Raw genomic sequence first — 57,671 nt, 5'->3', positions numbered from 1 at the left:
GCAGTATTTACAAGAGCAAGATCTATTGCCAATGTTAACAAATTAAACGGATATCTTATCGATCAGGTAAAAGACGGTTTAGATAAATCCGACAGTTTTAATTACAACTTAGGAAGTCCAAATGCATCTGCAAACGGATGGGGAGAAGTTGGTATTTCGTATGCCGCGGTTTTATACCAAAACAATCAGCACTTTTTAAAAGGAGGTTTAACAGCTAAATATCTTCAGGGCGGAGCAAACGCTTATGTTCAGGGAAAAGGTGTAAGCGTTGCTTTTGTTGAAAATACAGCAAACCCAAAAGACGGAAGATTAGTTTCTACAGGAGAAATTTCAATAGGAGGAAGCCAGGATTGGGAAAATAATGAAGATTATGATTTTGATGCAGCTTCACGCGGATTTGGTTTTGATTTTGGATTAGTGTACGAATGGAGACCAGATTATGAAAAATATGATCTTAAGAAAGCAAAACCTGCCGATAATAACTTTAGAGATTTAAACAAATACAAATTACGTTTTGGATTATCTGTAACTGATATTGGATCTATTAATTATAAAAATTCAAAAATTGATACTTATAATGTAAATGGATTTGTAACACAGCAAATGATTGATGATGCCGATGATTTATATGAATTTTTAAACGAGCATTATACAAAAGTTTCTAGCACAAAAGGTGTAAAAACGAATTTGCCGACAGCTATTCACGCTGATGTTGACTGGAATATGTACAATAAATTCTATTTGAATCTTAACGGAGACATCAGTATGGTTTCTGAAAATAAATTAAACTCATACGGAATCGCAGACAGAATTACTTTAACGCCTCGTTACGAAAGCAGATGGTTTAGTTTTTATCTTCCTGTAAGTTATATGGAGTACAGCGGTATGCAGGCTGGAGCTGGTTTACGTGCTGGTGTTTTCTTTATTGGTTCCGGATCAATTTTGAGCAATTTAGTTTCTAAAGAATCAAAAGGAGCTGATTTTCATTTAGGGATGAAAATTCCGGTTTACGAAAAACAATTTAAAGATACAGACGGAGACGGTGTAATTGACAAACATGACGCGTGCAGAAAAGTAGCTGGTCCTGTAGAAAATAACGGATGTCCTTGGCCGGATACTGATAAAGATGGTGTTTTTGACAAAGATGACGCCTGTCCTGATGTTGCCGGACCAAAAGAAAACAAAGGATGTCCTTGGAAAGATTCTGACGGTGATACTTTATTAGATAACGTAGATGCATGTCCAGCAGTTGCAGGTCCGGTAGAAAACAAAGGTTGTCCATGGCCGGATACAGACGGAGACGGAATTTTAGATAAAGATGATGCTTGTCCTAATGAAGCTGGTTTAGCAGAAAACAAAGGTTGTCCAAGTTTAGATGCTGATAAAGACGGTGTTTTAGATAAAGATGACGATTGTCCGTTAGTATATGGACCAGCAGATAATAAAGGTTGTCCAAAAGTTACTAAAGAAACATTGGCACAATTAAAAATGGAAGCAAAATCAATTTTCTTTACAACCGGAAAAGCAACTTTAAGCGATGCTAAAATGGGAGAAACATCTGGAAGATTAGATGCTATTAAAGAAATCCTGAAAAATTATCCAAATGCTAAATTTGCAATTAACGGACATACTGATAATGTTGGTAATGCAAAAGTAAATCAGAAATTATCTGAGCAAAGAGCAAAAGTAGTAATGGATCTTTTAATTGAAAAAGGAGTAAATCCTGCTAATTTAACTTCTAAAGGATACGGAGCTACTAAACCGGTTAAATCTAATAAAACAGCTTCTGGAAGAGCAGAAAACAGAAGAACAGAAATTGTTTATTTAGGCAATTTATAATCTGTACATAATATATCATCAAAAGCCACTCTTAATTGAGTGGCTTTTTTTATTTTTGCATACTTTTTAAAAAGAACTATTTCTTTGAAACAGAAGTCCTAAAAAAACAATATGACAACACAACAACTACACGAACAAATTCTTCAAAAAAAATCATTTTTATGCGTTGGTTTAGATCCTGATTTAAACAAAATTCCGCAGCATTTATTAGATACAGAAGATCCTATTTTTGAATTTAATAAAGCCATAATCGATGCTACTCACGATTTGACCGTAGGATATAAACCAAACACTGCTTTTTTTGAAGCATACGGCATAAAAGGATGGATGTCTTTGCAGAAAACAATAAATTATATCAACGAAAATTATCCTGATATTTTTACCATTGCCGATGCTAAACGCGGCGATATTGGAAATACTTCGAGCATGTATGCTAAAGCTTTTTTTGAAGATTTAAATTTTGACAGTGTAACCGTTGCTCCTTATATGGGAAAAGATTCTGTTGAACCTTTTCTGGCTTTCGAAAACAAACATACTATTATGTTAGCTTTAACTTCAAACGAAGGTGCTTTTGATTTCCAGACTTTAAATACAAACGGAACAGAATTATACAAACAAGTTTTAGAAACCTCTAAAACATGGAAAAACAGTCAGAACTTAATGTATGTTGTAGGCGCTACAAAAGCCGAATATTTTGCAGATATAAGAAAAATTGTTCCGGATAGTTTTTTATTAGTTCCGGGAATTGGCGCGCAAGGCGGCAGTTTATCTGAAGTTTGTAAATACGGAATGAACGATAAAATTGGATTATTAGTAAACTCAGCAAGAGCTATTATCTACGCATCTAAAGGAACTGATTTTGCAGAAAAAGCAAGAGAAGAAGCTTTGAAAGTGCAGAAAGAAATGGAAGAGATTATTAATACTAAGTTTTAAAGAACTTTATAAATATATTAGGCGCAAAGTTCGCTAAGGTTTTTCGCAAGATTCGCAAAGAAAAAACTTTGCGTTTACAGCGTAAATCTTTGCGAACTTTGCGGTTAAAATACATTCGAGATAAATGAAACAATTTACAGATCAACTTGGTACAAAACATTCATTTGAAAATACTCCAAAACGTATTATTTCGCTCGTGCCTTCACAAACCGAATTATTATATGATTTAGGTTTGGAAGAAAAAATCATCGGAATTACGAAGTTCTGTGTCCATCCGTTTCATTTTAAATCCACTAAAAAGATTGTTGGCGGGACGAAGAAAATTCATTTTGAAAAAATAAAACTCCTTCAGCCGGATATTATCATTTGCAACAAAGAAGAAAACACAGAAGAAATTGTAAAACAGCTGCAGGAAATCTGTCCGGTTTGGGTTACGAATATTGTTTCTGTTGAAGATAATTTTCAAATGATTTCAGATTTCGGGCAATTATTTAATTGCAGAACTGAGGCTCAAAAATGGAATAACAAATTGACTTTTGCCCTGAATGATTTTAAAAATTATATTCAAGATATAAAAGAAAAAAAAGCAGCTTATTTTATTTGGAAAAATCCATACATGGTTGCGGGAAATGATACCTATATAAATGAATTATTAAAGCTGAATCATTTTAAAAATATCTACGAAGATAAAGGCCGTTATCCTGAAATCGAATTAAAGAAAATGCGTTTAGAAGGCGATCCTGATATTGTTTTTCTTTCTTCTGAACCATATCCTTTTAAAGAAGAAGACGCTTTTGAAATTGGACGTTTTACACATCACGCCAAAACCGTTTTTGTAGACGGTGAAATGTTCTCCTGGCACGGCAGCCGACTTTTAAAAGCTTTTACTTATTTTAAATTGCTTCATGAAAGGCTTAAAAATTAGTGTTAAGTTTTCTTTGTTTCAAGTTTTTACGTTATGTAATTTAATCATGATGTTGATTTAACCGCAGAGTTCGCGAAGGTTTACGCAAAGTTCGCAAAGTTTAAATAAAGCTTTGCGAACTTTGTGTTTTATAAAGTTTCATAGATAAAAAACCTTGCGTTCTTTGCGTTAAAAATTATATTAAAAGTAAAGTAACTTTAAACCTGAAACTTAATAAACCAAACTAATACAAAAAAAAGAATGCCGGCATCTCGAAGACGCCGGCATTTATTTAACTAACCAAAACCAAAATAATAAATAACCAGTTTATTACATTACAAATGTCCGACATAAATCAATGATAAGCTGTTAGAATTTTGTTATTACTTTGTTGACCATAAGTTAAAATATTCGCTGAGAAACATTAAATCTGAAACAAAATAAACTAGACTTTCATAAAAAAAGAATGCCGGCATCTCGAAGATGCCGGCATCATTTAACTAACCAAAACCAAAATAATAAATAACCAGTTTATTACATTACAAATGTCCGACATATATCAATCTTATGCTGTTAAGGTTTTGTTATTACTTTGTTGACCATAAGTTAAGATTTATCAAAACTTCTTTCTGAGCTTTCTGCAGCGTTAAATAATTTTTGGTTATTAAAACATAATAACAATCAATTTTGTTTATGAATATGCTGCGAATAAGTTTGTATATTTGATAAAACATTAAAAATTAGCAATATGGATTCGAACAAAAAATTAACAACCGCTACGGGAACTCCAGTCCCAGACAACCAAAACATTCAAACAGCCGGTCCTCGAGGACCTGTTTTATTACAGGATTTTTGGTTTTTAGAAAAGATGGCTCATTTTGATCGTGAGGTAATTCCGGAACGACGAATGCACGCTAAAGGTTCTGGAGCTTATGGTACATTTACAGTAACACACGATATCACGAAATATACCAGAGCCGATATATTTTCGGAAATTGGTAAAAAGACAGAAATGTTTGCCCGTTTTTCTACTGTTGCCGGAGAAAGAGGCGCTGCTGATGCTGAAAGAGATATTCGAGGTTTTGCTTTGAAGTTTTATACTAATGAAGGAAATTGGGATTTAGTGGGAAATAATACGCCGGTATTCTTTTTTAGAGATCCAATGAAATTTCCTGATTTGAATCATGCCGTAAAACGTGATCCAAAAACCAACTTAAGAAGTGCTGATAATAATTGGGATTTTTGGACATTATTGCCAGAGGCTTTACATCAGGTTACTATTGTAATGAGCGACAGAGGTATTCCAAGTTCATACAGACATATGCACGGATTTGGAAGTCATACATTTAGTTTTATAAACAGACAAAATGAAAGACATTATGTAAAATTTCATTTTGTAACGCAGCAGGGAATTGAAAATCTTTCTGATGAAGAAGCTGCAAAATTAGTAGGTGGTGACCGAGAAAGCCACCAGCGTGATTTATTTGATGCTATTGAAGAAGGAAATTTCCCTAAATGGAAAATGTTTGTTCAAATCATGACTGAAGAACAAGCCGAAAATTATCGTTTTCACCCTTTTGATTTAACTAAAGTTTGGTTAAAAAGTGATTTTCCATTAATTCCGGTTGGAGAATTTGAACTAAACAAAAATCCGGAAAACTATTTTGCCGAAGTAGAGCAGGCAGCATTTAATCCGGCACACGTAGTTCCGGGAATCAGCTTCTCTCCTGATAAAATGCTTCAGGCGCGTTTATTCTCTTACGGAGACGCACACAGATATCGTTTAGGAGTAAACAATTTCCAAATTCCGGTAAACTCATCAAGATGTCCTTATAATACTTTCCACAGAGACGGAGCAATGCGTGTAGATGGAAATAACGGATCTAAAAAACATTATGAACCAAACAGTTTTGGAGAAATGCAGGAACAGCCTGAATTTAAAGAACCGCCATTAAAACTGCATGGCGATGCCTGGGCACATAATTTTAGAGATGATGATAACGACTATTTCACACAGCCTGGATTATTATTCCGTTTATTAACCGATGAGAAAAAACAATTGTTGTTTAAAAATACAGCGGCACAAGTTGGCGGTGCGCAGAAATTTATTCAGGTTCGTCATATTAGAAACTGCTTCAAAGCAGATCCAGCTTATGGAGCAGGTGTAGCAAATGCACTAGGAATGACAATGGATGAAGTAAATGCTTTTGATGATCCAAGATTGGCAATTGTGGTGAGATAAGTTTTTTTAAAGGTTCAAAGTGACATAGTAACAAAGGTTCAAAGTTTGGACTGGAATAATAAAAGTAACCCCGATAAGTTTGTAAAAACTTATCGGGGTTTTATGTTTGAGAAAAGGGATTTAAAGTTATTCAATAAACTTTGTCTCTCTGTTACTTTGGACCTTTGTCACTAAATTAAGAAAAAACCACTGTCTTATTGCTATAAACCATTGTTTTGCGTTCTGCGTGTAATTTAATGGCTCTTGCTAACACGATACGCTCCAGATCTCGTCCTTTCATGATGAAATCTTCAACAGAGTGAATATGAGAAACGCGTGCAATATCCTGCTCGATGATTGGACCCTCATCTAATTCTTCTGTAACATAATGGCTTGTTGCTCCAATAATTTTTACACCACGCTTAAACGCTGAATGATATGGTTTTGCACCCGGAAAGGCTGGTAAAAACGAATGGTGGATATTGATAATTCTGTTTTCGTAAAGTTCAATTAATTTAGGCGTAATAATCTGCATATAACGCGCCAGAACGATAAAATTAATATCGTATTTCTTTAGCAGTTCAATTTGTTTTGCTTCGCCTTCTTCTTTGTTATCTTTGGTAAAAGGCACACAATGAAACGGAATATCAAAACGTTCAGCAATCGATCGCAAATCATTATGATTGCTTATAATAACCGGAATTTCAACATTTAATTCTTCTGCGCTGTATCGTCCTAAAATATCAAACAAACAGTGATCGTATTTGGATACAAACAAAGCCATTTTTGGTTTTTGTTCCTGATTGTACAAGTCCCATGACATATCAAATTTCGACGCAAGAGTTTTGTCAAAATCCTCTTTGAAACTTTCAAGCGTGATTAGAGAATTTGTAAATTCACATTCCAATCGCATAAAGAAAACATTTTGTTCGACATCAACGTGCTGGTCAATGTAGGTAATGTTTCCTTCAACTTGGGCAATAAATGTAGTCACTGATGCGATAATATTTTTTTGATCTTTACAGTGAATTAAAATGGTTATTTTTTGCATTTTTGGTTGTTTTTTTATTAGTCAGTCTCTAAGATGCTTAGTATCTCAGCATAGAAACATAGGAAAATTTATTTTCCGTCCTGCATTGCAAAAACACTTTTTAATAAGGGAGTTGTTCTTGCGCTGATATTATTTCGGATTTCTTTTTCTTCAACAGCAATCATTTTAAAAACACCTGATAATGCCTGATTTGTTGTATAATCAGTTAAATCAGGGTTTACTTTTTTAACTAAAGGAATTGTGTTGTATTTTGTAATGATATTTTTCCAAACCACATCGGCACCTACTTTCTCAAAAGAACTTTTAATTACCGGATTAAATTTTCCGTATAAAGCAGTAGTTGTACTTCCTTGTAAATAGCTTGTTGCTGCACTGTCATTTCCTAAAAGAATATTTTTAGCATCTGTAAACGACATATTTTTTACAGCCGAAACAAATATTGGGGTAGCTTCTTTTACAGCATCTTCGGCAGCACGGTTTAGCATTTTGATACCTTCATCGGCAAGAGAGCTAAGACCTACTTTTCTTAAAGTGGCATCAACTTTTTGTAATTCTTCAGGCATTAAAATTTTTACGGCTTCATTTTTATAAAAACCATCAACAGCGGTTAATTTACTTACTTGAACTGTAATTCCTTTATTTAGAGCTTCTTTTAAACCAGCAGCAATGTCAACGCCTCCAACTCCCGGAATTTGTGATGAAAGCTGTGGTAATTGATTTAAAATTTGTGGTACCTGTGCACAAGAGGTAAGTGAAAATGTAATGGCTAATAATAAAATCTTTTTCATTAGTGGGGATTTGTTTAAGTTTCAAATGTAGTATTTATTCAAAAATAAAGCCAAAATTTTATTTATTGCGAAGTAACATTTTGTTGTAAACTTAACACTAACAAACTTAGTCTTTTAAAAACCCAGCATTTAAAAAAAGGCTAAGGCCAGGACATTCGAATAGTATACTGCCAATATTCTTTAGACGAAATGTAAGTAGGCACGAGTTCTGCTATTCGCTGATTATTAGCATCAAAAAACTGCACGCGGATGATTTTTTCTCTGCTGTCATCTTTCATTTCGATGTTTCCTTCAGCCTCATCAATTAGTTTCTTTTTTTGGAGATATACATCAGGTTTTTCAATAATGTATTCTGTAACAGCTTCGCCGCGTAATCTTAAATTACATCCAATTAAATTACCATTTCTGTCTATAGATTCAATTTTTGTTAGAAAATTATTTTTATAATAGTAAATTTCAAAAGTAATATTACAAGATGCTGTCTGCGGTTTTTTATTTTGAACTCTAAAACGAAGAATTTGTTTTTGTGCATTCGTAAACTCAATGTCTCCATTTCCTTCTGCATCAATATTATTGTGTAAAATTCGGCAGGGTTTTGAAAACTGTTTTATTTTATCAGCATACTTTTGATAATTTCCGGCTGATTGTGCAAATGAAGAAATGCACAGAAAAAGTCCTGTGAATAAAAAGAAAAAGGATTTCATTAAAAATGGTATTGGTTAAGCTGCTTTTTATTTTTGAAGTAGATCAATTTCTTCTTCTGTATTTTTAATATAAACGGACATTTCGCGGTATTTCCATTTACCTCTTTTATCGGCCACAACAAATAAGGTTCCTGTTCCTTTTGGGCCTTTTATCGGAATTTGAAGATCGCAATTTCCAGAATCGTTATTGGTGCTGATTTTTCCCGAAATCATTCCATCACTTTCAATTGGACTTCCTAATTTTTCGATCACCAATTTGTTATTTTGTACTGCAAGCATAGATTCTTTAAAAGCATCAGAATCTTTCATCATCGAAGTTATGCCAAAAAATACAGACGCAATAAAAAGTCCAACAAGTACTATAAAGCTAAGGCATCCGGTTGGAACAAACCATTTCCAGTTTCTGTCCCACCAATTTTTTTGAGGCTGATAGTGATTATCCTGCATGAGTAAAAATAAATTGAAGATTTTATAAGTTCCGAAATATACAATTATTCTTCATAATTTAAGATGAAGTCTGGAACTTAATTATATTTCAAAAATTTTATATCAGGATTATAAGAAGGATTATTTCTATTTAAATGTTCCAGAATAGTCTGGGTATAATCTTTTCCACCTTTTATTAAATAATACAATGATTTTATGACATAGACTGGTCCCCACGGAAATGTTTTCCAGCTTACAGTTAAATTTAAAAAGCAATGTTTCAGTGCATATTTAAAAGTATTTTCTTCTGGACGAACAAAATAGATATTGGAACGTTTAAAATTTTTAAAAATTTTTGAAATAGTATTCGGAAAAATTACAAATCGGCCGCCTTGCTGCACTAATACGTTTATTTCAAACATTGTTAGACCTTCTGTATTATTTGCTTTCATTAGTAAAAATTTAAAATAATAAATAATGGTATAATATTTTGCAAAGTTCCAAAAACGGTAACTGTTTTTTTGCTCCTATAAGTTTTAAAAATAATAGATTAAGCTATTTTTTGCAGAAAAAAAATCGGAAACCCATTAACTGAGTTTCCGATTAATTTTATTTTATAAATAAATTAGTTTGCTGCGACAGGCAATTTTTCCTGATTTAATTCAGCATCTTTTTCATAAACATCCTGAAAGAAACCAATTTCTCCGTTTTCATTTACAAGTGAAGTAAAGTAGGTAATATAGATTGGTACTTTTTTAGACAATTTAAAACTATTTTCTACTTTACCTGCCATAGCTTTATCTATTTTTGCCTGAGTCCATTCCGGATAATCTGCCAGCATGGCAACGGCTAATTCTTTCGCCATTTTTACATTGATACAGCCGTGGCTGAAAGTTCTTTTTTCGAAATCGAATAAAGTTTTAGATGGTGTATCGTGCATATAAATATCCTCTTTATTAGGGAACATGAATTTTACTAATCCTAAAGAATTTTCCGGACCTGGTTTTTGTCTTACCTGACCATTTATAACTTCCATGTTTTTTTCTGCCAGATAATTAGGATCTGAAGCGATTTTAGATCTTAACTCATTTTGAACAATACTTTGCGGAACTGTCCAGTAAGGGCTAAAAACAATTCGGTCAATTTCTCCATTAAAAATCGAAGTTTTAGTTAAAGGTGAACCTACGAATACGCTTGATGTCAATACAATTTTTCCGTTTTTTACATAAATCAATTCATAAGAAGGCACATTTACCATTACAAACTCGTCATTATTAACTAATTGAGGCGAAATAGCTCGAATTCTTTCCATGTTCAGCATCAAGGTTTTAACCTTATCTGAAACCGGAATATTCATTTCTTTAATATGTTCTTCCTGCAAAATGTAATTAGGTTTAAAACCATTACGAACTTTATATTTCATAACCCCGTCCATTAATTCACGATCATAAAAATCGCTTTTAGAATCTTGTTTTAAATCGCCTAATAAATATAAACGAGTTCTTACTTGCGCAATAGTACTCGAAACTGCATCCGGACGTAAATCTTTATAAGGCATTTCGGTTACGATAGGTTTCCATTTACTTGATTTTTCAAGTTTTTTGTATTGTTTTAGAGCGGCCTGCAGTTTATAATACTGATCGTATAAGTTTCCGTCGTCTTCTACTTTTGCAGTAGCTTCTTCAATGGTGCTGTAGTTTAGAAAATCTTTCAGCATGGCATCATAAGATAATCTTTTCTTGTCAGCATTACTTTTTTTAGTGTACAATACATATAAAGAACTTAAAAGCATATCAGCATCGGTTCTTGAAAGATTGTTTTCTGATGAAGAATCAAACAATTGATCAATTTCTTTTTGGTAAGGAATTACAAGGTCATTTGTTTTTTTTGCTTTTTCATATAATACAGAGCCAAATTCGTTAACTTCATCTTCGTCAAACCAAATACTGCCAAGTGTTCTGGTTTTGTATAATGACATTACATCTGATTTGTATTTCTTTAAATCAGAATATCTTTTAAAGAAATCATTTGAAATTTTGTCTACATCTGAATCTGTATTATTGTAAACTTTTGTTGCAGCTGGAGTTTTTTTATATAAAGAATTTGTTTTTTCAATTCTGTTAAAAGATGATACAAAAAAACTCAAACTTAAAATTACGGTGAATAAATTAAATGTTTTCATTTTTTAAATTTTTACGTTGTTACTTTTCCATTTACGTTGTCACTTTCTCATTAAAGTTCAGGGTAAAAATTTGGGGCTTTTCTACAATGCTAAATTACTTTAGGGATGCTTAAAACGTGTTTCTTTATTTAATATAGATTTTTCAAAATTGCCATATAGTAGGTTTATATGGTATAAATCAATTAGTTAGTAAAATTGTTACCCTTTTGGTTCACGAAATCGATTTATTTTTAAAAACATAAACACAGAACTATAAACAAATATTAAAATATTTTGTAAATTGGTCGCTTAAAATTATCATATTCATAAAATGGAACAACAAATACCATATAATCCTAAAAATAAAGTAAGAATTGTAACAGCAGCTTCACTTTTTGACGGACATGACGCCGCGATCAATATTATGCGTCGTATTATTCAGTCAACAGGAGTAGAAGTGATTCACTTAGGTCATGACCGAAGTGTAGAAGAAGTGGTAAATACCGCCATACAGGAAGATGCTAACGCCATTGCCATGACATCGTACCAAGGCGGACACAATGAATACTTTAAATATATGTATGACTTGCTTAAGGAAAAAGGGGCAGGGCATATTAAGATTTTTGGAGGCGGAGGCGGTGTAATTCTGCCAAGCGAAATTTCAGAATTACATGAATATGGTATTACGAGAATTTATGCTCCAGATGACGGTCGTTCGTTAGGTTTGCAGGGAATGATTAATGATTTGGTTGAAAAATCAGATTTCCCGATTGGAGACAAATTAAACGGAGAAATCGATCATATTGAAAATAAAGTGCCAACAGCCATTGCGCGTTTAATCTCTGCCGCAGAAAATTTCCCTGAAATTGCTAAGCCAGTTTTTGATAAAATACATGAAAGTAATGCCAATTCTAAAATTCCGGTTTTGGGAATTACAGGAACGGGTGGTGCCGGAAAATCTTCTTTGGTTGACGAATTGGTCCGCCGTTTTTTAATTGATTTTCCAGAAAAAACAATCGGATTAGTTTCTGTCGATCCTTCGAAAAGAAAAACAGGAGGAGCACTTTTAGGAGACAGAATCCGTATGAATGCGATTAATAATCCAAGAGTTTATATGCGTTCGCTTGCGACACGTCAGTCGAATTTGGCTTTATCTAAATATGTAGCCGAAGCGATTCAGGTTTTAAAAGCCGCAAAATACGATTTGATTATTCTGGAAACTTCAGGAATTGGTCAGTCAGATACTGAAATTATGGATCATTCTGATGTTTCTTTATATGTAATGACGCCGGAATTTGGTGCCGCAACACAATTGGAGAAAATCGACATGCTTGATTTTGCCGATTTAGTAGCTTTAAATAAATTTGATAAACGCGGTGCTTTAGACGCTCTTCGCGATGTAAAAAAACAATATCAAAGAAACCATAATCTTTGGGACAAAAATCCTGATGAAATGCCGGTTTTCGGAACGATTGCTTCGCAGTTTAACGATCCGGGAATGAACACGCTTTATAAAGCGATTATGGATAAAGTGGCTGAAAAAACCGATTCTGACTTGAAATCGACTTTTGAAATCACCAAAGAAATGAGCGAAAAGATATTCGTGATTCCGCCGGGAAGAACTCGTTATCTTTCTGAAATTGCCGAAAATAACAGAAATTATGATGAAACGGCAATTGCGCAGCAAAAAGTAGCTCAGAAATTGTACGGAATTTTTAAAACCATAGAATCAGTTTCTGGAAAAGTACCGCAGATTACAAAAGCAGGAATCGACGATTCTACAGTTTTATCTGGAGGATTTCAGGAAAACGATGAAAATAGAATCTTTTTAAATCTTTTACTTAATCAGTTTGATAAGGTAAAAATGGATTTAGATCCGTACAATTGGGAAATTATCCTGAATTGGGCAGATAAAGTAGCGAAATATAAAAATCCGGTTTACAGTTTTAAGGTTCGTGATAAAGAAATCAAAATCGCAACACATTCTGAAAGTTTATCGCATTTACAAATTCCAAAAATTGCGTTGCCTAAATACGAAGGCTGGGGCGATATTCTGCGTTGGAATTTACAGGAAAATGTTCCTGGAGAATTTCCGTTTGCTTCGGGATTATATCCGTTTAAACGTGAAGGTGAAGATCCGTCGAGAATGTTTGCGGGCGAGGGAGGACCAGAAAGAACCAATAAACGTTTTCATTATGTAAGTGCGGGAATGCCTGCAAAACGTCTTTCAACGGCTTTTGACAGTGTGACTTTGTATGGAAACGATCCAGATTTGCGTCCAGATATTTATGGAAAAATTGGAAATGCGGGAGTTTCAATCTGTTGTCTTGATGATGCTAAAAAATTATATTCTGGTTTTGATTTGGTTCATGCATTGACTTCGGTAAGTATGACGATTAATGGACCAGCGCCAATGCTTTTAGGTTTCTTTATGAATGCGGCAATCGATCAGCAATGTGAGATTTACATTAAAGAAAATGGTTTAGAAAAAGAAGTTGAGGCTAAAATCAACAAATTATATAAAGAAAAAGGAATTGAAAGACCGAAATATCAAGGCGAACTTCCGGCAGGAAACAACGGTTTGGGATTAATGCTTTTGGGCGTTACGGGAGATCAGGTTTTACCTTTGGAAGTTTATAACGAAATAAAAGTAAAAACGTTAGCACAAGTTCGTGGAACAGTTCAGGCCGATATTTTAAAAGAAGACCAGGCGCAGAATACTTGTATTTTTTCAACCGAATTTGCGCTGCGATTAATGGGTGATGTTCAGGAATATTTTATTACTAAAAACGTTCGTAATTTCTATTCGGTTTCGATTTCAGGATATCATATTGCCGAGGCGGGAGCGAACCCAATTACGCAATTAGCCTTTACGCTTTCAAATGGTTTCACTTACGTGGAATATTATTTGAGCCGCGGCATGAATATCAACGATTTCGGACCAAATTTATCGTTCTTCTTCTCAAACGGAGTAGATCCTGAATATTCAGTTATTGGTCGTGTGGCACGTAAAATTTGGGCAAAAGCCATGAAACTGAAATACGGAGCCAACGAAAGAGCGCAAATGCTGAAATACCATATTCAGACATCTGGCCGTTCGTTACACGCTCAGGAAATTGATTTTAACGATATTCGTACGACTTTGCAAGCTTTGTATGCGATTTACGATAACTGTAATTCATTGCACACCAACGCTTACGACGAAGCCATTACAACACCAACAGAAGAATCGGTTCGTAGAGCCATGGCAATTCAGCTGATTATTAATAAGGAATTAGGTTTAGCGAAAAACGAAAACCCAATTCAAGGTTCGTTCATCATCGAAGAATTAACAGATTTAGTTGAAGAAGCTGTTTTACAGGAATTCGACAGAATTACAGAAAGAGGCGGCGTTCTTGGCGCAATGGAAACGATGTACCAACGCTCTAAAATTCAGGAAGAAAGTTTGTATTACGAAACCTTAAAACACAACGGAGATTTCCCAATTGTGGGTGTAAATACTTTCCTGAGTTCTAAAGGATCACCAACGGTAATTCCGGCTGAGGTTATTCGTGCCACAGAAGAAGAAAAACAATACCAGATTACGATGTTGGACAATCTGCATAATTTCCACGAAGCAAAAGTAAACGAGCATTTAAGCCAGTTAAAAGAAGCAGCCATTAAAAACGAAAACTTATTCGATTATTTAATGGAAGCTACAAAGGTTTGTTCTTTAGGGCAGATTACTTCGGCGTTGTTTGAAGTTGGCGGGCAGTATAGAAGGAATATGTAATTTTTGTACTTATAGATTTATATAAAAACCTCTCATGTGAAATGGGAGGTTTTTTTGTTTTTGTGATTGGAAATTTTAGTGCTTTACGGTTTTCCTCAATTTTATCAAAAGATGTTTGTATATATTAGCGTAAAAAATATTTTTGAAAGTATAATGAATGGAGACAATAGGTTACTGTTTATTTAAATAAAAGAATCATAAGATATCAAATTCATAACCAATGATAAAAATTACAGAAATTCATATTAAAGGGTTTAAAGAAACTAATAGAGAAGTAAATATTATTTTTTCGAAAGAACCTATTACAGTTATTTATGGAGAAAATGGAAGTGGAAAAACAACATTTTTAAAGATAATATATGCAATTTTTAATAAGGATGACTCCTATTTATTAGAAGAAAATGTTAAGGAAGTTAAAATTACATATTTGCTCGATCAAAAGAAAACTAAATTAAATACTATAAAAATAATTGGCAAAAAAGTAGATTGGGGTGATAATATTAAAGATTTAATTAATGAAACTTCAATACTTTTTGGTGTGAATAGAGGTGTAATACAAAATTTCTCAGAAGAGGATGAAAGTTTGCATTCTAAATATACAAGTATAAAGTGGAGCGATTATTATTATTTACTAGATCATAATAAAAAACCAACTAAAAAAAATAAAAATCTTTTTAGTGAAGATTGGGATACCGCAAATCATATTTCTGTTGATTTTATAGGAATTAATCAAATAGAAGAATCAATAATAAAGCAATTTCGTGCAGGTCAAAGAGCTACTTCAGATAAAGTCAAAAATGCATTTTTCAATACAATATCAAATGCTGTTGATATCGAAATGGAACAAGCTAATTATGACTTACCTGTAGACTTCAATGAGAGAATCGAAAAAAAAAGAAATGTGTTAATTTCCTTAGTGGAAAAATTAGATAAATCAGGACTCCAAAAGAAGTTATTGAATTATTTAGATAAACAAAATCCATCATCGGAAATAGAAGGCAGTAAAATATTTAGGGTTTTATTAATAAATATATTAGGTAAGGTAGAAGAAGAGAATGTAGAATTAAAATCGATAAGTAAATTAATCGAAATTTTTAACAGTCATCTTTACAGAAATAAAAGACTAATTGTTACGGAGGAAGAAACATTTATTGAAATAAGTAAAAATAATATTCATAATCTCAATAAACTATCAAGTGGTGAAAGACATTTACTAACATTTTTGACCTTGTTTTTAATTATGGGGAGAAATCGAAGTTTTTTTATTATAGACGAACCAGAGATATCACTGAATATGGTATGGCAACGTGAGTTGATACCTTTACTTAGTGAATTGAGTCCTGATTCACAAATTATTGTTGCTACTCATAGTCCTTCAATTTCTCATAAAAATTCTAATTATCTAGTAAAATTAGTGTAAGGTATGGGATTGAAATACGACTTATTTGATATTATGGCGGCAGCTATAATGATTGAAGAACCAATATTAATTGTCGAAGGTAAAGATGATTTTCAAATTTATGACTCACTAACTAAGAGAATTAATAAAAAAGTGCAAGTGTATCAATCTAATGAGTTTGAAGATCATTATGAGGGATGTAATGGTGTAATTACCTGTGTTCAAAAACTTCAACCAAAATATGCTGAAAGAGCTGAAAATGTTAATAAAATTATAGGTATCATAGATAAAGATGTGAGAGATTTTAGGCAAGATTTACCAACTCTAAATGGTCTTTTTATAACTAGGCATTATTCAATAGAAACGTATTTTGCAACTTTGAATAACTTAAAACAGCTTGTAAGTAGTATAACTTATAATATAAATGAAGAAATAGATGATGAAATTTTACATTTATTAGAAAATTCATTTACAGAAAGTTTGGACAATCTTTATATGATTTCTTTAGAGGCTTTAAGAAATGCATGCAGTGATGGGTATCATACTGAGGTAGGTTACGATTTCTCTGCAGCAAGAATTTCGGCTTTGCATTTTCTAGATGATGTTTTGCCTAAGTTGGAAAGTAAAAAGATTGATTTAGAAAATTTTGCAGGTGAATTGAACATTAATTTAACTAATATAAAATTAATTGCAAAAGGTAAATGGTATTTATATTGGTATTTAAATGCCATTTACCCTGCGATTAAAGATCTAAAGGAAAAATGTAGAGGAAATATGATTGCTCAATGTCGTTCTTGCAGAGTTGGTAATTTTCAAGATTGCCTTTATAAAACAAAAAGCGATTACAGAATTGATCATTTGATTGAAATGATGATGACTTTTATTGATGATCATGAATGCAATGACATTTTTGAAATAATCAATAATTTGAATTGATAATCCCATGTTAGCCATGCTAGCGCGAGCGTCCCGCTCGTGAAAACAAAGTTTATGAAAATAGAATAGCTTTAAAATGCACGAGCGGGACGCTCGCGCCAGCAGACGAAATTAGTAATTCTGCGAAGATTGGCGATCTGCTTTGTCGAGTTTCGTGTGCGATTTCTCCTTACGGCGAAATGACAAGTTTGTGTGTTATTTGGTTAAAGTACAATTATTCAAAAACCTCCCCAACATACCCCAAAAATTCCATTTCATCTAAAGGGAAAAACTGCAAAACCGTTTCGAGAATCAAACTTACATTTATGGCTTGGTTTTTCTTTTTGTCGATGTTGGTCATATCGTGATCGAGGGCGAGAATGCAAAGTTTTAGCAAATCGGTTATGATGCAGCCGAGTTCAAAATAATTTGCAACCTTAATTTGTATCACATAATCATCTTGATTGTTATTAACGGGTTTTAAGGTTTTAAAATACAAGGCAGTTAATTCTTTTAGGCGATTTAAGTTTTTAGTTTCATTGGTTTCCATAGTATTTCTTTTTTATTGGCATATAATTAATTGATTTACAATTTGGACTTTATAAAAATATTATAAGAAAAATTGTACTTTTGTTTTGGTTCGGCGAAGAAAGAAATTGATTCTTATGTAGCAAATCAATTTTTGGTGTTTGGTACACGATTAAATATGTTTTTTACATCTCGCAGATTCTTACACTAAATTATTATCTTTGAATTATGAGCACACTAACAAAACCAAATCATATAGGGCGTAAAATAAGCCGTATTCGTGAACTTCGTGATATGAAGCAGGAAGCTTTGGCGCAGGCTTTAGGAACAAACCAGCAGGCGATTTCTATTTTAGAAAATAGTGAAACAATTGATGAAGATAAACTTATCGCTATTGCAAAAGCACTTGGTGTAACGGTTGATGCTATTAAAAACTTTTCGGAAGATGGTATGATTAATTATTTTAATAGTTTTAATGAAGCAGTAAATAATAGCCATTTTGGAAATAACAATCATTGTACTTTTAATCCATTAGACAAATTAGTTGAATCTTTCGAAGAAAATAAAAAGCTTTACGAGCGTTTGCTTCAGGCCGAAAAAGACAAAAACGAATATTTAGAAAAACTGCTAAACAATAAATAGCAATCTTAAAAAAAATATGAAAGCATCCGTTACAGCGTGATGCTTTTCTTTTTTTGTAAAATGGTTTATTTTTAAGATTATGAAAATTCAGGACTTTTTAGAAAAAATCGGCACATTAAAAAATCTGGATTTAGATAAAAATACTGATTTAGAAAATCTTGTTTCTAAAATTTCTCTCAGCGAAAATAAAATTCAATTTAAAATTGAAGACCTTTTTAAAAATCACGAAATAAACACGCCGCTTTTCTTTAAAATTGAGCAGACTCTGGATTTGATTTTTATAAAAGATCAGTTAGAAACCAATGTTTGTTTTGCTAATCACAGCGAAGTAAGACCAGAATTCAAACAAAGTTTCACACTCGTTGATTTATTTCATTATATGTATGCTTTTGCGCATTCATTTAGTTTTAAGGAATCTGGAGAAATTGTTATTTCCGAGGAAAGAGACTTGTTTTGGAAACTTATTGAAACAGCTGATAAATAAAAAAGCAGCTCCGTATTACGAAGCTGCTTTTCTAATTTTTTGAGGGGGCAAAAAAAGTGGTTTAGCGACGGAATCCTGGACTGTGGTTCACAGATTCGTCTAATTTTACAGTTTTTGCCTTTTTAGCAGCAACTTTAATTTCGTGTTTTGCAACTTTGTCGTTTGCTTTTACTTCAAGAACATAAGTTCCTGCAGGAAAACCTTCAAGACTAATTGTTTTAGAAACTTCTAATTTGTTTGCTGCAGACTCGCCCGCATAAAGTAAATTGTGATTTTCGTCGTAGATAGAAAATGAAGATTGTTCAAACGTGTCTAGTGTAAAGCTTACTACTTTACCGTTTCCGGTTTGAATGTTTAAAATATAATCGCCTTTTCCATCAATGGCGTAAGTAAATACTGTTGCTAAAAAAAAGGCAGCAACTAACCCGGTTTTGGTAAATTTTGTCATGTTTTTTTTAAATTATTATTTCTATTACTTAATGTGGAACGGTCAAAACTACAAATAGAATTTTAATTTTTTAGCAAAAAAACAACCTTTTTTGCGGTTTAAAATGCTGAATTAAAACCATTTCTGTGTTTTGTCTACGCTATGTACGTAAATACGGGACTTGCGGTTTTATCTTTTTTAAAATTTTTTTTAACATAAAAAAAATCACTTTCAGAATTATTAAGAATAATTTTTCAAAAAGTTAAAATGCATTTTTTTTCTTCGATTAAAAGCAAAAAAAAACAGCTCAATAACCACAAAGAGCTGTTTTTAAAACAATCACGTTTTTAACTTTACTAACTATCTAACCTTATTTATACTTTTGTGAAAAGTATAACTTTTTAGCGTACTGCTACGCTAGTGTTTTTTGCAGAAACTCCTGTTTTGTAAACAGATGAAACTGCTTTTACAGATAAAACTGTTTTTGCATCTGTAATGGTAATTTCGTGTCTAACTTTTTTTAGATTATCTTCTGCTTCAAGAAAGTAAGTTCCTTCTGGAAATTCTTCCAGGCTGAAAGTTCTTAATATTCCATCTTTACCCGAAGCAGTTTCAGAGTAAATTAGAGATCCGTCTTTGTCATAAATGGCAAGGTTTGCTTTTTGTACTCTGTTAAGAGCAAAAGAAATAAGCTTTCCGTTTGCTTTTATTACATGAAGATTAAAATCTTCATTGCCATCAATTGCATATGTACTTCCTGTAAAAAGTACTGCACATACTAAACTCAATTTTAAAATCTTTTTCATAACTGTTAGTTTTTAAATTATTAGTTTAATTCTCTGATGTAAAATTAGTTAAGGACTACAAAAAAAATAGCTACTCTGTTTTCTTATTTATATGCTGTATTCTCATTTACGAAACCGTTATAGGTTAAAATTTGAATTATTTTTATCGTTTTTGTTAATTAGGTTTTTATTTTTCAACGTTTTTGCAAATTTGTAAATTTACCTTTGTCTTACAATTTCGTAATAATAAAGCCAGATAAATAAAGTATGTATTAATAGAGTTTTACCAAAAAGTAAAGCACAAAAAAAAACAGCTCAATAACCACAAAGAGCTGTTTCTAAAACTTGCGTTTTTAAACTTTACTAACTATCTAACCTCATTTTTATACTGTATGCGAGTATAAAATTTTTAAACACATTGCTGTGTTATATTGTTTACAGAAAATCTGTTTATTAAAATGCTGCAAGAGCTTTTGTAGATAAAACAGAAGATTCTTTTGTAATTGTAATTTCGTGTCTTGCTTTTTTGAAGTTATCTTCAATTTCAAGGAAATAAGTTCCTGCCGGAAATTCTTCTAAGCTGAATGTTCTTAAAATACCTTCTTTTCCAGAAGCATTTTCAGAATAAATTAAACTTCCGTTTTTGTCGTAAATACTAATGCTTGCTTTTTGAACTTGATTTAGGGCAAAAGTGATCATTTTTCCGTTTGATCTTAAAACGTGTAAGTTAAAAGCATTTCCTCCGTCTATAGCATAAGTACTTAATCCTGATAAAAGTACAGCACATACTAAGCTCAATTTTAAATTCTTTTTCATATTATTTGTTTTTGTATTGTTATGTCTAATTCTCTGATGTAAAATTAGTTAGGATGTATGTGTTTTATATCAACTCTATTTTCCAATTTCTATGCTATATTCTCATTTACGAAACCGTTATAGGTTAAAATTTGAATTATTTCTATCGTTTTCGTTAATTCAGTTGTTATTTTTCAATGTTTTGGCAATATGCGAGCCTTGGGTTTAATGCAAAAAAAAAGTTTTAAAAACGACTAGAGATTTGACCGCAAAGATCGCAAGGTTAAAAACGCAAAGTCCGCAAAGTTTAAAATATCAAACTTGCGGACTTTGCGTAATCTTAGCGCCTTTGCGTTTAAGAAAATCTTTATGAGGAAAGTTTAGAGCAAAAAAAACAGCCCAATAACCACAAAGAGCTGTTTTAAAACTTACGTTTTTAACTTTACTAACTATCTAACCTTAGTTTTATACTTATGAGAAGTATAACTTGTTTAGCGTACTGCTACGCTGGTATTTTTATCAGCAGTAGTTTTATATACTGATGAAATAGCTTTTGAAGATAATGTTGTTACATTATTGTTTACGTTAATTTCGTATCTTACTTTTTTAGCGTTGTCCTGAACTTCTAAAAAGTAAGTTCCGTCAGGAAAATCCTGTAGGCTGAAAGTTCTTAAGATTCCTTCTTTACCTGAAGCATTTTCAGAATAGAATAAAGTACCTTCTTTATCGTATATAGCTAATTTTGCTTTTTGTAATTGGTTAACACCAAATGTGATAACTTTTCCGTTTTGTAATACATGAAGATTAAAGTCCTCATTCCCATCAATCGCATAAGTGCTTAATCCTGCAAAAAGAGCAGCACATACTAAACTTAATTTTACAATCTTTTTCATAGTATTTGTTTTTAAATTTTTATCTCTAAATCTCTGATGTAAAATTACTGCAGCAGGATAAGTTTTATATCAACTCTATTTTCCAATTTATGTGCTATATTCTCATTTACGAAACCGTTATAGGTTAAAATTTGAATTATTTTAGGTGTTTTTGTTAATTAGACAGTTATTTTTCAAACATTTTAAAATGTTAACTTTTTTTAAAACTTCCATTTTTCTTACATAAATGATGAATGTCTATAAATTAGGTCGATTAAATGCGATATATTAAAAAAATCTTTTATAAAAATATGGGTTGTGTAAAAATGGCCTTGTTTTTGATAATTGAAGAATTAGCTTTTTGAGTTTTTTGATGAAAAAATCTCATTTGCGAAACCGTTGTAGGTTAATTTTTGAATTTTATTAGGTATTTTTGTTAATTTTGTTGTTATTTTTTAAAAAGAATTTATCATGAAGACAATTGCCCCAGCTCTTGAAGTGATAACTAACTCATACGGAAGTTCTTTTACCTACACGAAACACGCCGAAAAGACCAATAGCAAAGCTCATTTATGGCATTATCATCCAGAGATTGAGTTGGTTTATATAAACGGCGGGGCAGGGAAAAGACAAATAGGAAGCCATGTTTCCTATTATACTAATGGTAGTTTGATTCTGATAGGCTCTAATTTACCGCATTGCGGTTTTACGAATGAACAAACGGGAAATGTAAATGAAACAGTCATTCATATTAAACCTGAATTTTTAGGGAATGGCTTTTTAGCAGTACCGGAGATGAAAAAGATTCAAAATATTTTGAGTCAGGCTAAAGGCGGAATTGCTTTTGGCGGCGAAACCAAAAAAGAAATAGGAAAAAAGATCGAGATGATGGAACATCAGCTTCCGTTTGAACGTTTATTGACTCTTTTGAGTATTCTGCATGAATTAGATTCATCTGAAGAATATACAATGCTCAATGCAGACGGTTTTGCTATGGAGCTTCAAACTCAGGATAACGATCGTATGAATGTTGTTTTTAATTTTGTAAAAGATAATTTTCAGCAGTCGATTGCGATAGATGAAGTTTCTAGTCTGGTAAGTATGACAACGCCGTCGTTCTGTCGTTATTTTAAAAAGATTTCGAACAAAACTTTTACAGAGTTTGTAAATGAATACAGACTAGTGCATGCTTCTAAACTTTTGGCCGAAAAACCTATAAGTATAAATGAAGTATGTTATGAAAGCGGTTTTAATAATTTCAGCCACTTTAGCAAATCATTTAAACAATATACAGGTAAAAGTGCCTCGCAATATCGCCACGAACACAAAATTATTATAAGCTAAAATTTTAATTTTTGTTGAAATCTAGTTTACAGATACTTGTGTTATAATATAAATCCGATTAGTGAAAAGCTGGTCGGATTTTTCATATAGTTTATATTGAAAAAGGTATATTTACATTCCTTTAATCGAAAAAAAACTATCAAAAATGAAAAACATTAAAATTTTAGTATTTGCATTTTTTCTGTGTCTTTCTTCAATGTCGTACGCAGCAAAGGTAGATACTTTACAAATCGCAAGTACATCTATGGGCAAGACCTATAAGGCGGCTGTGGTTCTTCCGGCTTCTTATGCCAAAAGTAAAACGAAGTTTCCGGTTATGTATTTACTTCACGGTGCTTACGGCCATTTTAGCGATTGGTTAAAAAATACTCCAAACAAAAAATTAGTTCAAAGTTTATCAGATCAATATAACTTAATTATTGTAATGCCGGAAGGTGAAACTTTTAGTTTTTACATTGATAGTCCTGTAAATAAAGAAAGTCAGTTTGAAACATTTATTACTCAGGAAGTTATTCAAAAAGTAGATCAAACCTATAAAACAATCAGCAACAGAACAGGAAGAGTAATTACAGGACTTTCTATGGGCGGACATGGTGCTTTGTATCTTTCTGCCAGACATCCTGATTTATTCTGCGCCGCCGGAAGTATGAGCGGGGCAGTAGATATGGGTACAATGCTTAACAGAGAATCTTCGGCTCAGGTAGTAAAATTAATGCAGCCGGTTTTTGGAGATAAAAGCGGCAGTACCGAAATGTACCAGCAGCATGCTGTAATGGGAATGCTTGATAAAATAAAAGTTAATAAACTTCCATTGGTTATAGATTGCGGAGTTGATGATTTTTTAATAGAACCAAACAGAGAATTGCATCGCCGTTTAGTATATAATAAGGTAGACCACGATTATACAGAAAGACCAGGTGCACATACTTGGGATTATTGGGAAAATTCACTGCCATATCATGTTTTGTTTTTTAATAAAATTCTGCTTAAAAATCAATTAGTTACCAAAAAATAATCAAAAAAGTATAGAATTTTAAACCTTAAGATTTTTTTTGGTTTGATTTTTGAAATACCTTTATAGTACAAACCTTAAAAAAGATAATATTATGAAAAAGATACTTACACTATTTGCTGTTGTTGGATTAATGGCATTTACAAGCTGCGAAGGACCAGAAGGGCCTCCGGGACCAGAAGGGATTCCAGGACCAGCTGCTGACGTTTTTGAAGTGGAAAAAGTGAATTTTAGTGCTACTACTAATTCTGATTTTTATTTTAATTTTAGATCTCGAATCTATTCAGGTGATGTTGTTCTAGTATATAGATATGCAGGATTTTCTCCTAATACTAATTTAGATGTCTGGACAATTCTTCCTGATTCTCATTATTACTCAGACGGAGGATTTTATTTTAGCTATAAATTTGATTTTACTCAAGATGATGTTAGAATTTATACAGAAGGATTGGATTTAGCTGCAAATCCAATACCAGCAGATTTAAGGACTAATCAAATATTTCGTATTGTAGTTATTCCAGGTAATGATCCTATTGTTACTACTGCTAAATCTACAAATAAAGCTGACTATTCAAATTATTATGAAGTTATCAAGAAATATAATATTGATGACAGTAATCCTAAAAAGTTGAATTAATTAAAAAAATTAAATAAAAAAAGGAGATCGAAAGATCTCCTTTTTTTATGAATATATGTTTCAAAAAATAATTATTCCTGATCTAAATCCAAATCAGTTAATTCTTTTTCTTTTCCAAATTTAAGTGAAACCAAAATCCCTACTAAAAGAGAAAGGGCGATAAATCCTAAAGAAGCCCATTCTGGAACGTGAATCCAATCGTGTAAAAGCATTTTTAATCCAACAAAAGCTAAAATAGCAACTAAACTGTATTCTAAATAACTGAATTTTGCAAGCATATTTGCCAGGAAGAAATACATTGAACGTAGTCCAAGAATAGCAAAAATATTAGAGCTGAATACAAGGAATGGATCTTTTGTAATGGCTAAAATAGCCGGAACGCTGTCTACGGCAAATAAAACATCCATTACTTCAATAACAATTAAAGCAACAAATAATGGTGTTGCTGCTTTTCTGGCAGTTTTGGTAGAAATAAAGAATTTTTCGCCTTCCATTTCAGAAGTAATCGGGATAACTTTTCCTAAAGCTTTGTAAACGAAAGAATCCTTTGGGTGAAAGTCTTCTTCTTCGCCGGAAAATAACATTTTGACAGCTGTAAAAATCAGGAAAATACCAAATACATAGGTTGTCCATGCAAATTTATTGATAAGCATTACGCCAAAGAATATCATTAAACCTCTAAAGACAATTGCACCTAAAATTCCCCAGAACAAAACGCGGTGCTGGTATTTTTGCGGAATTTTAAAAGAAGCAAAAATAATAGCGATTACAAAAATGTTATCGACACTTAACGATAATTCGATTAAATAACCTGTAATAAACTTCATTGAAGCCACGGCTGGTTTTAAGCCATCGGGATTTTCTATATAATCTGTTGTGTAAAGCCAGTAGATTACACCAGAAAAAAGAAACGATAAAGTAACCCAGATCAAAGTCCATTTGCTGGCTTCTTTGGTGCTTATAATATGAGGTGTTTTATTAAACACACCCAAGTCTAAAGCAAGGATAAAAATTACGGCTAACAAAAAGAGAGTCCAGACTATCATGATGATTTTTTTTAATGATATACAAAGATAAGTTTTGGCAGTTAACTTAAAAATTAATTATTAGGAAAGTTCGTTTCAAAATTCCAATGTTTGGTTGCTTTACGTTGAAAGTAGATTTAAACGCAAAGAGTGCAAAGTTTTTTTTATTTATGGTAATAAAAAAGCATAAAGTTCGCAAAGCTTTGCGAACGTATTATTTGAGCTTTCTCAATAAAATTCTTTGCGAACTTTGCGGTTAAAATTAAAACAAAAAAAGTGCTTTCGATTAAGAAAGCACTTTTAGGATATAATTTAAGCTTTGAATTACAGCGCTGATTTAACAGTTTTGATAATTCTGGCAGCGATTTTGTAAGGATCTCCGTTTGAAGCTGGTCTTCTGTCTTCTAACCAACCTTTCCATCCTTTTTGAACAGTCATTAAAGGAATTCTGATTGAACAACCTCTGTCTGAAACTCCGTAAGAGAAATCATGAATAGAAGCAGTTTCGTGTTTACCAGTTAAACGTTGGTCATTGTAAGCTCCGTAAACCGCGATGTGCTCAGCAGTAACAGGACGGAAAGCTTCACAAATTCTTTCGTAAGTAGCCTGATCACCGCATGTTCTAAGAACTTCGTTAGAGAAGTTAGCGTGCATTCCAGAACCATTCCAGTCAGTATCTCCTAGAGGTTTTGGGTGATATTCAATATAGTAACCATATTTCTCAGTCAAACGATCTAATAAGTAACGAGCAACCCAGATTTCATCTCCGGCTTTTTTAGCTCCTTTAGCGAATAATTGGAACTCCCATTGGCCACAAGCAACCTCTTGGTTAATTCCTTCAAAGTTGATTCCGGCAGCGATACATAAATCAGCATGCTCTTCAACTAATTTTCTTCCGTGTGTGTTTTTTCCACCTACTGAACAGTAGTACATCCCTTGTGGAGCAGGGTATCCTCCAACTGGGAAACCAAGTGGAAGTTGAGTTTTAGTATCCATGATGAAATACTCTTGTTCGAAACCAAACCAAAAATCATCATTATCATCATCAATTGTAGCTCTACCGTTAGAAGGGTGTGGGGTACCGTCAGCATACATAACTTCAGACATTACCAACCATCCGTTGATACGAGTTGGATCAGGATAAATTGCAACAGGAACTAAAAGACAGTCAGAAGAACCACCTTCAGCTTGTTTAGTTGACGAACCATCAAATGACCAGTTTCCAAGTTCTTCTAATGTTCCTTTGAAGTTTTCATGCTCTTCAACTTTAGTTTTACTTCTAAGATTTTGAGTTGGTTCATATCCATCTAACCAAATGTACTCTAACTTAATTTTAGCCATAATAATATAAATTTATTTTTTTGTTTTTTCGCTGGGTCAAATATAGATTTATTTTTTTAGTCCTAAAAATTAGGGGGCTATTTTGTTTTGCGAAGTACTATTTTTTTGAGAAGCGCAATTTTGATAGGGGTATATTTTAAATTAAGTAATTTTTTATGGGGTAAAAATGTAAATTCGCAAAAATATGGGCCTGTTTTTGATTTTTTGGGTTAAGAAATTATGAAAAAATGTTTATTTAATGGATAATATTGCGGTTTTTTGTTATATTTCTTTACAACGATATCATTATTCTTTAAAAAAGCCTTCATATGTTGAAAAATCCTTTTACAAAATTCTCAAATTTAAGTTTCATAAAGGAGTGTTTATTGTTTATATTTGTTCCTCATTTTTTTAATGAAAATTAGTACGAATTTAAAATATACATAACCATGTCAACACTACGTTTCCAAGCTTTACAACAAGCTTCAAACAGAAAGCCGGTGCATTTTGAAGAACTAAACAGAAAATCAAATCTTTTTGGTTCAAATGTGTTTAATGAAAAAGCAATGAAGCAGTATTTAACTTCAGATGCATTTAAAGGAGTAAGAGATGCGATTCAGCATGGAACAAAAATCGACAGAAAACTGGCAGATTATATTGCCATGGGAATGAAAGAATGGGCTCTTGCAAAAGGAGTTACACATTATACACACTGGTTTCAGCCATTAACGGGAACTACGGCAGAAAAACACGACGCTTTTTTTGAAACTTCGTATGACGGAAGTGATCCTGTAGAAAAATTTGGCGGAGCGCAATTAGTACAGCAAGAGCCGGATGCATCAAGTTTTCCTAACGGCGGAATCAGAAATACATTTGAAGCAAGAGGATACACCGCCTGGGATCCAACTTCACCAGCCTTTATATATGGTACAACTTTATGTATTCCAACCGTTTTTATTGCTTATACAGGTGAAGCTTTAGATAATAAAATTCCTTTATTAAGAGCGTTATCTGCAATTGATGAAGCGGCAACAGAAGTTTGTAAATATTTTGACAAAAACGTAAAAAAGGTTACTGCAACTTTAGGTTGGGAGCAGGAATATTTCCTGATTGATAAAGCCTTGGCAAATTCACGCCCAGATTTAATGATGACAGGAAGGACTTTGTTAGGACATACTTCGGCAAAAGGACAGCAGTTAGATGATCACTATTTTGGGTCAATCCCAACTCGTGCTCTTACTTATATGAGAGATTTGGAACAAGAATGTATGTTATTAGGTATTCCTGTAAAAACACGTCATAATGAGGTAGCACCAAATCAGTTTGAATTAGCTCCAATTTTTGAAGAGACAAACTTAGCAGTAGATCACAACTCTTTATTAATGGATGTGATGCAGAGAGTGGCTGAGCGTCATGATTTTAAAGTCTTATTTCACGAAAAACCATTTAAAGGAGTAAACGGATCTGGAAAACACAATAACTGGTCTTTGGCAACAGATACTGGAGTTAACTTATTAAGTCCGAGTAAAACGCCAATGAGCAATTTACAGTTTTTGACTTTCTTTATTAATACGATAAAAGCAGTAAACGATAACGAAACTTTATTAAGAGCCTCTATAGCAACAGCAAGTAATGACCACAGGTTAGGAGCAAATGAAGCGCCGCCGGCAATTATGTCGGTTTTTATTGGAGCTCAGTTAACAAAAGTTTTATCTGAACTGGAAAGTGTTACAACAGGAAAACTTTCGCCAGAAGAAAAAACAGATCTTAAATTGAACGTTGTTGGTAAAATACCAGACGTATTATTAGATAATACAGATCGTAACAGAACTTCGCCTTTTGCTTTTACAGGAAATAAATTTGAGTTTAGAGCTGTTGGTTCAAATTCTAACTGTTCAAACGCAATGACAACTCTAAATGCTATTGTGGCAAAACAGTTAATTGACTTTAAAAATGAAGTTGAAAATCTGATTGAAACCAAAGACATGAAAAAAGATGATGCTATTTTCAATGTCTTAAGAGAATACATTAAACAATCTAAAAAAATTCTTTTTGAGGGTGACGGTTACAGTGAAGCCTGGGAAAAAGAAGCTGCAAAAAGAGGTTTAAGCAATTTTAAAACAACGCCGGAAGCTATTAAAGCAAAAGTTTCTAAACAAGCTTTAGATTTATTTGAGCAATTAGGAATCTTTAATCACGTAGAAGCCGAAGCGCGTTACGAAATCGAGTTGGAAGAATACACGAAGAAAATCCAGATTGAAGGACGTGTTTTAGGAGATATTGCCAGAAATCATGTAATTCCAACGGCGATTCGTTACCAAAATACTTTAATTGAAAACGTAAAAGGTTTAAAAGAAATATTTGGAAAAGAATTTGAAACCATTGCAAAAGAGCAGATTGCTTTGATAAAAGAAATTTCTGGTCATATTGAAGGCATAAATTCTAAAGTTTTGGCTATGACCAACGAAAGAAAAAAAGCCAACCAATTGACTGATGCTCAAAAAATGGCCGAAGCATATTGCAACAAAGTAAAACCATATTTTGAAGATATTCGTAATCACTGCGATAAATTAGAATTATTAGTAGATGATGAAAGCTGGACTTTGACAAAATATAGAGAATTATTGTTTACTAAATAAATATTTGAAACTATAAATGTTAAAAACCTGTCTTTTTGAGACAGGTTTTTTTTATGATAAAATTAAAATTTGGTGTTTAGAACGGTTATTTTATCAAATTGTAGAGCTTAAATGTAAATAAATTGTAATAACTAAGTAATTTCCTACTTATGTTTTTTGCTGTTTTAGTAGTTCATCGAGATAGTTTTACATTTCATCGAAAAGAGGTTAAGATATTGAAAAATAGATATTTCTAGTTGAATCGTATATGAATAAGTTTTCTAATTTTGGTCAAGAGAAAAGGAAATAACAATCAGATTTTTCTTTTTTTAATGAATATGTAAAGCCCCCAGACTTTCCCCCAAATCAAACCTGCATAATAAGTTGTATTAATAACCAATTAAATATATTTATTATGAAAAAAGTAATTTTAAGCATCTCAGCGATGCTGTTTGTAAGCGTTGCCTTTGCTCAAAACACTAGTAATGTAGACCAAGACGGTTTATTAAATGGATCATTAGTAATTCAAGTTGGGTCAAATGACTCAGATGTTCACCAAGATGGTATTTTAAACTCTGCAACTGTCCTTCAAATAGGCGCTGATAATGAGTCAACTATTGATCAATTAGGAGGTTTCAACTCAGCTACAGTAACACAAATTGGAGTGGGCAATAGTTCTGATATTGACCAAGGGCCACTATTTGGAAATTCTGCTTCTGTTTTCCAATTTGGAGCTGATAATAGTACTGATCTAACTCAAATCGGATTCTTTAATAGTTCTGACGCTGTTCAAATTGGTTGGGGCAATACCGCTACAGCTTACCAATTTGGATTAGGTAACGAATCTGAAACTTATCAAGAAGGATTCTTCAATACAGCTACAACAGCTCAAGTTGGATTTTTCAACACTTCTAGCATTGATCAATCTGGAATTGGCAACTGGGCTATAACAGGACAATTAGGATGGGGAAATGCTAGTACAGTTACTCAATCTGGAATCTTGAATGGAAGTGTAGTGCTTCAAGCAAACTAAAAAAAACAAGAAAAGGAAGAACTGATTTATCAATTCTTCCTTTTTTTCTTTATTTAAAAAATTATGAAAGATATAATAGTAATCATTTTATTTCTAAGTATTGGAAATATGTTCTCACAATCTGTTGATGGGAGAATAAATGATTTTGTTCTATCTCTAAATGAAACCAATAGTCGCAATCTAAACCAGAATACAAACCAATATTTTATAAGTCACAACATAGTCAAAATTGCACAAATTGGTAATTATAATCAGGCCAATTTAACGATTATCAGTAATAATGCTTATGTAACTGCAAAGCAAACTGGTAACAACAACTACATGAATGTCTACAAAAAAGCAGACGAAATAAATCAATCCTATATACAGTCAGGTAGCAATAATTATATAAGTGATGTTTCATCCTATTCTCGTGGAGTCGAAGCAATGAAAGTTAATCAGGATGGCAATAATTTAACGATTTTCAGCACAGGATCAAATTCAATATCCAAGGATATGATCATTAATCAGTCTGGAAATTCTGGTACAATTTACGTATTCAATCGCTAGAGCTATGAAAAAGTATCAGAACATAATTGTCGCAGTTTTTTTTATTTTTTTTTCCGAAAAAGGATTTTCACAAGCTGAGTACAACAAAGAGGTAAAAGCGAAAATCGAAGTCAAAGAAATCGAGAATTTATTGTTTATAACCGGAACTGTAGAAAATTTAAAATCAGAGTTCAAGAATATCTCATACAAACTAAGTGTATTCAAGAAAAACAAATCAAATTCAAACAAATCAACAAATGCGCAAGACGGCAGAGTTACATTAGAACCTATTCAAAAAGTAGAATTGTCTAAAACGCAAGTTAATTACACCAAGCAGGATGAAGTAATTGTAATGTTGTTGATATATGATGAAGAAAATGCCATAATTGGCAAAAACCGAATTGTTTTTGGAGAAGAAACAGAATCAGACGCTGGGAAATCGCTTCCTGTTGATGGTATTGAAATGATTGGAATTGTAGCCAATGATGCCAAAACAAAATTAGGAAATGATTTTTATGATATGTTTTATGCACAATATTCTAAACTGAAGGTTCACACGACTAAAATCGTTACGGTACAAGAAGAATTGACTTTTGGCCGTACCACAAAAATTACAATTTTGGTTGATGGTGAAATTATAGAGGAGTTTATTTCGCGTCCTGAAGAAGACTTTTTAAAATACATGGCAGATTCTGCTGCACAAAAGTTATTCAAGTATTTTAAAGATCAGGAAAAGCAAAACAAAATGATTACTCAATATTAAAATCATAATTGAGCAAATCTTTTTCCAATAAAGAGTTTCTATTTAATGTATTAAATTAAAAAGTATCTATATGAAAACTATAGCTTTATTACTTTGCTTAGCTTTTAGCACGGTGTCAGTTGGACAAAATCTTACTTACAAAGCCGCAAATCCAAATTTTGGCGGTGACACTTTCAATTATCCATGGCTCCTTAGTTCGGCTCAGGCTCAAAACGACTATAAGGAAGAGAATACCAACGGGTATAAGCAGCAGACTGATTTAGAACGTTTCAAAAGCAATTTAAATAATCAGTTGCTTAACAGACTAGCAAATTCTTTATTCGATAGTCAATTTGGAAATGGAACGGATATAGGCACCGGTACGGGAACGGGCACAGGAAACGGAATACTTTCACCAGGAACTTATCTTTTTGGATCACTGTCGATAGATATTTACCATTCTAATTTAGGTTTGGTAGTAGATGTTTTGGATACAGACACGGGTGAGCAGACCCAAGTAATTCTTCCAGGACAGTAAATGTAATTTGTTCAAATAAGTAAGATTCCAGTATCACCGTAAATAATTGAGATTATGAATAAAAGTCCCCTTTTTCTATTTGTATTAATTTGCCTATTCTCAGGATGTGGAGCATATTTTAATCAGCCTGTTGGGGTGCAGAAAGCCGTGTATGGAGAAAATACTCCAGCCACTGCCAAATTGGTAGAAATGCCAAAACCCAAAGAGCAGATAGTCGTAGGTGTTTATAAATTTAAAGATCAGACAGGGCAGTATAAACCTACTGAACTAGGAAGCACTTTTAGCACCGCGGTTACGCAAGGAGCTACTTCTATTTTAATAAAAGCCTTGCAAGATTCTAAATGGTTCACTCCAATTGAGCGTGAAAATCTGGGCAATCTTTTAAATGAGAGAAATATTATTCGTTCTACACGACAAGAATATGCATCAAAAACAGAACCTAATGGAACGCCCTTAACACCTCTGTTATTTGCAGGAGTTTTGCTTGAAGGCGGAATTATTTCTTATGATACCAATATTATTACAGGCGGTTTTGGTGCCCGATATTTTGGTGCTGGCGGTTCAACACAATATAGACAAGATAGAGTAACTGTTTATTTAAGATTAGTATCGACTTCAAGCGGAAAAATATTAAATACAGTATATGTTTCTAAAACTATTTTATCGCAAAGCATCGATGCAAGTTTATTCAGATATGTCAATTTAAATAGGCTTTTGGAGGTTGAAACGGGTTTTACTCGAAACGAACCCATTCAAATGGCAGTGACTGAAGCTATAGAAAAAGCAGTTGAAGGACTTATTGTTGACGGAATAAAAGACAAACTTTGGGAAGTAGATGCGCCTCAAAATCAAATTGATGCTTTTGTTGCTGCATACGATAAAGAAAAAAGCGAAGCAGATTTGGCACAACTCTACAATAGAAATCTTAATGAAAAAAGAGCTCGTTTTGGAATTGAATTAGGCGGAGGAGCTACTTATATGCAAGGAGATTATAAAAGTCCGACTTTTGAGCCAATGGGAAGAGGAGCGGTAAAATTCTTTTTTACTCCAGCGTTTGATATTAGCGCTTCGACCAACGTTTTCAAACTCGGAAACAAAGGAAAAGATTCGTATGGTTATGCTACTTTAGACATGAATCTCGAATTCCTGATTTTGCCAGAAGATAGGTTTACGCCTTACGTTTTTGCAGGAACTGGAGTAGGTTTTAATGCAGATTTTGAAAATGTACACAGTAAGGTGCAATTTGGTGGAGGTCTCGAATATCTGGTCACAGATCACTTTGGAGTTAAAGTATCCGGAGAATACAATGTTAATTTTACAGATAATTTAGATTATAAGATTAGCGGGGTTCGGGATGATTATTATTGGAGATTTGGATTGGGAGTGACCTATTATTTTCCAAAAGGATATAAGTACAAGAAAAAATAGTCATTCAGTAAATCTAGGTTTTTTTAAATAATTCAGCAAGTTAATATCAATAATAATCTAATAAATATGTCTCAAATGAAAACAGGATTAAAAATGTTGATTTGCTTTTTTCTTTTGATTTCTTGTAGTGAAGATCAGATTGACGAAGGAGGAGCAGGATCGGTAAAAGGTAGAATTGTAGATGTGCGTTCTTATACTGGAATGGAAAATGTACGTGTTTCTTCCAACCCAACCACTAGTACAGTTTATACGGATAAAGATGGTTATTTTACCATTCAAAATATACCTTCAGGAAAATATGCTTTTCAAGCTCAAAAAGATGGTTTTATTGCGAGATTTGTTCCGGGTACAATCGAAAATGGTATTGAAATAGAACTCATTTTTGAAATGGAAGTGTCAACTGCAACCAACAAACCGCCAGAAGTTCCTGTTCTTACAGCTCCTGTAGATAATGCTACCGGTCAGGCTTTAAGTCTTGATTTGACTTGGACAGCAAAAGATCCTGAAAGCGATCCGCTAACTTATACGGTTACTGTGAAAAATGGGACTACAGATGAGGTTAAAACCTATTCTGATCTTAAAACTACTACTTTAAATATTAAAGATTTGAGTTACAGCACCAAATATTATTGGCAAGTAACAGTAAATGACGGAATAAATAAGTCTATAAATAGTGTGACGAATTCCTTTAGAACATTGGCTTTTCCAAATCCAAGATATATGTATGTTAAAAAGGTAAAAAACAACAATGTTATTTATGCGGCAGATGAAGAAGGAAACGAACTTCAATTATCTTCAGCAGAAGTAAACAGTTTTAGACCAAGAAAAAATTTGAGCATTAATAGAATTGCCTATATAAGTTCTGACGGATCTTTGTTCCAGATTTTCAGCATGAATCCTGATGGGACAGATGTCAAAAAAATCACCAATTTTATACCAATAGCAGGCTTTAATATGGATAATGTGAGTTATTCTTGGAGCACCAACGGAGCCAAGCTTATATATCCAAATTTTGATAAGCTTTACCGTATCAACTCAGACGGATCTGGTTTAGTGCAACTGTTTAAAACTCCAAATGGTAAATTTATTTCTGAATGCGAATGGAGCCGTGACGGAAGCCAGATTGTGTTAAAAGTAAATGACGTTTCGGGCTATGGCGTAGAAATCTATACAATAGATATGGCCGGAAATATTTTATACCAAGTGCTTTCTGGAGTAACAGGAGGAGCAAGCGGAATTGATATTTCGATCGATAATGCGAGAGTGGTATACACAAGAGATGTCTCTGGTTTTGAAAATTCAGATTATAGAAGATTAGATTCTAGAATATTCCTGTATACTGTTGCAACAAATACATTAGCAGAATTAGAATCAGGTAAAGAAAATGGTTTCAATGATCTTGATGTGAAATTTTCACCAAATGAAGCAAAAGTCATTTTTGTAAATACTTCAAACGATGGACTTTCAGCAAAAAATATACAAACTATCGATGTGAGCAATAGTAGTGCAAGAACAACTCTGTTCCAAAATGCCTCAATGCCAGATTGGAAATAATAGCGTAATAAAATTTTCATGACTGATTTTATTTCGGATGATCGGCAGAAGATATACTTCTGCCGATTTTTTTATCAATCAAATAATCGAATACCGCAAAGAATTAAAAAAAGGGATTATCTTTGCACCACATCAACACAAACTAATTTTCATGAGTTCAGATTCTAGCAAAAGATATGCACAAAGAGGTGTTTCGGCATCAAAAGAAGACGTACATAACGCTATAAAAAATATTGACAAAGGTTTATTTCCGCAGGCATTCTGTAAAATTGTTCCTGATTATTTAACTCAGGACAATGAGCACTGCCTTATTATGCATGCAGACGGAGCGGGTACAAAATCATCTTTGGCTTATATGTATTGGAAAGAAACCGGAGATCTTTCAGTTTGGAAAGGAATTGCTCAGGATGCTTTAATCATGAATATTGATGACTTATTATGTGTTGGTGCAACCGATAATATTTTACTTTCTTCAACAATTGGAAGAAATAAAAATTTAATTCCTGCCGACGTTATTTCAGCAATCATTAACGGAACTGAAGAATTAATCAACGAATTAAAATCATTTGGTGTAACCATTCATTCAACAGGAGGAGAAACTGCTGACGTTGGAGACGTTGTCCGCACTATTATTGTAGATTCTACGGTAACTGCTCGTATGAAACGTGCCGATGTTGTAGATAATGCAAACATAAAAGTGGGTGACGTAATCGTTGGTTTAGCTTCATTTGGTCAGGCTTCTTACGAAAAAGGTTATAATGGAGGAATGGGAAGTAACGGATTGACTTCTGCTCGTCATGATGTTTTTGGAAAATATCTGGCTAAAAAATATCCTGAAAGTTACGATGCAGCAGTTCCAGAGGAATTAATTTATTCTGGTCAGGTGAATTTAACAGATGAGGTTGAAAACAGTCCGATAAATGCAGGACAGTTAGTACTTTCTCCAACAAGAACTTACGCGCCGATTATCAAGAAAATTTTAGACAAATATACGCCTCAAGATATTCACGGAATGGTACACTGCAGCGGAGGCGCGCAGACAAAAATTCTTCATTTCGTAAAAGATTTACATGTTATAAAAGACAATTTATTTCCGGTTCCGCCATTGTTCAAGTTAATTCAGGAACAATCAAAAACAGATTGGAAAGAAATGTATCAGGTTTTCAACTGCGGTCACCGTATGGAACTTTATGTTCCTGAAAATATCGCACAAGATATCATTGAAATCTCAAAATCATTTAATGTTGATGCACAAATTGTAGGTAGAGTAGAAGCTTCAGATTCTAAAAAACTTACTATTACAAGCGAATACGGAACATTCAATTATTAAAAATATTTAAACCATATAAGTTATATAAGTAAATTTTAGTTTATCAGCGATTAACTCAATTTCTGTTAAGCTGCATATAGTTTTAAAATGAATTTATATAACTTATATGGTTTAAAAAAAAAACACCCAATATGTACGAATTACTTTTTTGGAGATATTTAGAAGAAATTTACCTTAACAATCAGGAAGTCTACGAAGCACTTCTTGAAAAAGAAGAAGTAGAAGGTCTTGCTGTTCTTCAAATTGAAGTAATCGTAAACAGAATTAATTCTGTCTTTTCAGATTGGGAAAGAGTAGACGAAAACAGCTGGAAAAACCCAAAAGGGAAAGGCGCGTTTCAGGTTATTACAACGCCGCAAAGCATCAAAATTGACTGCTACGGAACAGAAGGCAAAACCATGAATAAACTGGTTGATGTTATGGAAGAATTTAAACTTCCGCTTTATGATCCACAGGTTCCGGAACGTTATGATGAAATGAGTGAATAAGGTTTTTTGTTTCAGGTTTGAAGTTTAAAGTTTGAAGTTTCAAGTTTGGTAAAAAGAGCCATCGGCTCGATAAATATTGTAGGGCCGGATTTTAATCCGGTTTTTTTATATAAAATTCCCAAATGAAAAAAGAGCCAGCGGCTCGACTCATTTTTTAATTTTAAATATGATCCGTTCCTACGGAACTTTAGATTTACGATGTTCCTTTTTTCAACGGATTAATCCCGAAGTGTCAGGACATTGATGCAATATTTTCCATTCCTACGGAACTCTTAATCGTGGTGTTTTCGCTTTCAACGGATTAATCCCGAAGTGTCGGGACGTTGCTACAATATTATCCGTTCCTATGGAACTTTAGATTTACGACGTTCCTTTTTTCAACGGATTAATTCCGAAATGTCGGGACGTTACTGCAATATTATCCGTTCCTTTGGAACTTTCAATTGGAATTTGGAATTTAAAAAATTTGGAATTTAATCTTATCCATCTTTCAAAATCAAATTCTGTTCTTTTCTCAATTTAACAACCAATTGATCTAGATAGGTTTTTATTTTCTGCGGAAGCATATTCCAATTTTTGTCTTTTTTGAAACTTCTGCAATAATCTAAATCACATTCTACAGCACGAATTACATATTTTTTATTCTTGTAAACCGTTATAATTTTGACACGTCGAATTTCACCATATTCCGTTTTAGATCCATAAACAATTACAGGATCAATATAGCCGTCGCCGTCAATATCTTTTGTAGTGCAGTATTTTGTCCAAAACCAGATATTAGTTTCCTTGGGTTCATAATCTTCCAGTAAATCATTGATTCTCCATTTTTCCAGAAAACCGCCATGATCATTCATGACACAAACTGCCTGAATTTTGGTGTTTAAAGTATCTTTTTTAGAAATGTTTTTTTGATTTTCGGCTAAAACCAAACCATATACGCCGCCTTTATCACTAAACTCAAATGCTCTGTAAATAGGAAAATCAGAAACCTGATCAAGTTCTCTTTGCACAATTTGCTCTTTTGAAAGTTTATAGCTTTCAATTTTTTGAGAAAAGGTAAATACGGAGTAAAAGAAGAATAAAAGCAGAATTATTTTTTTCATTTTGGCGTTTATTAGATAATCAAAGATATTCAAATGAAAATTAGTTTAAAATTTAAATTTTTAAAAAGGGTAATTTTATTGTAATTTTCTAAACTTAAAAAACTTAATAAAACCACATGAAAATCCTGCTAAAATCTAATTTTTGTTTTATAATCGGCTTTTTACTGTTTGCTTTTTCAGTAAATGTTAAAGCACAGAAAAAAACAGATAATCTTAAAAATTTAGTTCAGTATGTAGATCCTATGATTGGAACTGCAAAAATGGGACATACATATCCTGGTGCAACTGTCCCTTTTGGAAGTGTGCAGTTAAGTCCGGAAACCGATACGATTGCTTACAGTTTAAACGGAAAATACAATGGAGACGTTTATAAATACTGTGCAGGATATCAATACGAAGACAAAACCATTGTTGGATTCAGCCACACGCATTTCAGCGGAACAGGACATTCTGATTTAGGAGATTTTCTAATAATGCCTACAACCGGAAAACTGCAGCTAAATCCCGGAGTTGCTTCAAAACCAGAGTCAGGTTACAGATCGGCGTTTTCGCATTCAACAGAAAAAGCAGAACCGGCTTATTACAGCGTTCTTTTAGAAGACCATAATATTAAAGCCGAACTTACTGCAACGACAAGAGTAGGAATGCATCAATATACTTTTCCAAAGTCAGATGAAGCACATATTATTCTCGATTTAACTTCTGGGATTTACAATTACGATAAAAAAAATGTATGGACTTTTGTTCGTATTGAAAACGATACTTTGATTACAGGTTACAGACAGACAAACGGATGGGCGAGAACGAGAACTGTTTATTTTGCCATGTCTTTTAATAAACCAATAAAAAGCTACGGACAGGCACCTTTAGAAAAAAGTGTTTACAGAGGTTTTTGGGGAAGATTCGACCAAACGAAAAACTTTCCTGAAATGGCAGGACAAAACTTAAAATTGTTTTTTGATTTTGATACTCAGGAAGGCGAAAAAATCAAAATAAAAATGGCTTTATCGCCGGTAAGTTCTGCGGGAGCTTTAGAAAATATGAAAAAAGAAATTCCGGGCTGGGATTTTGAAAAAGTAAAAAAACAGAGTCAGGAAATCTGGAATAAAGAACTAAATAAAATTCAGGTTGAAACCATTCAAAAAGAAGATTTAGTGAATTTTTATACTGCTATGTATCACGCTTTTCTTGGACCAACAGAATATATGGATCTTGACGGAAATTATAAAGGTCTGGACATGAACGTTCACAAAGCCGAAAATTTTAAAAACTACACTAGTTATTCATTGTGGGATACTTATAGAGCGCTTCATCCTTTATTTAATATTGTACAGCCATCGAGAAATTCGGATATGATTAGTTCTATGCTGGCACATTCTGATCAAAGTGTACATAAAATGCTTCCCATCTGGTCGCATTATGCAAATGAAAACTGGTGTATGATTGGTTATCATTCGGTTTCTGTAATTGCCGATGCCATTGTAAAAGGAAATGGAAATTTTGATGCTCAAAAAGCGCTTCAAGCCTGCGTGAATACAGCAAAAGTGCCTTATTTCGACGGACTGGAATATTATATGAAAAAAGGATATGTTCCTGAGGATAAAAACGGGGCATCGGTTTCTAAAACTTTAGAATATGCTTATGATGACTGGGCGATTGCGCAGGCAGCAAAAAAACTTGGAAATACAGCCGTTTACAATGAATTTATAGAAAGATCGAAAAACTATAAAAACGTGTATGACGAAAAAACAGGTTTTATGCGTCCAAAATTAAACGACGGAACATTTAAGAAAGAATTTGACCCGCTTGACACGCACGGACAAGGTTTTATTGAAGGAAATTCATGGAATTATAGTTTGTACGTTCCGCAGGATCCGGCAGATATGATAAAAATGATGGGAGGTAATGACAAGTTTAAAGTTCGTTTAGATTCTTTATTTAATATGCATCTGCCAGATAAATATTTTGAAAACACAGAAGATATCACAAGAGACGGAATCATCGGAAATTATGTTCACGGAAATGAACCTTCGCATCATGTAGTGTATTTGTACAATTGGACGGATTCGCCTTGGAAATCACAGGATAAAATTAGAATGATCCTGAAAAAAATGTACCGAAACGGAGCTGATGGTTTGGGAGGAAATGACGATTTTGGACAAATGAGCGCCTGGTATATTTTTAGCAGTTTAGGATTTTATCCAGTTGCACCGGGTTCTGAAGAATATGCTTTAGGAAGTCCGTTATTGAAAAATGCTGTTCTGAATTTAGAAAATGGAAAAACATTTGAAGTTGCAACAGTAAGTCAATCTGATAAAAACGTATTTGTTTCAAAAGTACTTTTAAACGGAAAAGAACTTTCTAAACCATTTTTAAAGCATTCTGCTGTTTTAAATGGAGGAAAAATTACTTTTTACATGAGTTCAAAACCGAACAAAAATTTTGGATCATAGAATCAGCATCATCTTTGTCAAAGATTAAAACTTTGACAAAGATTGAAGGTTATTTAATTAAAGTCTAGTTCATGAAAATTAATCTGGTAAAGTAAAATTTGTGTAATTCGTGAAATTCGTGGCGAAAAAAAAGCGAAATTTGCATTCTAAATAAAGAAAACGAAACATGAAAATAAATTTAAAATCAGGAATTGATAAACTGCTTTTTGGAATGAAGCAGAATGATGTAACAGCCGTTTTAGGGAAACCTGATAAAAACTATAAAGATGAAGATGATAATGTTATTTTTGTTTACAATGCATTAAAAGCAAGATTAACTTTTTATCAGGAAGAAGATCTTAAATTAGGATATATTGTAGCTTCAAGCAGTAATTTAGAAGTTTTTGGATTTAAATTAATTGGAAGAAATATTGCTGATGTTAAAAAGGATTTTGCAGCAAAAGGCATTACAAAATACAATCAGGAAACATTTGATACTTTCGAAAATTATTTTAACGAAGATAATTGGTTTATCCTGCAGACTGAATTTGATGAGGTTGTAAAATTCGAAATTGGAGCAATCATCAACAATAAAGATGAATTTGACTGGAAATTTCCAGTAAAGAAATAAGCGTTAAGCCTAATAAAAAAAACCGACAATCACGTGTCGGTTTTTTTATTAAACGTTGAAAAGATTATCCTTTCAACCATGCATTTTTAAGTTTTTCTTTTGAAGCATCAGTTGCTTTAAAAGTTTCTGTTTCTTCGTATGGTAATTTTACAGTTCCTTTTATTGTTTCTTCTTTACCGCCGCGTTTTACTTTTAAAGTAATTGGATCGTTTTCTTTCCAGTTTTCACTTTCGGTAATTAAGTCGTAGATGTTTTCTAAAGAATACGCTTTGTTATTTATCGCTAAAATTTTATCGCCGCCTTTTAAGTTTAGATTTTTGAAAAATCCGTTTGGCTCAATATCAGCACGAACAGTAATTTCTTTTGTCTGCTTATCAATTGTAATATATGGCGTTTGTCCTTTTAAGAAAATAGGAGCCGCTTTTTTCTCGCTTGCTTTTGTAACGCCAACTTTTGCTAAATAAACATCATAAGGAATTGGTGTAGTTCCTTTTACATATTTGTTTAAAAACTCACCTACTTCAGGATACGTTAATGAAGTAATTTTTGCAAAAAGCTCATCATCGTTAAATGGTTTATTTACTCCGTATTCTTCAGAAAGTTTGTGCATTAAGTCAAGAATTCCTCTTTCTCCGTTGCTTTTTTCTCTAATAATAATGTCAATACACATTCCAATTAAAGCACCTTTTTGATATACATTTAAGTATTGATCTTTATATGGTTGCTCTAAAACATTTTTACTCATTACAGTAAATGACATAGTATCATCTAAGCTTTTTGCCTGCTCGATTTTATCAGCAATACGAGTGTAAAATTCTGCTTCATCAATTAATCCCTGATTGATTTGGAAAAGATTGGCAAAATATTCAGTTACACCTTCGTACATCCATAAATGCTCAGACATTTGAGGTGCATTATAGTCAAAATACTGGATTTCTTTTGAGTGAATTGTTAATGGCGTTACAATATGAAAAAACTCATGAGAAACTACATCTTTCATAGATTCAACCAGTTTTTCTTTTGGCATAGTTTCAGGAAGTACAACTGTTGTCGCTGTTGGGTGCTCTAAAGCTCCAAAACCGTGTGCATCGTCTTTTGCCATACTTGACAGGTACAATAAAACAGTGTATTTTTTAGTAGAATTTACTTTTCCTAAAAAGTTTTTCTGCGCTGTCATCATTGTTTTCATTTCCGGAGTAATACTTTCTGCCGTAAATTTTCCTGTTGGAGAATAAACAGCAATTAAAATATCCATTCCGTTAACGTTAAATGTTGTATAATCAGGTTTAGAATACATAATTGGGTTTTCTACCAAAACAGCATAACGAGGTGTTGTAAAAACATCGCTTGTTTTGCTTGCATCTTCGTCTGTCATTGAAGTAGCGCCCCAAAGTGTTTCAGGATGCGTAATGGTAACTTTGTACGGAGTTTCTAAATAATCTTTAAAATAACCTACAAAACCATGTGTATTTACCATGAAATTTACACCTGCATTAATGTTTGTTCCCGCTGGAGAAAAAACATCATCGTTGCCAAATCCGGTTCCTTTTTCAGTATCGAAAGTATCGTTAACCAGATATGTGATTTTTGTTAGAGCTTTTGCATTAGAAATAGACCATGAATTGTCGTCAAGTCTTTTTACCGTTAAAGGATTTCCTTTAACATCATAGGCTTTAAAATCCTCAGAATATTTTCCGTAGTTATCTGTAGAATATGTTCCGGGAACAGTTTTTGGAATGCTGTAAACGATTTCATCAGTTTTAATTTTTGGCGGTGTTACCGTTACTAAAACTTTATCGTCTTTTACATCAACCAAATTAATGTTGACTCCTACAACATTACTTCCGGCAGAAGTACTACCTGTTTTACAGCTCCAAAGTGTTACGGCAAGAGCTAAGGTGTAAAGTATTTTTTTCATTTGTCTATGTTTAGTTATGTGTATTTGACTTAAAAAATGTTTAATTGTTACAATGAATTTTAAATTATAAAAAAAACTCCCGAAAACAGGAGTTTTAAATCTTAGTCAAACTTATTTTTTATATAATATTTTCCGTCCAGATCTTCGTCAAAATCATCAATTTTAACCGGTTTTGGTTTTGGTTTATTTGCAATAGCCTTCTTTTTCCACATCTCAAATTTTTCAAGAGGCATTTTCTTCTTCATGATTTCAAGAACTTCTTTTTCTGATAATCCAAATTCTTTTTTTATGATTTCAAATGGATTTCTTTCTTCTAAGGCTAACGAAACAAGTTTTTCCGTTTGTTCCCAATTCAATTCTTTGCGGTTACTCTTTTTCATCTCGTGAAAATTAATTCAAAATAGAGGGTTAATGATTAATAGATTGATTTTCATTTTATATATCAATATTAATAAAAAAAATAATTAGTTGTTTCGCTCAGGTATATTTTTTTTTATTGATTTTTAGCGTTTTTAAAAGACCTCGATTTTTGAAACGGAATTTGCAGTAAATTTTTCAATTGATTGTTTTCTTCGCGTTTCATGTGCGTATCGACGCCGTAGATTAGCTGCTCTTTTGGCAAAGTAGTAAATGTGCCGAAAAGTCGGTCCCAAACCGAAAATATATTGCCATAATTGCTGTCTGTATAAGGCAGCACATAATGATGATGAACCTTATGCATATTGGGAGAAACAATAAAATAGCTTAAAAAAACATCTAATTTCTCCGGAAGCGAAATATTAGCATGATTAAACTGCGATGCCACAACAGAAAGCGACTGGTACAGAAAAACCATCCACATAGGACTTCCCACGATTAAAACGCCAAGTGTTGTAAAGGCAAAACGAATAACACTTTCGCCCGGATGATGTCTGTTTGCTGTTGTGGTGTCAATCCAGGTATCGGTATGATGAATAAGATGAAAACGCCACAAAAACTTTACTTTATGTTCTATTAAATGTACAAGATAAGCGCCTATTAAATCTAGTAAAAGCAAACCAATAATAGTATAAAGCCATAAAGGTATTTCTGGAAGCCAGTGCAATAATCCAAAATTATTTTCTGTTGTCCAGGCAGCTGTTTTTATTAAAATAAAAGCCAAAATAAAGTTTACGATTATAGTGGTAATAGTAAAGAAAATATTGATTCCTGCATGGTGCCATTTTTTATACTGCATTTGAAAAAGTGGAAACGTATTTTCAATAAGCCAAAATAATGTAATACCGCCAACTAAAATTAAGCTTCGGTGAGAAGAGGGAATGGTGCTGAAATAAGAAATAATATCGTTCATAACAAATTGAGATTTGAGTTAGAATGAATTTTTCTTTTTCGATTTTATCTAAAGAAAAAGAGAAAACCAAGTATAAATATATTTGATTTTCTCTTTCAATTTTCAATTGTAATATTTTTTTTAAGCTTCTGCGTGATTTTGAAGCAGTGATTTATAAATAAATCCACCCACAATTGCACCTAAAATAGGAGCGGCCCAGAACAGCCAAACCTGAGAAAGTGGTTCTCCGCCTGCAAAAACAGCCTGAGATAAAGATCTCGCAGGATTTACAGATGTATTAGTAATAGGAATACTGATTAAGTGAATTAAAGTTAGTCCTAAACCAATTACAATACCACAGAAACTTGTATTTGCAAATTTATCAGTGGCTCCTAAAATTATCAATAAGAAAAATAGTGTAAGTACAAATTCAGCAATAAATGCCGCCGGCAGAGAATAACCATCAGGAGAAAAAGCGCCATAACCATTTGAGGCAAAAGCACCAGCTTGTGTATTATTAATAGCGTTTCCTGCTTTTCCTGTCCAGATTATAAATAAAGTCCCCGCAGCCGCAATTGCTCCAATACATTGTGAAATAATGTAAGGGATAAGATCTTTTGCAGGAAATCTTCCGCCTGCCCATAAACCAAACGAAACCGCAGGATTAAAATGCCCGCCAGAAATGTGACCTACAGCATAAGCCATTGTTAAAACCGTTAAACCAAAAGCTAAAGCAACTCCGGCAAATCCAATTCCTAAATTAGGATATCCTGCCGCAAAAATGGCGCTGCCACAACCTCCAAACACCAGCCAATAAGTTCCGAAGAACTCTGCAAACAATTTTTTCATAATAAAATAATTTTAGATTAATAGATTTGATTCTTATAGGGTATACTGAAATGCCCATACAATCAAAACTAATTGTAAAGGCAAACGTACAAATAAAATCCATTTTGGTAAGCCAAAACTTACATTTTTATTTTGAAACATGAATAAATTTGCAGGAAATACAGCAACTAGCAATGCAATGATTCCCCACGCAGCAAAATGGCTTGTAGGAGAGAATAATAGGAGTATGCCCAGAATTATTTCGGCAGCTCCACTAATAGTGTTTAATAATTTAGGATTTTTAAAAAACGGCGGAATAATTTTAATATACATTTTCGGTTTGCGAAAATGATTAATACCAGCAAGTATATAAAGTACCGCCATTACATATAAATGCCATGGTAAATTCATGATATTGAGTTGTTTATGTCGAAATTATAAAAAAAATTAACACTTATTACATTACAAGGCAGTTTTTTTTAATTGGGCGTAAAAAATCTTAAATTTTGCGTTTAAAATTGACATTCATAATAATGATAGCCAGAATGATTAAAATAATTCCAATCCATTGTGTCAGGATTACTTTTTCATTCAAAAGAACAAATGCCATCATTACGGAAACAGGAAGTTCCAGAGCCGAAACAATACTTCCTAATCCAATTCCGGTTAACGGGAAACCTAAATTCATAAGGATAGGAGGAATTATAGTTCCAAATAAAGAAAGAATGATTCCCCATTTTAAGAAAATTTCCAGGTTAAAAGGAGTAACCTGCGTAAAAAATCCAAATGTAAATACGATAACAGATCCGCCTAAAAGCATAAATAAACTTCTTTGTGCAGGAGAAATTTCTGTAGCAACACTATTAGCAGTAAACATTGTAGTTGTAAAAGAAGCTGCAGCCAAAACTCCCCACATAATACCGCGCCAGTCCAGTACAATATCATTTTTAAGAAGATTTGTTGCCAGAACAGTTCCAAAAAGAACAATAAATACAGCAATTACTTTTTGTTTAGAAGGCAGTTTTTTTTCAAGAATCATTTCAAGTAGAACTCCCATCCAAACTGTCTGCATTAATAAAACTATACCAATTGATACCGGAATATATTTTACAGCCAGATAATAAAACAAACTCGTCATACCTAAAGAAGTTCCGGCAAGCATTAAACTGAAAATGTTTTTTGGAGTAGCTTTTACAACTTTGTCTTTATTTTTTAACTTTTGAAAACCGTTTATAATCAAAACGCCAAGAATTCCAAGTACAAATTGAGAGGTTGTAACTTCGGCAGTTGTATATCCTTCTGAATAGGCCATTTTTACGAAAGTGGCTAACATTCCGTAAGTTGTAGCTCCTAAAGCAACTAAAAATACTCCTTTTAATACGTTATTTTGTGACATTTTGATTATTTGTTTTAAAAAATTCAAGCCGGCAAAGGTAAGTTATTTTATTTAGGAATTAATAGAAAATATACGCAAACGTTATCATTGTGCCTATTTGGAATACTCTATTTAATTAAAATTTGAAGATATGGCAGAATTGAGAAAATAAAAAAGCCGTCAAGATTTTCATCTGACGGCTTTTAAAATATTTTAAGGAAATGATTATTTCACTGGCTGATTTTGATAAGTTTCAATTTCGAAAATCAAAGTAGCATTTGGTGGAATCACACCTCCGGCACCTTTTTCTCCATAAGCTAAATTAGAAGGCAGGAAGAAAATAGCTTTTTCTCCGTCTGTCATCATGTCCAGAGCCTCAATAAAACCAGGAATCATACCGTCTTTTTTACCTACTGTAAAAGGAAAAGCTTTATAACCGCCTTGTGCATCTCTGTTTGGATCGTATTTTCCATAAGTTTTTGCTACTTCGGCAATACTGCTGTCAAAAAGAGTTCCGTCTTCAAAATAACCAGCGTAGTGGAAAAAGATATTAGAACCTTCAGCACCTTTAACGCCAGTTCCTTTTTTTGTAATTACATATTTTAAATTTGATGCTGTTGTAGTTGCTTTTGCTTTTGTTGCTGCAAAATAAGCCGCTTTTGCTGCTACTACTTTTTTAGCTTCTTCTTTTTTAGCTGCCTCTTTTTTTACGTCATCACTTAAAACTTTTAAAGCGTCGAATTTCTTTGCAGCATCTCCCTTACGAGTTATTACAATTTTTGTCATTACATCATCCTGAACAATTTTGTTTACATTGTCCATTCCAGAAACTACATGACCAAAAATAGTATGTTTTCCGTTTAACCACGGAGTATCTTTATGAGTGATAAAAAACTGGCTTCCGTTTGTTGCCGGACCAGAATTTGCCATGGCTAAAACACCGCCATTTTCGAATTTTAAATCATCTACAAATTCATCTTTAAAAGAATATCCCGGACCTCCAGAACCATTTCCGTCAGGATCTCCTCCCTGAATCATGAAATCATTAATAACTCTGTGAAATTTTAAACCGTTGTAAAATGGTTTTCCTTTAAGAGATGCTTTTACATTAGGATTTGTACCTTCTGCTAAAGTAATAAAGTTTGCTACTGTTACAGGAGCTTTTACATATTCAAGTGATAATACAATATCACCTTTTGTTGTAGAAATTGTTGCAAAAATACCATCGTTTGGGTTTGCGGCAGCAACCGTTTTTGCAGGCGCTGCTTTTGCAGCAGGTTTTTTAGTTTGTGCCTGAATGTTTACTACAGCCAGACAAAATAAAAATAGAAATTTAAATTTCATTGTATCTAGAATTTAAGTCTATACTAATTACGAATAATTAATTTATGGTTTCTCTAATAATTGAACTTCAAAAATAATATTTGCATTTGGCGGAATAACTCCTCCTGCACCAGTTTCTCCGTAAGCTAAATGTGATGGGATGAAAAGAACTGCTTTGTCTCCAAAAGAAAGTTTTTCGATACCTTCAATGAATCCTGGAATTAAACCGTCTTTACGACCTGCCTGAAACGGAATTGGCTGATAACCTTTTGCTTCAGCTCTAGCGGCGTCAAATTTTCCAAATGCTTTATTGATATCTTCAATACTTGAATCAAATAATGTTCCATCTTCAAGGAAACCTGCGTAATGAATATAAACCTGAGTTCCTGTTGCCGGTTTTTTACCAGAACCTTTTTCAGTAATCACATATTCTAAACCGCTTGTAGTTTTTACAGCTTTTGGTTTTATTGAAGCATAATAATCTACTTTTTCTTTTTGAACTCCTGCAAATTTGCTTTTTTCTTTAGCAGCTTCCGCAAAATAATCATGGAATACTTTTACAGCATCAAATTTTTTAGCAGCTTCACCATTTCTGATAATGTTTATCGAAACAATTGTGTCGCCCTGAACTACTTTGTTTACAACATCTTGTCCTTTTTGGTCAACAACATGTCCAAAAATAGTGTGTTTATTGTCTAACCAAGGTGTATCAACATGGGTAATAAAAAACTGGCTGCTGTTTGTTCCCGGACCATTATTTGCCATGGCTAAAATACCTGCTTTGTCAAATTTTAAATCTGAGAATTCATCTTTAAATTTATATCCTGCATCTCCAGAACCTGTTCCTTCCGGGTCACCAGACTGGATCATGAAATTTTCAATTACTCTGTGAAATTTTAATCCGTTGTAAAAAGGTTTTCCTTTTAAATAATCTTTAGTTACAAATTCGTTTTTACCTTCGGCTAATGTTACAAAGTTAGCAACCGTTACAGGTGCTTTTTTATAATCTAATTCAACAATAACGTGTCCTTTATTGGTTTCTATATCAGCGTATAAACCATCCGGCAGATTGCTGTGTTCGTCTTTGCAAGAATAAAATGAGCTAACGGCTAATAACAATAAAAAAATCTTCTTCATTTTTTAAACGTTTTTTTTATGGGTTTAATGTGTCTTTTTTAGTTTGAGCTGCAGGTTTTGTAACAGCTGGTTTTACTGCTGCTGGCTTAGTTGTCTGCGATGTTGCTGTTGTTGGAGTGGCAGCAGCTGCACTTTGCGGATCCGGAACAAAATTTCGTAAAGTAACCGTACAGATTAAAGATTGGTTTGGGCCAATTTTTTTGTTGTCTCCATGATATCCGTATGCCATGTGTGATGGAAAAAGGAAAGTAACGGTTTCATTTTTTTTCATGTATTTAATTCCGTCTCGTAATCCCATCATGATGTCTTGTTTGTCTACATAATAAGTCTGCGGACCAAGATCGGCCTCAGAATAAATCACTTTGCCTTCAATATCTTTTATTTCTAAATTAAAATAAGCAATATCTCCTTTGTGCGGTGTTGCGGTTTCGGTAGTACTTTTTTCATCATAACTAAACCAGTATCCTTTTTTTGTAGCATAATATTTTACTTTAGGATTGCTTTTGATGATCTTCTTGATTACATCTTCTTCGCTGGCTACTAATTTTTTGTTTCTGTCGGCTGATTTTTTCATAAAAGTACCCGAAGCTCTTGAAATTGGTCTTCGTGCTTCTTCATGATGCTTACAGCCTGCCAATACAACTGCAAAAAGCAGTGCGTAAATGCTGATTTTTAAGTAGTTCATATTGGTTTTATAATTTTAGTTTAGTTACTAAATCTTCAAACTTTTTAACGGTTTCTTCCATTGAAACTTCAGATCTTCCGCCGGCTGCATTTATATGTCCGCCGCCATTAAAATGGTCGCGTGCAAACTGATTAACATCAAATCCTCCTTGTGAACGGAAAGAAATTTTAATTATTTTTTCGTCTCTATTTTCGATAAAGATAGCTGTAAAATTAATGCCGCGTATGCTTAATCCATAATTAACAATTCCTTCTGTATCGCCTTTTACATAATTAAAAGAGTCTAATTCTTCCTGTGTCAAAGTCATGTACGAAGTTTTGTGCTCTTCAAAGATTTTCATGTTTTGTAACGCACGGCCTAATAACTGCAAACGGCTGAATGAACTGTTATCGTATAACAAAACCGGAATTTGAGTATTCTCGACTCCTAAATCAATTAATTCAGCAATAATTCGGTGAGTGTTTCCTGTAGTTCCCGGAAAGCGGAACGAACCAGAATCAGTTAAAATTCCTGTATAAATACAAGTTGCGATGTTTTTATCAATATCTTCTTTTTTGTTCAGGAAAGTGATAAAGTTGTAAACCATTTCGCAAGTCGAACCGTATGAAGGATCAGAATACATATAGGCTGCATAATCATGCGGTTTTTCATGATGATCGATCATGATATAAGGAACCGTTAATCTCGCTAACGTATGTTCCATTTCACCTGTTCTGTGAAAAGCGTTAAAGTCGAGTGTGAAAATAAGCTCAGCTTCTTCTAATATTTTTGTGCAGTTTTCTGTGTCTTTTTCAAAGATTTTTACGGTTTCAGAACCCGGAAGCCAAGCCAGAAAATCCGGAAAATCATTGGGCGCAATCACAGTTGGCTGATGATTGTTTTTTAATAAAAAATGGTATAAAGCTAAGGTAGAACCCATAGCGTCGCCATCTGGTCCTCTGTGCGGAATTATTACGATTTTCTTTGGAGCTGCAAGCAATAATTGAATCGCCTGAATATCTTGTATTTTCATAGTGTGCGAATTTACATTTTTTTAATGTAATGCTGAAAATAATTTTAGTTTTCAGTCTCAGTCACAGTAATCGATTCAATTTTAGAATTTAGAATTCAAAAAACGTAATTTATTTTACAAATTTTGAAGTTCTTTTTTCTGAAACTTTTGATACAATTTATATTTCGCACCTTTTACAATCTGAGATTTGTAAATACCAACAGAACCCGATGAGAAATAAGCAATTACACATCCTAAAGCAATGAAAATTCCAGGCTGAAGTCCAAATAATTCCAGTCCCATAATGGTGCAGGCGATAGGAGTGTGAGTCGCTCCTGAGAATACGGATACAAAGCCAACTCCTGCCAAAAGAGCAATTGGCATTGGAATAAATAATGATAAAGCACTTCCCAGGGTCGCGCCAACGAAGAATAATGGAGTTACTTCGCCACCTTTGAAACCGGCACCTAAAGTAAATCCGGTAAACAATATTTTAAGCAGAAAATCGTACCATTCGCTTGGGGTTGAAAATGATTCTACAATAACAGGAACACCAAGTCCAGAGAATTTAGTAAATCCCAGACCTGCAATGGCAATAGCTAAAATAACACCGCCAATAACAGGACGAAGAGGTGGATATTTAATATTTTTTGAGAAAAGCGAACCCCAAAAATGAGTGCTTCTCGAAAATAATAATGCGGCAAATCCAGATAAAAGCCCAATTAATATGGTATAAAATAGGGTATTGAAGCTTATTTCGGGTACAACCGGAATGCTGTAATGAGTATGTTTTATTTCCCAAAATTCTACTGTAAAATAAGCAGCGTAAGCAACGAGAAATGAAAGTGCAATACTTTTAAAATTGATTTTGCTGAAATACAAAACTTCTAAAGCAAAAATGGCTCCGGCCAAAGGTGTGCCAAAAACTGAAGCAAAACCAGCGCTGATTCCAAGAATAATAAGAATTCTGCGTTCTGAATTGTCTAGTTTAAAAATATTGGTAAATTGGTCTGCAATTGCGCCTCCCATTTGTACTGCGGTGCCTTCGCGTCCGGCAGAACCACCAAATAAATGGGTTAAAAGAGTTCCTAAGAGCACCAACGGTGCCATTTTAAACGGAATTGTTTTTTTGGGTTCCTGATATTCTTCAAGCAGTAAATTATTGCCTTTTAGAACAGATTCTCCCCAGTAATAATAACTAAGTCCAACTAAAAAACCTCCAAAAGGCAAAAGCCAGATAATCCAGTCGTGCTGTATTCTAAACTGTGTTACCCATTCTAAAGAAACAAGAAAAAAAGCAGATGCAGATCCTGAAAATATGCCGATTAAAGCACAAATGAAAACCCATTTCAAGATTTCGAGAAGTAATTGTTTTAGATTCTGGGAAGCCATTAAGGTTTGGTAAAATAGTTTTGCCACGAATTTCACTAATTTTCACGAATTAAAAGAGAAAAAAATCATTTAAATCCTTTTAATCAGCGGTAAATCAAAAATAGTTAATTTAATTAGTGAAATTCGAGGCTAAAAAAACTACTGAACAACAGCAGTAAATTCTATTTCTACTAAATATTCCGGAGCAACTAATTTGCTGATTTCATAAAAACCTGTTGTTGGTTTTACATCTTTAAAGAAAGCCGAATGTGCTCTGGCAACTTCTTCAAAAGTGTCTACATTTGTAGTAAAAATGCGGGTTCTGATTACATCTTTAATACCAACATTTAAATCCTGAAGTACTTTTTCAACGCGTTCGATTATATTGTACGTCTGAGCATAAGCATCATCGGCTTTTACTTTATCGCCGTCAACAATTGCTACAGTGCCCGAAACTTCGATAATATTGCCAATTCTTACAGCGCGGCAGTATCCCATTTTGTCTTCCCACGGCGATCCTGTTAAGATATTTTCTCTTTTCATTTTTAGTGTTTTTTGAATTGTTCTTTTAAAAAACAATCCTGGTTAATTAATGCGCTGCAATTTATGAAATAAGCTTGGCAAAATATATTTTACTGAATTGAAATCACGTTGAAAATCTTTCTTTTTTGTGATATTTTATAAATGAAATTTAGAGATTACTCGGTTTGGTTTTCTTCGTAAATTCGAAGTTTGTTTTGTGTATTTGTCAAATTTTGCTGTAAAGCTTCTATTTTTTGCAATAAATGATAAATAGCGTCAATACCTTCCAGATTAATATTGAGATCGTAATGCATGCGAATCATTTTTTCAATTGAAGGCAGTTGTTCCGGCTGCAGGTATTCGTCATTTTCTTCAATAATAATTTCAACTAAACCATAATTGTTAAGTTCTTTTATGAAGGTGTTTTCAATTTCATGATAGACACAAAATTGTGTTATTTGAATTAAATTTTTATTACTCATGATTTCTTAGTTTAGATAATTCGGCAAACAATTCTTTTTCCTTTTCAGATAATTTCGTTGGAATTTTTAGATTGTAGGTTACGTACAGATCTCCAAACTGATTGTCTTTTTTGTAAACAGGAAACCCTTTTCCTTTTAATTTTACTTTTGTTCCGGTTTGAGTTTCGGCAGGAACTTTAATTTTTACTTTTCCATCAAAAGTTTTAATATTGATTTCACCACCCAAAATTGCTGTATAAATATCCAGATCGACATTTGAGTATAGATTGTTGCCTTCTCGTTTAAAATCAGAATTGTTTTCGATTATAAAAGTGATGTACAAATCTCCGTTTGGTCCGCCGTTTGCACCGGCACCGCCATGTCCCGGAATTTTTATGACCTGTCCGTTTTCAACTCCGGCCGGAATTGTAATTCGGATATTTTTGCCATTTACGGTTAAGCTCTGTTTGTGAGTAGTATAGGCAGAAGCGAGATCTAACTGAAGTTCAGCATTAAAATCCTGTCCTCTGTATTTCGACTGGCGTCGGCCGCTTCCCGAACCATACATCGAATTGAAAAAATCTGAAAAATCACTTCCGGAGAAATCTCCTCCGCCAAAACCAGAAAAATCGCCTCCAGAGTATTGAGAACTGCTTTGCCTGCTTTGCTGCTGATTTGGATCGTAGCCTGCTTTTTCAAATTCGTCGGCATGTTTCCAGTCTTTTCCGTATTTATCATATTTTTTACGATTTTCAGGATTGCTCAAAACTTCGTTAGCCTCGTTAATTTCCTTAAACTTTTTTTCGGCCTCTTTATCATTGGGGTTTAAATCAGGGTGGTACTTTCGGGCCAGTTTTCGGTATGCTTTTTTAATTTCGGCTTCAGTAGCTGATTTTGTAACGTCTAATGTTTTATAGTAGTCAATATAATCCATCTTTTTTGAAATTTAAGATAAAATAAATTTAAGTATTGAAGTTAATAATAAGTTGTTAACTATCAAAGTGGTGAAGTCTATTTTAGCAGAAATTTATTACTCAAAAAATCAAAACCCTATATTAAGACCCTATATTTTTGGCAGGTTTTTTGATTCCAAAAATTAGCCTAATATATTGTTATAATAGTCTTAAAGTTGCCGAGCCAAACTTATTTATGTTATTTTTGTGAAGCTAGCTTGATTACTATAAAAATTTTTTAAGCCGATTCGATAATCTATTTTCAATGAAGCACATTTTATTTTTCATATTATTTTTTGCCGCTGTTAGTGTATCAGCGCAAGAATTTGGTACAAAATACAAGCCTATTCCTGCACCAAAGTTTAGCACCAAAAAAAAGACTCCAATTCCGCAGGTTAAAGACCCGCAGGCAGAAACTGCGGATATTCCGGGCATAAAAACCCCAAACGTTTTTGATAATACATCGATAACTCCAAAATCGCAATTTCAAATTGGTGAAGAGAAAAGTAAATTTTCTATGTATCAGCAAAATGACTTTGCGAATCCGGGCGATCAATATATCGATAAAATGGAGAAAGACGTAAACAAAGCCTTGAAAGACGCTGGTTTACGAGAAGGCAGAGGAACATTGGTTAAGAAAAATATTTCTCTTGGAGATTTTAAAACCAAATCTGAATATTTTATTGTAAAGTTCCGAGACTTTGGCGCTATCGATGGTGATATGGTAAAAGTTTCATCTAACGATGCTGTAATCGCAAGTCAGATTTTATTAGATGCAAACTTTAAACAAGTAAAAATAAATCTGGCGCAAGGATTTAATAAATTAGATTTTGAAGCACTCAATATTGGTACTTTAGGAGGAAATACAGCCGAAATTCAGGTTTTTGACGATAAAGGCCAATTAGTAACAAATGATTATTGGGACAATCTTGCAGCTGGATTTAAAGCTTCTATTATTGTTACAAAAGAATGATTTTTTAAAGTTTCTAAGTTGCTAAGCTTTTGAGTTTTTCTTAAAATAACAAACCCGACAGGTTTTAAAAAACTGTCGGGTTTACTTTTAGAGGTATTGAGAAACATATAAATTCAGTAACTGAGAGCCTTAGAATCTCAGTATTTTAGTAACTAATCTCAGCATCTTAGAAAGGATCTGCAGTAACCTTAAACTTCATATCTGCTTTAACCGTAACATCTTTCGTCAAGGTTTCTTTAAGAGTAACTTTGGTTCTTATTTTATAGCTGTCTGCTTTAATATATTGATCTAATCTGGCATCAGTACAAATTAAATCAATTGAATTGTTTGATGTATTAATATCATCCAGATAAGCCAATTCTATTTCATCAGAATTTGTAGTAGATATATATAAGTGTATCGATTTTAAAAATGTAAAAGTTTTATCTGAAGGATCAGAGATAGATAATTTCAAAGATCTGATTTTGACATCTTTTACTAAATTGGCTTTTGTTTTGTTGTTTTCAAATTCAGCCGATGAATTAGTGGTAACATCCGGCGTGATAATTTCCGAAGGCAGATTAATAGGCGAAGTACTTTTTATTTTAATCGAAGCATTGTTCGAAATAGTAAACGTTAGCAAATCATCAACAGCATCACAAGAAGTTAAAAATACTGACAAACAAAGCGTCAGGGCAATAAGTTTTGATTTCATAGTTGTTTTTAGTTACAAAGGTTCAAAGTTACAAAGGAACAGAGTAAAATTAAACTTTGATTTTTAGGGTTAATTAAAATTGTTTTCCCTAATTACGAAGTTTTTTGGAAAAGGGTTTTCTTTTTTAGTCGCAAAGTTCCAAAGGTTCAAAGCGACAGAGTTTTTTAAAACCTTTGAGCCTTTGTTACTCAGTACCTTTGAACCTAAAAATCGTAAATAGAAAAAAAATATTTTTTTTCTATTTACGATTTTTCAATTTCGAATATAAAAAGTATTTTTGCGCATGCAACACAACGTACTTATTTTAGATTTCGGATCGCAATATACACAGCTTATTGCGCGTAGAGTTCGCGAATTAAATATATTCTGCGAAATTTTTCCTTACAATCACATTCCAAGTGATTTATCAAGTTATAAAGCCGTAATTTTAGGAGGAAGCCCTTTCTCTGTTCGTGGAGAAGACGCACCGCATCCTGATTTATCACAAATTAGAGGTAAAATGCCTTTACTTGCTGTTTGTTACGGGGCACAATATTTAGCACACTTTAGTGGTGGAGAAGTTGCTGCTTCAAACACAAGAGAATACGGTAGAGCAAATCTTTCATATATTAAAGAAGGAGAAACTTTCTTTGACGGCGTTTCAGAAAACAGTCAGGTTTGGATGTCTCACAGTGACAGTATCAAAGCTTTACCGACAAATGCTGTAAAATTAGCAAGTACACATGATGTAGAATATGCTGCTTACAAAATTGAAGGCGAAACTACTTATGCAATTCAATACCATCCAGAAGTTTACCATTCAACAGACGGAAAAAAGATGTTGGAGAATTTCTTAGTAAAAATTGCTGAAGTTCCTCAAAACTTTACTCCAAATGCTTTCGTTGACGAAATGGTAGCAGAATTAAAAGAAAAACTAGGAAACGATAAAGTGGTTCTTGGTCTTTCTGGAGGAGTAGACTCTACTGTTGCGGCAGTTTTATTAAACAAAGCAATCGGACAAAATTTATATTGCATCTTCGTAAACAACGGACTTTTACGTAAAAACGAATTCCAAAGTGTATTAGACCAATACAAAGGAATGGGATTAAACGTAAAAGGTGTAGATGCCGGAGATCGTTTTCTTGGTGAATTAGCCGGAATCAGCGATCCTGAAACAAAACGTAAAACTATCGGACGTGTATTTATCGAAGTATTTGATGATGAATCACACCTTTTAGAAGACGTTAAATGGTTGGCACAAGGAACAATTTACCCAGACGTAATTGAATCTGTTTCGGTAAAAGGACCTTCAGCAACTATTAAATCACACCACAATGTTGGTGGATTGCCAGATTATATGAAATTGAAAATTGTAGAACCGCTTAGAATGCTTTTCAAAGATGAAGTAAGACGAGTAGGAGCTACATTAGGAATAGATCCTGAATTATTAGGAAGACACCCTTTCCCAGGACCAGGATTATCAATCAGAATTTTAGGAGATATTACGCCAGAGAAAGTTAGAATTTTACAAGATGTAGATTCTGTATTTATCGAAGGATTAAAATCTTGGGGATTATACGATAAAGTTTGGCAGGCTGGAGCAATTTTGCTTCCTGTAAATAGTGTTGGTGTAATGGGTGATGAGCGTACTTACGAAAAAGTAGTAGCGCTTAGAGCAGTAGAATCTACAGATGGTATGACTGCTGACTGGGTTCACTTACCTTACGATTTCTTAATGAAAGT

Annotated in this window: 54 protein-coding genes (2 of these 54 running past the window's edge); 25 read left to right on the top strand and 29 right to left on the bottom strand. The window is 33.2% G+C overall.

Translation table 11 applies throughout. The features are described 5' to 3' along the window. The 4 genes from ABD859_RS13515 to ABD859_RS13500 form a co-directional block, all read left to right on the top strand. A protein-coding gene (locus tag ABD859_RS13515) for a DUF5723 family protein (RefSeq protein WP_345145117.1) crosses the window boundary here: on the top strand, nt 1-1,839 show its 3' portion. The gene continues 345 nt to the left of window position 1, outside the view; only the last 1,839 of its 2,184 coding nucleotides appear in the window; its start codon lies beyond the left edge, outside the window; the stop codon is at nt 1,837-1,839. Nucleotides 1,840-1,950: 111 nt separating this feature from the next. Further along, on the top strand, nt 1,951-2,772 hold the full coding sequence (pyrF, locus tag ABD859_RS13510) for an orotidine-5'-phosphate decarboxylase (RefSeq protein ID WP_345145115.1): 822 nt from the start codon (nt 1,951-1,953) through the stop codon (nt 2,770-2,772). A gap of 124 nt (nt 2,773-2,896) precedes the next feature. Further along, a complete protein-coding gene (locus ABD859_RS13505) occupies nt 2,897-3,697 on the top strand; it encodes an ABC transporter substrate-binding protein (RefSeq protein WP_345145113.1) in 801 nt (266 codons plus the stop codon). 727 nt (nt 3,698-4,424) lie between these two features. Continuing rightward, nucleotides 4,425-5,918: a catalase gene (locus ABD859_RS13500; protein ID WP_345145111.1), complete on the top strand. Its 1,494-nt coding sequence runs from the start codon at nt 4,425-4,427 to the stop codon at nt 5,916-5,918. A gap of 175 nt (nt 5,919-6,093) precedes the next feature. Here the strand turns inward: ABD859_RS13500 and purU are convergent, their stop codons facing one another. The 6 genes from purU to ABD859_RS13470 all read right to left on the bottom strand — a co-directional run bounded on the left by purU (nt 6,094) and on the right by ABD859_RS13470 (nt 11,048). Then, the gene (gene purU / locus ABD859_RS13495; protein ID WP_345145109.1) at nt 6,094-6,948 is read right to left on the bottom strand and encodes a formyltetrahydrofolate deformylase; all 855 of its coding nucleotides are present in this window, start codon (nt 6,946-6,948) and stop codon (nt 6,094-6,096) included. A 68-nt stretch (nt 6,949-7,016) separates the two neighbouring features. After that, complete coding sequence (locus tag ABD859_RS13490) at nt 7,017-7,736, bottom strand: DUF4197 domain-containing protein (protein ID WP_345145107.1); 720 nt, start codon at nt 7,734-7,736, stop codon at nt 7,017-7,019. A gap of 140 nt (nt 7,737-7,876) precedes the next feature. After that, nucleotides 7,877-8,440: a hypothetical protein gene (locus ABD859_RS13485; protein WP_345145105.1), complete on the bottom strand. Its 564-nt coding sequence runs from the start codon at nt 8,438-8,440 to the stop codon at nt 7,877-7,879. A 27-nt stretch (nt 8,441-8,467) separates the two neighbouring features. Continuing rightward, nucleotides 8,468-8,887: a cytochrome c oxidase assembly factor Coa1 family protein gene (locus ABD859_RS13480; RefSeq protein ID WP_345145103.1), complete on the bottom strand. Its 420-nt coding sequence runs from the start codon at nt 8,885-8,887 to the stop codon at nt 8,468-8,470. A gap of 77 nt (nt 8,888-8,964) precedes the next feature. Beyond that, nucleotides 8,965-9,318, bottom strand: a complete 354-nt coding sequence (locus tag ABD859_RS13475) for a hypothetical protein (protein ID WP_345145101.1) — start codon at nt 9,316-9,318, stop codon at nt 8,965-8,967. 173 nt (nt 9,319-9,491) lie between these two features. Next, entirely contained in the window at nt 9,492-11,048 is a 1,557-nt protein-coding gene (locus ABD859_RS13470) for a L,D-transpeptidase family protein (RefSeq protein ID WP_345145099.1), read from the bottom strand. A 310-nt stretch (nt 11,049-11,358) separates the two neighbouring features. Between ABD859_RS13470 and ABD859_RS13465 the strand changes: the two genes are divergently transcribed. The 3 genes from ABD859_RS13465 (at nt 11,359) to ABD859_RS13455 (ending at nt 17,134) form a co-directional block, all read left to right on the top strand. Then, entirely contained in the window at nt 11,359-14,799 is a 3,441-nt protein-coding gene (locus tag ABD859_RS13465; RefSeq protein ID WP_345145097.1) for a methylmalonyl-CoA mutase family protein, read from the top strand. 220 nt (nt 14,800-15,019) lie between these two features. Next, a complete protein-coding gene (locus tag ABD859_RS13460; protein ID WP_345145095.1) occupies nt 15,020-16,219 on the top strand; it encodes an AAA family ATPase in 1,200 nt (399 codons plus the stop codon). Nucleotides 16,220-16,222: 3 nt separating this feature from the next. Continuing rightward, complete coding sequence (locus tag ABD859_RS13455) at nt 16,223-17,134, top strand: DUF4435 domain-containing protein (RefSeq protein WP_345145093.1); 912 nt, start codon at nt 16,223-16,225, stop codon at nt 17,132-17,134. A gap of 214 nt (nt 17,135-17,348) precedes the next feature. On the opposite strand, the gene ABD859_RS13450 is transcribed toward ABD859_RS13455, so the two are convergent. After that, nucleotides 17,349-17,663, bottom strand: coding sequence for a hypothetical protein (locus ABD859_RS13450; RefSeq protein ID WP_345145091.1), 315 nt, complete (start codon nt 17,661-17,663; stop codon nt 17,349-17,351). A 206-nt stretch (nt 17,664-17,869) separates the two neighbouring features. On the opposite strand from ABD859_RS13450, the gene ABD859_RS13445 reads away from it, so the two are divergent. Together ABD859_RS13445 and ABD859_RS13440 are read left to right on the top strand one after the other, a co-directional pair. Then, nucleotides 17,870-18,283, top strand: coding sequence for a helix-turn-helix domain-containing protein (locus ABD859_RS13445; RefSeq protein ID WP_345145090.1), 414 nt, complete (start codon nt 17,870-17,872; stop codon nt 18,281-18,283). 79 nt (nt 18,284-18,362) lie between these two features. Then, nucleotides 18,363-18,767: a hypothetical protein gene (locus ABD859_RS13440; protein WP_345145089.1), complete on the top strand. Its 405-nt coding sequence runs from the start codon at nt 18,363-18,365 to the stop codon at nt 18,765-18,767. A gap of 61 nt (nt 18,768-18,828) precedes the next feature. On the opposite strand, the gene ABD859_RS13435 is transcribed toward ABD859_RS13440, so the two are convergent. From ABD859_RS13435 to ABD859_RS13420, 4 genes are all read right to left on the bottom strand, one after another. Continuing rightward, nucleotides 18,829-19,215, bottom strand: a complete 387-nt coding sequence (locus ABD859_RS13435; protein ID WP_345145087.1) for a secretion protein — start codon at nt 19,213-19,215, stop codon at nt 18,829-18,831. Between the two features lie 380 nt (nt 19,216-19,595). Further along, nucleotides 19,596-20,000, bottom strand: a complete 405-nt coding sequence (locus ABD859_RS13430) for a secretion protein (protein WP_345145085.1) — start codon at nt 19,998-20,000, stop codon at nt 19,596-19,598. Between the two features lie 432 nt (nt 20,001-20,432). After that, nucleotides 20,433-20,795: a T9SS type A sorting domain-containing protein gene (locus ABD859_RS13425; RefSeq protein ID WP_345145083.1), complete on the bottom strand. Its 363-nt coding sequence runs from the start codon at nt 20,793-20,795 to the stop codon at nt 20,433-20,435. Nucleotides 20,796-21,265: 470 nt separating this feature from the next. Next, complete coding sequence (locus tag ABD859_RS13420) at nt 21,266-21,667, bottom strand: T9SS type A sorting domain-containing protein (protein ID WP_345145082.1); 402 nt, start codon at nt 21,665-21,667, stop codon at nt 21,266-21,268. Between the two features lie 450 nt (nt 21,668-22,117). Here ABD859_RS13420 and ABD859_RS13415 point away from each other — a divergent pair, with 450 nt between their 5' ends. The 3 genes from ABD859_RS13415 to ABD859_RS13405 all read left to right on the top strand — a co-directional run bounded on the left by ABD859_RS13415 (nt 22,118) and on the right by ABD859_RS13405 (nt 24,639). Beyond that, on the top strand, nt 22,118-22,990 hold the full coding sequence (locus ABD859_RS13415; protein ID WP_345145080.1) for an AraC family transcriptional regulator: 873 nt from the start codon (nt 22,118-22,120) through the stop codon (nt 22,988-22,990). Nucleotides 22,991-23,135: 145 nt separating this feature from the next. After that, nucleotides 23,136-24,005 (top strand): alpha/beta hydrolase, encoded by an 870-nt coding sequence (locus tag ABD859_RS13410; protein ID WP_345145078.1) that lies wholly within the window; start codon nt 23,136-23,138, stop codon nt 24,003-24,005. A 91-nt stretch (nt 24,006-24,096) separates the two neighbouring features. Beyond that, nucleotides 24,097-24,639, top strand: a complete 543-nt coding sequence (locus tag ABD859_RS13405) for a hypothetical protein (RefSeq protein WP_345145076.1) — start codon at nt 24,097-24,099, stop codon at nt 24,637-24,639. Nucleotides 24,640-24,710: 71 nt separating this feature from the next. On the opposite strand, the gene ABD859_RS13400 is transcribed toward ABD859_RS13405, so the two are convergent. Together ABD859_RS13400 and ABD859_RS13395 are read right to left on the bottom strand one after the other, a co-directional pair. Then, nucleotides 24,711-25,685, bottom strand: a complete 975-nt coding sequence (locus ABD859_RS13400) for a TerC family protein (RefSeq protein WP_345145074.1) — start codon at nt 25,683-25,685, stop codon at nt 24,711-24,713. A 303-nt stretch (nt 25,686-25,988) separates the two neighbouring features. After that, nucleotides 25,989-27,005 (bottom strand): glutamine synthetase beta-grasp domain-containing protein, encoded by a 1,017-nt coding sequence (locus ABD859_RS13395; RefSeq protein WP_012024410.1) that lies wholly within the window; start codon nt 27,003-27,005, stop codon nt 25,989-25,991. A 428-nt stretch (nt 27,006-27,433) separates the two neighbouring features. Here ABD859_RS13395 and ABD859_RS13390 point away from each other — a divergent pair, with 428 nt between their 5' ends. The 9 genes from ABD859_RS13390 (at nt 27,434) to ABD859_RS13350 (ending at nt 37,243) form a co-directional block, all read left to right on the top strand. Next, a complete protein-coding gene (locus ABD859_RS13390) occupies nt 27,434-29,623 on the top strand; it encodes a glutamine synthetase III family protein (protein ID WP_345145071.1) in 2,190 nt (729 codons plus the stop codon). A 394-nt stretch (nt 29,624-30,017) separates the two neighbouring features. Continuing rightward, nucleotides 30,018-30,635, top strand: a complete 618-nt coding sequence (locus ABD859_RS13385; protein WP_345145069.1) for a hypothetical protein — start codon at nt 30,018-30,020, stop codon at nt 30,633-30,635. A 108-nt stretch (nt 30,636-30,743) separates the two neighbouring features. Continuing rightward, a complete protein-coding gene (locus ABD859_RS13380; RefSeq protein ID WP_345145067.1) occupies nt 30,744-31,184 on the top strand; it encodes a hypothetical protein in 441 nt (146 codons plus the stop codon). A gap of 4 nt (nt 31,185-31,188) precedes the next feature. Continuing rightward, entirely contained in the window at nt 31,189-31,926 is a 738-nt protein-coding gene (locus tag ABD859_RS13375) for a CsgE family curli-type amyloid fiber assembly protein (protein ID WP_345145065.1), read from the top strand. A gap of 70 nt (nt 31,927-31,996) precedes the next feature. After that, the gene (locus tag ABD859_RS13370) at nt 31,997-32,443 is read left to right on the top strand and encodes a curli assembly protein CsgF (RefSeq protein WP_345145063.1); all 447 of its coding nucleotides are present in this window, start codon (nt 31,997-31,999) and stop codon (nt 32,441-32,443) included. Nucleotides 32,444-32,497: 54 nt separating this feature from the next. Further along, nucleotides 32,498-33,871 (top strand): CsgG/HfaB family protein, encoded by a 1,374-nt coding sequence (locus ABD859_RS13365; protein ID WP_345145061.1) that lies wholly within the window; start codon nt 32,498-32,500, stop codon nt 33,869-33,871. A 75-nt stretch (nt 33,872-33,946) separates the two neighbouring features. Continuing rightward, entirely contained in the window at nt 33,947-35,425 is a 1,479-nt protein-coding gene (locus ABD859_RS13360; RefSeq protein ID WP_345145059.1) for a carboxypeptidase regulatory-like domain-containing protein, read from the top strand. Nucleotides 35,426-35,576: 151 nt separating this feature from the next. Further along, on the top strand, nt 35,577-36,755 hold the full coding sequence (locus ABD859_RS13355) for an AIR synthase related protein (RefSeq protein WP_345145057.1): 1,179 nt from the start codon (nt 35,577-35,579) through the stop codon (nt 36,753-36,755). A 131-nt stretch (nt 36,756-36,886) separates the two neighbouring features. Next, nucleotides 36,887-37,243 (top strand): hypothetical protein, encoded by a 357-nt coding sequence (locus ABD859_RS13350; RefSeq protein ID WP_345145055.1) that lies wholly within the window; start codon nt 36,887-36,889, stop codon nt 37,241-37,243. A gap of 479 nt (nt 37,244-37,722) precedes the next feature. Here ABD859_RS13350 and ABD859_RS13345 read toward each other — a convergent pair whose 3' ends face one another. Continuing rightward, nucleotides 37,723-38,346 (bottom strand): M949_RS01915 family surface polysaccharide biosynthesis protein, encoded by a 624-nt coding sequence (locus ABD859_RS13345; protein ID WP_345145053.1) that lies wholly within the window; start codon nt 38,344-38,346, stop codon nt 37,723-37,725. A 116-nt stretch (nt 38,347-38,462) separates the two neighbouring features. Here ABD859_RS13345 and ABD859_RS13340 point away from each other — a divergent pair, with 116 nt between their 5' ends. After that, the gene (locus ABD859_RS13340; RefSeq protein ID WP_345145051.1) at nt 38,463-40,799 is read left to right on the top strand and encodes a GH92 family glycosyl hydrolase; all 2,337 of its coding nucleotides are present in this window, start codon (nt 38,463-38,465) and stop codon (nt 40,797-40,799) included. Between the two features lie 166 nt (nt 40,800-40,965). Then, nucleotides 40,966-41,409, top strand: a complete 444-nt coding sequence (locus tag ABD859_RS13335) for a hypothetical protein (RefSeq protein WP_345145050.1) — start codon at nt 40,966-40,968, stop codon at nt 41,407-41,409. A 64-nt stretch (nt 41,410-41,473) separates the two neighbouring features. Here the strand turns inward: ABD859_RS13335 and ABD859_RS13330 are convergent, their stop codons facing one another. The 14 genes from ABD859_RS13330 to ABD859_RS13265 form a co-directional block, all read right to left on the bottom strand. Further along, nucleotides 41,474-43,327 (bottom strand): M61 family metallopeptidase, encoded by a 1,854-nt coding sequence (locus tag ABD859_RS13330; RefSeq protein WP_345145048.1) that lies wholly within the window; start codon nt 43,325-43,327, stop codon nt 41,474-41,476. A 101-nt stretch (nt 43,328-43,428) separates the two neighbouring features. Continuing rightward, nucleotides 43,429-43,707 (bottom strand): DUF2805 domain-containing protein, encoded by a 279-nt coding sequence (locus tag ABD859_RS13325; RefSeq protein ID WP_345145046.1) that lies wholly within the window; start codon nt 43,705-43,707, stop codon nt 43,429-43,431. Between the two features lie 113 nt (nt 43,708-43,820). Beyond that, on the bottom strand, nt 43,821-44,657 hold the full coding sequence (locus ABD859_RS13320) for a sterol desaturase family protein (RefSeq protein WP_345145045.1): 837 nt from the start codon (nt 44,655-44,657) through the stop codon (nt 43,821-43,823). 120 nt (nt 44,658-44,777) lie between these two features. Beyond that, nucleotides 44,778-45,485 (bottom strand): aquaporin Z, encoded by a 708-nt coding sequence (aqpZ, locus tag ABD859_RS13315; RefSeq protein ID WP_345145043.1) that lies wholly within the window; start codon nt 45,483-45,485, stop codon nt 44,778-44,780. A 33-nt stretch (nt 45,486-45,518) separates the two neighbouring features. Further along, nucleotides 45,519-45,875: a DoxX family protein gene (locus tag ABD859_RS13310; protein ID WP_345145041.1), complete on the bottom strand. Its 357-nt coding sequence runs from the start codon at nt 45,873-45,875 to the stop codon at nt 45,519-45,521. 88 nt (nt 45,876-45,963) lie between these two features. Next, the gene (locus ABD859_RS13305) at nt 45,964-46,860 is read right to left on the bottom strand and encodes an EamA family transporter (protein ID WP_345145039.1); all 897 of its coding nucleotides are present in this window, start codon (nt 46,858-46,860) and stop codon (nt 45,964-45,966) included. Between the two features lie 204 nt (nt 46,861-47,064). Then, on the bottom strand, nt 47,065-48,183 hold the full coding sequence (locus ABD859_RS13300) for a peptidylprolyl isomerase (protein ID WP_345145037.1): 1,119 nt from the start codon (nt 48,181-48,183) through the stop codon (nt 47,065-47,067). A gap of 42 nt (nt 48,184-48,225) precedes the next feature. Further along, nucleotides 48,226-49,299 carry a peptidylprolyl isomerase gene (locus tag ABD859_RS13295; protein ID WP_345145035.1) on the bottom strand — a complete coding sequence of 358 codons (1,074 nt, stop codon included), beginning with the start codon at nt 49,297-49,299 and terminating at the stop codon, nt 48,226-48,228. 16 nt (nt 49,300-49,315) lie between these two features. Continuing rightward, nucleotides 49,316-49,984 carry a gliding motility-associated peptidyl-prolyl isomerase GldI gene (gene gldI, locus ABD859_RS13290; protein ID WP_345145033.1) on the bottom strand — a complete coding sequence of 223 codons (669 nt, stop codon included), beginning with the start codon at nt 49,982-49,984 and terminating at the stop codon, nt 49,316-49,318. Nucleotides 49,985-49,991: 7 nt separating this feature from the next. Then, nucleotides 49,992-50,996: a DHH family phosphoesterase gene (locus ABD859_RS13285; protein ID WP_345145031.1), complete on the bottom strand. Its 1,005-nt coding sequence runs from the start codon at nt 50,994-50,996 to the stop codon at nt 49,992-49,994. A 114-nt stretch (nt 50,997-51,110) separates the two neighbouring features. Continuing rightward, the gene (locus ABD859_RS13280) at nt 51,111-52,367 is read right to left on the bottom strand and encodes a voltage-gated chloride channel family protein (RefSeq protein WP_345145553.1); all 1,257 of its coding nucleotides are present in this window, start codon (nt 52,365-52,367) and stop codon (nt 51,111-51,113) included. Between the two features lie 138 nt (nt 52,368-52,505). Beyond that, nucleotides 52,506-52,889, bottom strand: a complete 384-nt coding sequence (locus ABD859_RS13275) for a RidA family protein (protein WP_012024438.1) — start codon at nt 52,887-52,889, stop codon at nt 52,506-52,508. Nucleotides 52,890-53,044: 155 nt separating this feature from the next. After that, complete coding sequence (locus ABD859_RS13270; protein ID WP_345145029.1) at nt 53,045-53,350, bottom strand: chaperone modulator CbpM; 306 nt, start codon at nt 53,348-53,350, stop codon at nt 53,045-53,047. Then, nucleotides 53,343-54,263 (bottom strand): DnaJ C-terminal domain-containing protein, encoded by a 921-nt coding sequence (locus ABD859_RS13265; protein ID WP_345145027.1) that lies wholly within the window; start codon nt 54,261-54,263, stop codon nt 53,343-53,345. The genes ABD859_RS13270 and ABD859_RS13265 overlap by 8 nt, the downstream gene beginning before the upstream one ends. 284 nt (nt 54,264-54,547) lie before the next feature. Here ABD859_RS13265 and ABD859_RS13260 point away from each other — a divergent pair, with 284 nt between their 5' ends. Then, nucleotides 54,548-55,255: a hypothetical protein gene (locus ABD859_RS13260; protein WP_345145025.1), complete on the top strand. Its 708-nt coding sequence runs from the start codon at nt 54,548-54,550 to the stop codon at nt 55,253-55,255. A gap of 166 nt (nt 55,256-55,421) precedes the next feature. Here the strand turns inward: ABD859_RS13260 and ABD859_RS13255 are convergent, their stop codons facing one another. Next, nucleotides 55,422-55,949 (bottom strand): hypothetical protein, encoded by a 528-nt coding sequence (locus tag ABD859_RS13255; RefSeq protein ID WP_345145023.1) that lies wholly within the window; start codon nt 55,947-55,949, stop codon nt 55,422-55,424. 283 nt (nt 55,950-56,232) lie between these two features. On the opposite strand from ABD859_RS13255, the gene guaA reads away from it, so the two are divergent. Further along, nucleotides 56,233-57,671 carry the 5' portion of a glutamine-hydrolyzing GMP synthase gene (gene guaA / locus ABD859_RS13250; protein WP_345145022.1) on the top strand. It continues 91 nt past the right edge of the window, so 1,439 of the gene's 1,530 nt are visible here — the first part of the coding sequence; its start codon is at nt 56,233-56,235; its stop codon lies off the right edge, out of view.

The sequence above is a fragment of the Flavobacterium ginsengiterrae genome, from assembly GCF_039539785.1.
In the GTDB taxonomy this organism is placed as follows: Bacteria; Bacteroidota; Bacteroidia; order Flavobacteriales; family Flavobacteriaceae; genus Flavobacterium; species Flavobacterium ginsengiterrae.
This window is presented reverse-complemented; position numbering and strand designations above follow the sequence as displayed.

What these genes read in the sequence shown, in the direction of transcription:
- pyrF (WP_345145115.1), top strand. Translation starts at nt 1,951, where the DNA reads ATGACAACACAACAACTACACGAACAAATTCTTCAAAAAAAATCATTT.
- ABD859_RS13505 (WP_345145113.1), top strand. Translation starts at nt 2,897, where the DNA reads ATGAAACAATTTACAGATCAACTTGGTACAAAACATTCATTTGAAAAT.
- ABD859_RS13500 (WP_345145111.1), top strand. Translation starts at nt 4,425, where the DNA reads ATGGATTCGAACAAAAAATTAACAACCGCTACGGGAACTCCAGTCCCA.
- purU (WP_345145109.1), bottom strand. Translation starts at nt 6,948, where the DNA reads ATGCAAAAAATAACCATTTTAATTCACTGTAAAGATCAAAAAAATATT.
- ABD859_RS13490 (WP_345145107.1), bottom strand. Translation starts at nt 7,736, where the DNA reads ATGAAAAAGATTTTATTATTAGCCATTACATTTTCACTTACCTCTTGT.
- ABD859_RS13485 (WP_345145105.1), bottom strand. Translation starts at nt 8,440, where the DNA reads ATGAAATCCTTTTTCTTTTTATTCACAGGACTTTTTCTGTGCATTTCT.
- ABD859_RS13480 (WP_345145103.1), bottom strand. Translation starts at nt 8,887, where the DNA reads ATGCAGGATAATCACTATCAGCCTCAAAAAAATTGGTGGGACAGAAAC.
- ABD859_RS13475 (WP_345145101.1), bottom strand. Translation starts at nt 9,318, where the DNA reads ATGAAAGCAAATAATACAGAAGGTCTAACAATGTTTGAAATAAACGTA.
- ABD859_RS13470 (WP_345145099.1), bottom strand. Translation starts at nt 11,048, where the DNA reads ATGAAAACATTTAATTTATTCACCGTAATTTTAAGTTTGAGTTTTTTT.
- ABD859_RS13465 (WP_345145097.1), top strand. Translation starts at nt 11,359, where the DNA reads ATGGAACAACAAATACCATATAATCCTAAAAATAAAGTAAGAATTGTA.
- ABD859_RS13460 (WP_345145095.1), top strand. Translation starts at nt 15,020, where the DNA reads ATGATAAAAATTACAGAAATTCATATTAAAGGGTTTAAAGAAACTAAT.
- ABD859_RS13455 (WP_345145093.1), top strand. Translation starts at nt 16,223, where the DNA reads ATGGGATTGAAATACGACTTATTTGATATTATGGCGGCAGCTATAATG.
- ABD859_RS13450 (WP_345145091.1), bottom strand. Translation starts at nt 17,663, where the DNA reads ATGGAAACCAATGAAACTAAAAACTTAAATCGCCTAAAAGAATTAACT.
- ABD859_RS13445 (WP_345145090.1), top strand. Translation starts at nt 17,870, where the DNA reads ATGAGCACACTAACAAAACCAAATCATATAGGGCGTAAAATAAGCCGT.
- ABD859_RS13440 (WP_345145089.1), top strand. Translation starts at nt 18,363, where the DNA reads ATGAAAATTCAGGACTTTTTAGAAAAAATCGGCACATTAAAAAATCTG.
- ABD859_RS13435 (WP_345145087.1), bottom strand. Translation starts at nt 19,215, where the DNA reads ATGACAAAATTTACCAAAACCGGGTTAGTTGCTGCCTTTTTTTTAGCA.
- ABD859_RS13430 (WP_345145085.1), bottom strand. Translation starts at nt 20,000, where the DNA reads ATGAAAAAGATTTTAAAATTGAGTTTAGTATGTGCAGTACTTTTTACA.
- ABD859_RS13425 (WP_345145083.1), bottom strand. Translation starts at nt 20,795, where the DNA reads ATGAAAAAGAATTTAAAATTGAGCTTAGTATGTGCTGTACTTTTATCA.
- ABD859_RS13420 (WP_345145082.1), bottom strand. Translation starts at nt 21,667, where the DNA reads ATGAAAAAGATTGTAAAATTAAGTTTAGTATGTGCTGCTCTTTTTGCA.
- ABD859_RS13415 (WP_345145080.1), top strand. Translation starts at nt 22,118, where the DNA reads ATGAAGACAATTGCCCCAGCTCTTGAAGTGATAACTAACTCATACGGA.
- ABD859_RS13410 (WP_345145078.1), top strand. Translation starts at nt 23,136, where the DNA reads ATGAAAAACATTAAAATTTTAGTATTTGCATTTTTTCTGTGTCTTTCT.
- ABD859_RS13405 (WP_345145076.1), top strand. Translation starts at nt 24,097, where the DNA reads ATGAAAAAGATACTTACACTATTTGCTGTTGTTGGATTAATGGCATTT.
- ABD859_RS13400 (WP_345145074.1), bottom strand. Translation starts at nt 25,685, where the DNA reads ATGATAGTCTGGACTCTCTTTTTGTTAGCCGTAATTTTTATCCTTGCT.
- ABD859_RS13395 (WP_012024410.1), bottom strand. Translation starts at nt 27,005, where the DNA reads ATGGCTAAAATTAAGTTAGAGTACATTTGGTTAGATGGATATGAACCA.
- ABD859_RS13390 (WP_345145071.1), top strand. Translation starts at nt 27,434, where the DNA reads ATGTCAACACTACGTTTCCAAGCTTTACAACAAGCTTCAAACAGAAAG.
- ABD859_RS13385 (WP_345145069.1), top strand. Translation starts at nt 30,018, where the DNA reads ATGAAAAAAGTAATTTTAAGCATCTCAGCGATGCTGTTTGTAAGCGTT.
- ABD859_RS13380 (WP_345145067.1), top strand. Translation starts at nt 30,744, where the DNA reads ATGTTCTCACAATCTGTTGATGGGAGAATAAATGATTTTGTTCTATCT.
- ABD859_RS13375 (WP_345145065.1), top strand. Translation starts at nt 31,189, where the DNA reads ATGAAAAAGTATCAGAACATAATTGTCGCAGTTTTTTTTATTTTTTTT.
- ABD859_RS13370 (WP_345145063.1), top strand. Translation starts at nt 31,997, where the DNA reads ATGAAAACTATAGCTTTATTACTTTGCTTAGCTTTTAGCACGGTGTCA.
- ABD859_RS13365 (WP_345145061.1), top strand. Translation starts at nt 32,498, where the DNA reads ATGAATAAAAGTCCCCTTTTTCTATTTGTATTAATTTGCCTATTCTCA.
- ABD859_RS13360 (WP_345145059.1), top strand. Translation starts at nt 33,947, where the DNA reads ATGAAAACAGGATTAAAAATGTTGATTTGCTTTTTTCTTTTGATTTCT.
- ABD859_RS13355 (WP_345145057.1), top strand. Translation starts at nt 35,577, where the DNA reads ATGAGTTCAGATTCTAGCAAAAGATATGCACAAAGAGGTGTTTCGGCA.
- ABD859_RS13350 (WP_345145055.1), top strand. Translation starts at nt 36,887, where the DNA reads ATGTACGAATTACTTTTTTGGAGATATTTAGAAGAAATTTACCTTAAC.
- ABD859_RS13345 (WP_345145053.1), bottom strand. Translation starts at nt 38,346, where the DNA reads ATGAAAAAAATAATTCTGCTTTTATTCTTCTTTTACTCCGTATTTACC.
- ABD859_RS13340 (WP_345145051.1), top strand. Translation starts at nt 38,463, where the DNA reads ATGAAAATCCTGCTAAAATCTAATTTTTGTTTTATAATCGGCTTTTTA.
- ABD859_RS13335 (WP_345145050.1), top strand. Translation starts at nt 40,966, where the DNA reads ATGAAAATAAATTTAAAATCAGGAATTGATAAACTGCTTTTTGGAATG.
- ABD859_RS13330 (WP_345145048.1), bottom strand. Translation starts at nt 43,327, where the DNA reads ATGAAAAAAATACTTTACACCTTAGCTCTTGCCGTAACACTTTGGAGC.
- ABD859_RS13325 (WP_345145046.1), bottom strand. Translation starts at nt 43,707, where the DNA reads ATGAAAAAGAGTAACCGCAAAGAATTGAATTGGGAACAAACGGAAAAA.
- ABD859_RS13320 (WP_345145045.1), bottom strand. Translation starts at nt 44,657, where the DNA reads ATGAACGATATTATTTCTTATTTCAGCACCATTCCCTCTTCTCACCGA.
- aqpZ (WP_345145043.1), bottom strand. Translation starts at nt 45,485, where the DNA reads ATGAAAAAATTGTTTGCAGAGTTCTTCGGAACTTATTGGCTGGTGTTT.
- ABD859_RS13310 (WP_345145041.1), bottom strand. Translation starts at nt 45,875, where the DNA reads ATGAATTTACCATGGCATTTATATGTAATGGCGGTACTTTATATACTT.
- ABD859_RS13305 (WP_345145039.1), bottom strand. Translation starts at nt 46,860, where the DNA reads ATGTCACAAAATAACGTATTAAAAGGAGTATTTTTAGTTGCTTTAGGA.
- ABD859_RS13300 (WP_345145037.1), bottom strand. Translation starts at nt 48,183, where the DNA reads ATGAAATTTAAATTTCTATTTTTATTTTGTCTGGCTGTAGTAAACATT.
- ABD859_RS13295 (WP_345145035.1), bottom strand. Translation starts at nt 49,299, where the DNA reads ATGAAGAAGATTTTTTTATTGTTATTAGCCGTTAGCTCATTTTATTCT.
- gldI (WP_345145033.1), bottom strand. Translation starts at nt 49,984, where the DNA reads ATGAACTACTTAAAAATCAGCATTTACGCACTGCTTTTTGCAGTTGTA.
- ABD859_RS13285 (WP_345145031.1), bottom strand. Translation starts at nt 50,996, where the DNA reads ATGAAAATACAAGATATTCAGGCGATTCAATTATTGCTTGCAGCTCCA.
- ABD859_RS13280 (WP_345145553.1), bottom strand. Translation starts at nt 52,367, where the DNA reads ATGGCTTCCCAGAATCTAAAACAATTACTTCTCGAAATCTTGAAATGG.
- ABD859_RS13275 (WP_012024438.1), bottom strand. Translation starts at nt 52,889, where the DNA reads ATGAAAAGAGAAAATATCTTAACAGGATCGCCGTGGGAAGACAAAATG.
- ABD859_RS13270 (WP_345145029.1), bottom strand. Translation starts at nt 53,350, where the DNA reads ATGAGTAATAAAAATTTAATTCAAATAACACAATTTTGTGTCTATCAT.
- ABD859_RS13265 (WP_345145027.1), bottom strand. Translation starts at nt 54,263, where the DNA reads ATGGATTATATTGACTACTATAAAACATTAGACGTTACAAAATCAGCT.
- ABD859_RS13260 (WP_345145025.1), top strand. Translation starts at nt 54,548, where the DNA reads ATGAAGCACATTTTATTTTTCATATTATTTTTTGCCGCTGTTAGTGTA.
- ABD859_RS13255 (WP_345145023.1), bottom strand. Translation starts at nt 55,949, where the DNA reads ATGAAATCAAAACTTATTGCCCTGACGCTTTGTTTGTCAGTATTTTTA.